The 54,857-nt window shown below is 68.1% G+C and carries 57 protein-coding genes (1 of these 57 running past the window's edge); 30 read left to right on the top strand and 27 right to left on the bottom strand.

Translation table 11 applies throughout. The annotated features are described in order from the left end of the window. On the bottom strand, positions 1-651 hold the beginning of the coding sequence (locus FHR19_RS00285; protein WP_184023168.1) for a CDC48 family AAA ATPase. Its footprint begins 1,644 nt before the window's first position; only the first 651 of its 2,295 coding nucleotides appear in the window; the start codon lies at positions 649-651; the stop codon falls past the left edge of the window. Positions 652-950: 299 nt separating this feature from the next. Here FHR19_RS00285 and FHR19_RS00280 point away from each other — a divergent pair, with 299 nt between their 5' ends. Beyond that, entirely contained in the window at positions 951-1,844 is an 894-nt protein-coding gene (locus FHR19_RS00280; RefSeq protein ID WP_184023166.1) for a LysR substrate-binding domain-containing protein, read from the top strand. A gap of 30 nt (positions 1,845-1,874) precedes the next feature. Here FHR19_RS00280 and FHR19_RS00275 read toward each other — a convergent pair whose 3' ends face one another. Beyond that, positions 1,875-2,330 carry a peptidylprolyl isomerase gene (locus tag FHR19_RS00275; protein ID WP_343053104.1) on the bottom strand — a complete coding sequence of 152 codons (456 nt, stop codon included), beginning with the start codon at positions 2,328-2,330 and terminating at the stop codon, positions 1,875-1,877. A gap of 133 nt (positions 2,331-2,463) precedes the next feature. Here FHR19_RS00275 and mgtE point away from each other — a divergent pair, with 133 nt between their 5' ends. Both mgtE and FHR19_RS00265 read left to right on the top strand, forming a co-directional pair. After that, complete coding sequence (mgtE, locus tag FHR19_RS00270; RefSeq protein ID WP_184023163.1) at positions 2,464-3,909, top strand: magnesium transporter; 1,446 nt, start codon at positions 2,464-2,466, stop codon at positions 3,907-3,909. Between the two features lie 34 nt (positions 3,910-3,943). Next, positions 3,944-4,339 carry a DUF1489 family protein gene (locus FHR19_RS00265; protein ID WP_184023161.1) on the top strand — a complete coding sequence of 132 codons (396 nt, stop codon included), beginning with the start codon at positions 3,944-3,946 and terminating at the stop codon, positions 4,337-4,339. Here FHR19_RS00265 and FHR19_RS00260 read toward each other — a convergent pair. From FHR19_RS00260 to ispG, 3 genes are read right to left on the bottom strand one after another with little or no spacing between them, the layout of a single operon-like run. Beyond that, positions 4,331-4,813, bottom strand: coding sequence for a GNAT family N-acetyltransferase (locus tag FHR19_RS00260; RefSeq protein ID WP_184023159.1), 483 nt, complete (start codon positions 4,811-4,813; stop codon positions 4,331-4,333). The genes FHR19_RS00265 and FHR19_RS00260 overlap by 9 nt on opposite strands. Beyond that, positions 4,810-5,700 (bottom strand): DMT family transporter, encoded by an 891-nt coding sequence (locus tag FHR19_RS00255; protein WP_184023158.1) that lies wholly within the window; start codon positions 5,698-5,700, stop codon positions 4,810-4,812. Before FHR19_RS00255 ends, FHR19_RS00260 begins: the two co-directional genes overlap by 4 nt. 36 nt (positions 5,701-5,736) lie before the next feature. Beyond that, the gene (gene ispG / locus FHR19_RS00250; protein ID WP_184023156.1) at positions 5,737-6,861 is read right to left on the bottom strand and encodes a flavodoxin-dependent (E)-4-hydroxy-3-methylbut-2-enyl-diphosphate synthase; all 1,125 of its coding nucleotides are present in this window, start codon (positions 6,859-6,861) and stop codon (positions 5,737-5,739) included. 98 nt (positions 6,862-6,959) lie between these two features. On the opposite strand from ispG, the gene FHR19_RS00245 reads away from it, so the two are divergent. Further along, the gene (locus FHR19_RS00245) at positions 6,960-8,162 is read left to right on the top strand and encodes an acyltransferase family protein (RefSeq protein ID WP_184023154.1); all 1,203 of its coding nucleotides are present in this window, start codon (positions 6,960-6,962) and stop codon (positions 8,160-8,162) included. Positions 8,163-8,211: 49 nt separating this feature from the next. Here the strand turns inward: FHR19_RS00245 and murA are convergent, their stop codons facing one another. Next, positions 8,212-9,492 (bottom strand): UDP-N-acetylglucosamine 1-carboxyvinyltransferase, encoded by a 1,281-nt coding sequence (gene murA, locus FHR19_RS00240; RefSeq protein ID WP_184023152.1) that lies wholly within the window; start codon positions 9,490-9,492, stop codon positions 8,212-8,214. Positions 9,493-9,623: 131 nt separating this feature from the next. On the opposite strand from murA, the gene FHR19_RS00235 reads away from it, so the two are divergent. Then, positions 9,624-10,358 (top strand): helix-turn-helix domain-containing protein, encoded by a 735-nt coding sequence (locus FHR19_RS00235; RefSeq protein WP_184023150.1) that lies wholly within the window; start codon positions 9,624-9,626, stop codon positions 10,356-10,358. A gap of 25 nt (positions 10,359-10,383) precedes the next feature. On the opposite strand, the gene FHR19_RS00230 is transcribed toward FHR19_RS00235, so the two are convergent. Further along, a complete protein-coding gene (locus FHR19_RS00230; RefSeq protein WP_184023148.1) occupies positions 10,384-11,046 on the bottom strand; it encodes an MBL fold metallo-hydrolase in 663 nt (220 codons plus the stop codon). Positions 11,047-11,122: 76 nt separating this feature from the next. Between FHR19_RS00230 and pabB the strand changes: the two genes are divergently transcribed. The 3 genes from pabB (at position 11,123) to FHR19_RS00215 (ending at position 14,499) form a co-directional block, all read left to right on the top strand. Then, positions 11,123-12,871, top strand: a complete 1,749-nt coding sequence (gene pabB / locus FHR19_RS00225; protein ID WP_184023146.1) for an aminodeoxychorismate synthase component I — start codon at positions 11,123-11,125, stop codon at positions 12,869-12,871. A 45-nt stretch (positions 12,872-12,916) separates the two neighbouring features. Beyond that, entirely contained in the window at positions 12,917-14,116 is a 1,200-nt protein-coding gene (locus tag FHR19_RS00220) for a pyridoxal phosphate-dependent aminotransferase (RefSeq protein ID WP_184023144.1), read from the top strand. A 224-nt stretch (positions 14,117-14,340) separates the two neighbouring features. Next, on the top strand, positions 14,341-14,499 hold the full coding sequence (locus FHR19_RS00215; RefSeq protein WP_184023142.1) for a hypothetical protein: 159 nt from the start codon (positions 14,341-14,343) through the stop codon (positions 14,497-14,499). Here FHR19_RS00215 and FHR19_RS00210 read toward each other — a convergent pair. Beyond that, positions 14,492-14,674 (bottom strand): hypothetical protein, encoded by a 183-nt coding sequence (locus FHR19_RS00210; protein ID WP_184023140.1) that lies wholly within the window; start codon positions 14,672-14,674, stop codon positions 14,492-14,494. The genes FHR19_RS00215 and FHR19_RS00210 overlap by 8 nt on opposite strands. A gap of 135 nt (positions 14,675-14,809) precedes the next feature. On the opposite strand from FHR19_RS00210, the gene msrA reads away from it, so the two are divergent. Beyond that, on the top strand, positions 14,810-15,478 hold the full coding sequence (gene msrA / locus FHR19_RS00205; RefSeq protein WP_184023138.1) for a peptide-methionine (S)-S-oxide reductase MsrA: 669 nt from the start codon (positions 14,810-14,812) through the stop codon (positions 15,476-15,478). A gap of 49 nt (positions 15,479-15,527) precedes the next feature. After that, complete coding sequence (locus tag FHR19_RS00200) at positions 15,528-15,806, top strand: CsbD family protein (RefSeq protein ID WP_184023136.1); 279 nt, start codon at positions 15,528-15,530, stop codon at positions 15,804-15,806. Positions 15,807-15,828: 22 nt separating this feature from the next. On the opposite strand, the gene FHR19_RS00195 is transcribed toward FHR19_RS00200, so the two are convergent. The 3 genes from FHR19_RS00195 to FHR19_RS00185 form a co-directional block, all read right to left on the bottom strand. Next, positions 15,829-16,467 (bottom strand): TIGR02466 family protein, encoded by a 639-nt coding sequence (locus FHR19_RS00195; protein ID WP_184023134.1) that lies wholly within the window; start codon positions 16,465-16,467, stop codon positions 15,829-15,831. A 5-nt stretch (positions 16,468-16,472) separates the two neighbouring features. Further along, complete coding sequence (ppa, locus tag FHR19_RS00190; protein WP_184023133.1) at positions 16,473-17,054, bottom strand: inorganic diphosphatase; 582 nt, start codon at positions 17,052-17,054, stop codon at positions 16,473-16,475. A 117-nt stretch (positions 17,055-17,171) separates the two neighbouring features. Further along, on the bottom strand, positions 17,172-19,082 hold the full coding sequence (locus FHR19_RS00185; RefSeq protein WP_184023131.1) for a M61 family metallopeptidase: 1,911 nt from the start codon (positions 19,080-19,082) through the stop codon (positions 17,172-17,174). Positions 19,083-19,227: 145 nt separating this feature from the next. Between FHR19_RS00185 and FHR19_RS00180 the strand changes: the two genes are divergently transcribed. Continuing rightward, positions 19,228-20,550, top strand: coding sequence for a methyltransferase family protein (locus tag FHR19_RS00180; protein WP_184023129.1), 1,323 nt, complete (start codon positions 19,228-19,230; stop codon positions 20,548-20,550). Here the strand turns inward: FHR19_RS00180 and FHR19_RS00175 are convergent. Continuing rightward, complete coding sequence (locus FHR19_RS00175; RefSeq protein ID WP_184023127.1) at positions 20,547-21,920, bottom strand: glutamate--cysteine ligase; 1,374 nt, start codon at positions 21,918-21,920, stop codon at positions 20,547-20,549. The two genes, FHR19_RS00180 and FHR19_RS00175, sit on opposite strands and share 4 nt — an antisense overlap. A 38-nt stretch (positions 21,921-21,958) precedes the next feature. Further along, positions 21,959-22,363 (bottom strand): EVE domain-containing protein, encoded by a 405-nt coding sequence (locus FHR19_RS00170; RefSeq protein ID WP_184023125.1) that lies wholly within the window; start codon positions 22,361-22,363, stop codon positions 21,959-21,961. A 161-nt stretch (positions 22,364-22,524) separates the two neighbouring features. Here FHR19_RS00170 and FHR19_RS00165 point away from each other — a divergent pair, with 161 nt between their 5' ends. Next, the gene (locus FHR19_RS00165) at positions 22,525-22,905 is read left to right on the top strand and encodes a hypothetical protein (protein WP_184023123.1); all 381 of its coding nucleotides are present in this window, start codon (positions 22,525-22,527) and stop codon (positions 22,903-22,905) included. Between the two features lie 69 nt (positions 22,906-22,974). Next, positions 22,975-23,283: a DUF3297 family protein gene (locus FHR19_RS00160; protein ID WP_184023121.1), complete on the top strand. Its 309-nt coding sequence runs from the start codon at positions 22,975-22,977 to the stop codon at positions 23,281-23,283. On the opposite strand, the gene aac(3) is transcribed toward FHR19_RS00160, so the two are convergent. The 11 genes from aac(3) to FHR19_RS00105 form a co-directional block, all read right to left on the bottom strand. Then, positions 23,265-24,080, bottom strand: coding sequence for an aminoglycoside 3-N-acetyltransferase (gene aac(3), locus FHR19_RS00155; RefSeq protein WP_184023120.1), 816 nt, complete (start codon positions 24,078-24,080; stop codon positions 23,265-23,267). The genes FHR19_RS00160 and aac(3) overlap by 19 nt on opposite strands. Beyond that, entirely contained in the window at positions 24,080-24,883 is an 804-nt protein-coding gene (locus tag FHR19_RS00150; protein WP_184023119.1) for a LytR/AlgR family response regulator transcription factor, read from the bottom strand. The genes aac(3) and FHR19_RS00150 overlap by 1 nt, the downstream gene beginning before the upstream one ends. Next, entirely contained in the window at positions 24,880-25,977 is a 1,098-nt protein-coding gene (locus FHR19_RS00145; protein ID WP_184023117.1) for a sensor histidine kinase, read from the bottom strand. The genes FHR19_RS00150 and FHR19_RS00145 overlap by 4 nt, the downstream gene beginning before the upstream one ends. A 112-nt stretch (positions 25,978-26,089) precedes the next feature. Beyond that, positions 26,090-29,392 carry a TonB-dependent receptor gene (locus FHR19_RS00140; RefSeq protein WP_184023116.1) on the bottom strand — a complete coding sequence of 1,101 codons (3,303 nt, stop codon included), beginning with the start codon at positions 29,390-29,392 and terminating at the stop codon, positions 26,090-26,092. Positions 29,393-29,559: 167 nt separating this feature from the next. Beyond that, positions 29,560-31,701 carry an NAD-dependent DNA ligase LigA gene (gene ligA, locus FHR19_RS00135; RefSeq protein ID WP_184023115.1) on the bottom strand — a complete coding sequence of 714 codons (2,142 nt, stop codon included), beginning with the start codon at positions 31,699-31,701 and terminating at the stop codon, positions 29,560-29,562. 52 nt (positions 31,702-31,753) lie between these two features. Then, entirely contained in the window at positions 31,754-32,650 is an 897-nt protein-coding gene (gene yghU, locus FHR19_RS00130; protein ID WP_184023114.1) for a glutathione-dependent disulfide-bond oxidoreductase, read from the bottom strand. A gap of 51 nt (positions 32,651-32,701) precedes the next feature. Beyond that, positions 32,702-32,953, bottom strand: a complete 252-nt coding sequence (locus FHR19_RS00125; RefSeq protein ID WP_343053102.1) for a ribbon-helix-helix domain-containing protein — start codon at positions 32,951-32,953, stop codon at positions 32,702-32,704. Further along, positions 32,950-34,788 (bottom strand): cobaltochelatase subunit CobT, encoded by a 1,839-nt coding sequence (gene cobT / locus FHR19_RS00120; RefSeq protein ID WP_184023113.1) that lies wholly within the window; start codon positions 34,786-34,788, stop codon positions 32,950-32,952. The genes FHR19_RS00125 and cobT overlap by 4 nt, the downstream gene beginning before the upstream one ends. Positions 34,789-34,864: 76 nt before the next feature. Continuing rightward, positions 34,865-35,989: a 5-methyltetrahydropteroyltriglutamate--homocysteine S-methyltransferase gene (locus tag FHR19_RS00115; RefSeq protein ID WP_184023112.1), complete on the bottom strand. Its 1,125-nt coding sequence runs from the start codon at positions 35,987-35,989 to the stop codon at positions 34,865-34,867. A gap of 69 nt (positions 35,990-36,058) precedes the next feature. After that, complete coding sequence (gene cobS / locus FHR19_RS00110) at positions 36,059-37,063, bottom strand: cobaltochelatase subunit CobS (RefSeq protein ID WP_184023111.1); 1,005 nt, start codon at positions 37,061-37,063, stop codon at positions 36,059-36,061. Between the two features lie 79 nt (positions 37,064-37,142). Further along, positions 37,143-37,826, bottom strand: coding sequence for a winged helix-turn-helix transcriptional regulator (locus FHR19_RS00105; RefSeq protein ID WP_184023110.1), 684 nt, complete (start codon positions 37,824-37,826; stop codon positions 37,143-37,145). Between the two features lie 72 nt (positions 37,827-37,898). Here FHR19_RS00105 and FHR19_RS00100 point away from each other — a divergent pair, with 72 nt between their 5' ends. The 6 genes from FHR19_RS00100 to FHR19_RS00075 are packed head-to-tail and all read left to right on the top strand — an operon-like array spanning position 37,899 to position 41,469. Further along, entirely contained in the window at positions 37,899-38,327 is a 429-nt protein-coding gene (locus FHR19_RS00100; protein WP_184023109.1) for a VOC family protein, read from the top strand. After that, positions 38,324-38,803 (top strand): VOC family protein, encoded by a 480-nt coding sequence (locus tag FHR19_RS00095; protein ID WP_184023108.1) that lies wholly within the window; start codon positions 38,324-38,326, stop codon positions 38,801-38,803. The genes FHR19_RS00100 and FHR19_RS00095 overlap by 4 nt, the downstream gene beginning before the upstream one ends. Positions 38,804-38,806: 3 nt before the next feature. After that, a complete protein-coding gene (locus FHR19_RS00090; RefSeq protein ID WP_184023107.1) occupies positions 38,807-39,481 on the top strand; it encodes a glutathione S-transferase family protein in 675 nt (224 codons plus the stop codon). Positions 39,482-39,493: 12 nt separating this feature from the next. Further along, the gene (locus FHR19_RS00085) at positions 39,494-39,958 is read left to right on the top strand and encodes an SRPBCC family protein (protein ID WP_184023106.1); all 465 of its coding nucleotides are present in this window, start codon (positions 39,494-39,496) and stop codon (positions 39,956-39,958) included. Further along, positions 39,955-40,668: a DUF1428 domain-containing protein gene (locus FHR19_RS00080; RefSeq protein WP_184023104.1), complete on the top strand. Its 714-nt coding sequence runs from the start codon at positions 39,955-39,957 to the stop codon at positions 40,666-40,668. Before FHR19_RS00085 ends, FHR19_RS00080 begins: the two co-directional genes overlap by 4 nt. 15 nt (positions 40,669-40,683) lie before the next feature. Next, positions 40,684-41,469, top strand: coding sequence for a VOC family protein (locus FHR19_RS00075; protein ID WP_184023102.1), 786 nt, complete (start codon positions 40,684-40,686; stop codon positions 41,467-41,469). Here FHR19_RS00075 and FHR19_RS00070 read toward each other — a convergent pair. Then, complete coding sequence (locus FHR19_RS00070; RefSeq protein WP_221228333.1) at positions 41,466-42,077, bottom strand: J domain-containing protein; 612 nt, start codon at positions 42,075-42,077, stop codon at positions 41,466-41,468. The genes FHR19_RS00075 and FHR19_RS00070 overlap by 4 nt on opposite strands. Positions 42,078-42,121: 44 nt before the next feature. Between FHR19_RS00070 and FHR19_RS00065 the strand changes: the two genes are divergently transcribed. From FHR19_RS00065 to FHR19_RS00020, 10 genes are all read left to right on the top strand, one after another. Further along, a complete protein-coding gene (locus FHR19_RS00065) occupies positions 42,122-42,430 on the top strand; it encodes a BolA family protein (protein WP_184023100.1) in 309 nt (102 codons plus the stop codon). Beyond that, positions 42,430-43,137, top strand: coding sequence for a glutathione S-transferase (locus FHR19_RS00060; RefSeq protein ID WP_184023098.1), 708 nt, complete (start codon positions 42,430-42,432; stop codon positions 43,135-43,137). Before FHR19_RS00065 ends, FHR19_RS00060 begins: the two co-directional genes overlap by 1 nt. Continuing rightward, entirely contained in the window at positions 43,134-44,036 is a 903-nt protein-coding gene (locus tag FHR19_RS00055) for a pirin family protein (RefSeq protein ID WP_184023097.1), read from the top strand. Before FHR19_RS00060 ends, FHR19_RS00055 begins: the two co-directional genes overlap by 4 nt. After that, complete coding sequence (locus FHR19_RS00050) at positions 43,991-44,917, top strand: alpha/beta fold hydrolase (protein ID WP_184023096.1); 927 nt, start codon at positions 43,991-43,993, stop codon at positions 44,915-44,917. Before FHR19_RS00055 ends, FHR19_RS00050 begins: the two co-directional genes overlap by 46 nt. Positions 44,918-44,965: 48 nt before the next feature. Further along, positions 44,966-46,234, top strand: coding sequence for a histidine--tRNA ligase (gene hisS / locus FHR19_RS00045; protein ID WP_184023094.1), 1,269 nt, complete (start codon positions 44,966-44,968; stop codon positions 46,232-46,234). Further along, positions 46,231-47,304, top strand: coding sequence for a peptide chain release factor 1 (gene prfA / locus FHR19_RS00040; protein ID WP_184023092.1), 1,074 nt, complete (start codon positions 46,231-46,233; stop codon positions 47,302-47,304). The genes hisS and prfA overlap by 4 nt, the downstream gene beginning before the upstream one ends. Continuing rightward, positions 47,297-48,115, top strand: a complete 819-nt coding sequence (gene prmC, locus FHR19_RS00035; protein WP_184023090.1) for a peptide chain release factor N(5)-glutamine methyltransferase — start codon at positions 47,297-47,299, stop codon at positions 48,113-48,115. The genes prfA and prmC overlap by 8 nt, the downstream gene beginning before the upstream one ends. A 257-nt stretch (positions 48,116-48,372) precedes the next feature. Continuing rightward, positions 48,373-49,215, top strand: coding sequence for a DUF4167 domain-containing protein (locus tag FHR19_RS00030; protein WP_343053098.1), 843 nt, complete (start codon positions 48,373-48,375; stop codon positions 49,213-49,215). A gap of 223 nt (positions 49,216-49,438) precedes the next feature. Beyond that, on the top strand, positions 49,439-50,914 hold the full coding sequence (locus FHR19_RS00025) for a DUF4139 domain-containing protein (RefSeq protein ID WP_425505914.1): 1,476 nt from the start codon (positions 49,439-49,441) through the stop codon (positions 50,912-50,914). 11 nt (positions 50,915-50,925) lie between these two features. After that, positions 50,926-52,449 carry a DUF4139 domain-containing protein gene (locus FHR19_RS00020; RefSeq protein WP_184023086.1) on the top strand — a complete coding sequence of 508 codons (1,524 nt, stop codon included), beginning with the start codon at positions 50,926-50,928 and terminating at the stop codon, positions 52,447-52,449. Here the strand turns inward: FHR19_RS00020 and FHR19_RS00015 are convergent. After that, entirely contained in the window at positions 52,403-52,744 is a 342-nt protein-coding gene (locus FHR19_RS00015; protein ID WP_246359236.1) for a hypothetical protein, read from the bottom strand. The two genes, FHR19_RS00020 and FHR19_RS00015, sit on opposite strands and share 47 nt — an antisense overlap. A gap of 29 nt (positions 52,745-52,773) precedes the next feature. Between FHR19_RS00015 and FHR19_RS00010 the strand changes: the two genes are divergently transcribed. Beyond that, on the top strand, positions 52,774-53,202 hold the full coding sequence (locus tag FHR19_RS00010; protein ID WP_184023084.1) for a CBS domain-containing protein: 429 nt from the start codon (positions 52,774-52,776) through the stop codon (positions 53,200-53,202). Here FHR19_RS00010 and FHR19_RS00005 read toward each other — a convergent pair. Then, positions 53,199-54,674 carry a lipopolysaccharide biosynthesis protein gene (locus FHR19_RS00005; protein ID WP_184023082.1) on the bottom strand — a complete coding sequence of 492 codons (1,476 nt, stop codon included), beginning with the start codon at positions 54,672-54,674 and terminating at the stop codon, positions 53,199-53,201. The genes FHR19_RS00010 and FHR19_RS00005 overlap by 4 nt on opposite strands. Between the last annotated feature and the right edge of the window lie 183 nt (positions 54,675-54,857).

The raw sequence follows: 54,857 nt of genomic DNA, 5'->3' as shown, positions 1-54,857 counted from the left end.
CTCGCGAAGCTGGTCGATCGTCTGATGCATGCCGCCGATATCGTCGTACGTGACGTCGGCGCGGCGCGCGTCCTTCGGCTCCTCGTAATCGGGGCGAAGCTCGATCTCGGTGTTCTCGTCGATATGGACGATGCCGCGCGGGGTCGTGGAAATGACCGCGAGGCGGATTTCCTGGAGCGCGTAGGCGGGCGCGCGCAGGTGCTGCGCGACACTCGCCGGGATGTTGGCGACCCGCTGCTGCCCCACGGTCGAGACGATATCGCCCTGCGTCAGCGGTCGGCCGAGGAAGGTGCGCTTGAGCGCGAGCGCCGAGCCCTGAAGCCGCAGATTCTGAGCGGCGGGGGCCAGCACGACGCGAGTCGCGGGCTTCGACTCGGCGGCACGGATCTCGACGAAATCGCCCGAGCCGGCGCCCGCGTTGGCGCGCTGGAGCCCGTCGACGCGGATGATCTCCAGCCCCTCGTCCTCGGGATAGGGCAGCACCGCGCGCGCGGGGGTCGATCGCTTGCCGACGATCTCGATCACGTCGCCTTCGGTAATGCCGAGTGCAGCGAGCATCGCCCGCGGCACATGCGCGACGCCGCGGCCGCTGTCCTCGGGCCGCGCATTGGCGACTTGCAGCCTGCGCGTTCGGGGTTCGTCGTCGGCCATGCACACCTCGCTTCGTTCGTCCGAAGGGACGGAAGCGCGCGAGATAGGATCGGGGTCCCGAAAGCGCCAAGGGGGCGGGCGCGGACCATAAAAAAAGGCCGACCCCGAGGGGCCGGCCATGAAAGTTTTAGGAGAGGATGCCTGAAAGGCCCGCCATAAATGTGTCGCGGCGAACTATTGTGCAAGTGCGAAAGGACCGATTGCGATTGCATTTTGCGCAATTTGGCGCCGGGGTGGTGCCAGCGTGTGACGGAAACGGTTTCCAAGCGCGATGATGCGGTGCAATATGCAATTCGCACATGCGCCGCCTGCCGCCCCTTTCGGCCATCGAGGCCTTTGTCCAGGTCGCCCGCCTCGGCTCGATCAAGGCCGCGTCGGAGGAACTGGCGCTGTCCTCGCCCGCGCTCAGCCGCCGCGTACAGGCGCTCGAACGGTTCATGGGCAAGCCGCTGTTCGACCGGCGGCATCAGGCGATCGTCCTCAATGCCGATGGCGAGCGGCTGTTGACGCAGATCGCTCCCGCGCTCGACGCGATGAGTGACGCGGTGGATGCGATGACCAGCGGCGGTGAACTGCTCCGCCTCCGCCTCGGCCTGTTGCCGCTCTATGCCTCGCAGCGGCTGATGCCGCGGCTGGGCGAACTCAAGGCGGCGCATCCCGAACTGCATCTCGACGTCGATACCCAGCCGAACCGGCAGGCGCGGCTCGGCGATTCGCTCGACGCGGCGATCGTGCTGGCGCGGGAGGTCGATCCGGCGCTCTACGCCCGGCGGCTCGATCGCAACCGGGTGTTCGTGATCGGCTCGCACGAACTGCTCGAGGGTGACACGCCGATCCTCAACCCCAAGCAGATGCGCGGCCTCACCGCGCTCGTCCATCGCGACATGCCCGAGACGTTCATCGAATGGCGCCGCGCGGTGGGGATGCCCGAACTCGAGCCGCGAACGACCGACTTCTTCGATTCGGGACCGCTCATGCTGGAGGCGGCGGCTCAGGGCCTTGGCGTCGCCTTCATGCTGGAAATGCATTTCGAGGGCGCGCGCGACGACCGGCTGGTGCGGCTCTTCGAACCCGTCGACAGCGATTACAGCTATTGGTTCGTGTGCCGCCCGCGCGCGCTGCAGACGCGGGCGGTCAAGATCTTCCACGACTGGGTGCTCGGCGTGCTCGATCCCGAACCGGCGGGAAATTGAGGGCGGCGACCGAAGCCGCCGCCCCTCGCATCAGGCCACCCGCGCCTTGACGATCTTGCCCGGATTGCGCGGCGGCTCGCCCTTGGGCAGCGCGTCGACATGCTCCATGCCCTCGGTCACCTGGCCCCAGACGGTGTACTGGCCGTCGAGGAAGGTCGCGTCGTCGAAGCAGATGAAGAACTGGCTGTTCGCCGAATTGGGATCCATCGTCCGCGCCATCGAGCAGACGCCGCGGACATGCGGCTCGCGGCTGAACTCGGCGGGCAGGTTGGGCAGCTTCGAGCCCGAGGTGCCGGTGCCGGTCGGATCGCCGCCCTGCGCCATGAAGCCGTCGATGACGCGGTGGAAGACAACGCCGTCGTAGAAGCCGTCGTTCGCAAGCGTCGTGATCCGCTCGACATGCTTGGGCGCCAGGTCGGGGCGCAGGCGGATCGTCACGTCGCCGCTGTCGAGCGTCAGCGTCAGGGTCTGGGGGGCATCGGCCACTGGGAAGTCTCCTTGGTTGCTGCCCCGCGCCCTAGCGGGACGGGCCGGCACTGGCAACGAACCGGCGCCATTGCGGTTCTGTGCGGTGCGGCATAAGCCCGCGCTTCGATCCTCGAATGGCCGGGAGGCGTGCATGACCAGCGAAACCGAGCTGCGCGACCCCGAACTGGCCCGGCCCGAAACCGAACGGGAGACCGAAACCGATTTCGACGAGGACGACCGGCTGCGTCCCGATTTCGTCCGCGCGGTGCTCGACGCGGTCGAGGCCGGTGACTTCGAGGAAGCGCGCGCGCGCGTTGAGTCGCTGCACCCGGCCGACATCGCCGACCTGATCGAGCTGACCCCGGCGGAGGATCGCGCCGCGCTCGCCAGCGCGATCGCCGACCGGATCGACGGCGACGTGCTGGCGGAGATGAACGACTGGGTGCGCGACGCGCTGGTCGACGCGCTCGAACCGCGCCAGATCGCCGATATCGCCGCCGAACTCGACACCGACGATGCGGTCGCGATCATCGAGGACCTCGACGCCGACGACCAGCGCGAGGTGCTGCGCGCGCTCGACCCCGACGACCGTGCCGCGATCGAGGAGGCGCTGTCCTATCCCGAGGAGTCCGCCGGCCGCCTGATGCAGCGCGAGCTGATCGCGGTGCCCGAGCATTGGACCGTGGGCGATGTGCTCGACTATCTGCGCGCCGACGACCAGCTGACCACCGATTTCTGGGAAGTGTTCGTCGTCGATCCCTCGCACCGTCCGGTCGGTACGTGCGAGCTGTCCTGGATTCTCCGCACCCCCCGCGTCGTCTCCGTCACCGACGTGATGAAGCGCGAACAGACGCTGATCCCCGTCGACATGGATCAGGAGGAAGTGGCGCTCCGCTTCCAGAAATATGCGCTCATCTCCGCGGCAGTGGTCGATGGCGGCGGGCGGCTGGTCGGCATGATCACCGTCGACGACATCGTCCACATCATCAGCCAGGAAGCGGGCGAGGACGCGCTGCTCCTGTCCGGCGCCGGCGACGGCGACATCAACGAACCGATCCGCGACAGCTACAAGGCGCGGGTACGCTGGCTGATCGCCAACCTCGTCACCGCATCGATCCCGGCGACGATCGTCTATCTATTCGAGGGGACGATCGCGCAGATGGCCGTCCTCGCCGCGCTGATGCCGATCGTCGCAGGGGTGGGCGGCAATGCGGGCACGCAGACGCTGGCGGTGACGGTCCGCGCGCTCGCCACCAATCAGCTGACCCAGTCGAACACGATCCGCGCGATCCGGCGCGAGATCGCGATCGCTTTGCTCAACGGCCTCAGCGTCGCCGCCGCGGTGGGCATCGCGATCGCCGCGGCGGGTAGTGCGCTGCCCGATCTAGGCGGCGGTACGCTGCCGCTGGTGATCGCGGCGGCGATGCTGACCAACATCCTGATCGCGGGGCTCGCCGGCGTGCTGGTGCCGGTGACGCTGGAGCGGTTCGGGCAGGACCCGGCGGTGGCCTCTTCGGTGTTCGTGACGATGGTCACCGATTCGATGGGCTTCCTCGCTTTCCTCGGCCTCGCGACGGTCAGCGGGCTGGTGGGTTGATCGTCGCATCCCGGCGGACCACATCGCCGGTGCAATGCCGCTTCACATCACCAAGGTCGCGTACGGCGCCGACAGCCTCGACGACATCCGCCAGTGGTTCGCGGGCCGCACCGCGCCAATGGTCACGACGCGCTACATGCCCAAGCGTCACGAGGAGATCGCCGGGCAGGGATCGCTGTTCTGGATCCACAAGCATGCGCTGGTCGCCCGCTCGCCGATCCTCGGCTTTGGCGAGGCGGATGGCGGCCGCATCGCGATCCACATCGACCCCAAGCTGATCCTCGTCCAGGCGCGCCCGCGCCGCGCGCATCAGGGCTGGCGTTATCTGGAGGCCGCCGACGCGCCGCTCGACCTCGGCGAGGCGGGGGAGGCGATCGCGTCGATGCCGCCGAAGATGATCGGCGAGTTGAGCGCGCTGGCGTTACTCTAGCGCGGCAAGTTTCGCGAGCGCCTGTCCCTCAACCCGCTGGATCGTCCATTCGTCCATGCCGACCGCGCCCATCGAGCGGTAGAAGTCGATCGCCGGCTGGTTCCAGTCGAGCACCGACCATTCGAACCGCGCGCACCCGCGCTCGATGGCGATGCCGGCCAGGTGGATCAGCAGCGCGCGCCCGACGCCTTTGCCGCGCGCGGCGGGGGTGACATAAAGATCCTCGAGATAGAGGCCGCGCCGGCCCTTCCACGTCGAGAAATTGTGGAACCAGAGCGCGAAGCCTACCGCCTCGCCGTCTAGCTCGGCGATCACCGCCTCGGCGGCGGGCGGAACGCCGAACAGCGCCTCGGCGAAGCTGCCGGGGGTCGCCTCGACCGCATCGGGCTCGCGCTCGAACGCGGCGAGTTCGCTGACGAAGCGGTGGATGAGCGCGGCGTCGTGGGGTTCGGCGGGGCGGATGGTCGGGGTCATGGCAGCGCCGCCTCTGCCACCGGCGTCGCGGTCTTGCCAGTGATCGCCCACAGGCAGCCGCCGATGATGAGCACCGCCCCCGCGATCGTCCACGCCGACAGCGTCTCGCCGAACACCAGAAAGCCGAAGATCGAGGCCCATACGAAAGCGGTGTATTCGCTCGGCGCCAGCGTGCTGGCCGGCGCATGGGCATAGGCCCAGCCGAGGAAGCCGAGCGACACCACCGCCAGCACCGCCGCGCCGGCGATCTCGATCCAGTGCCCCTCGGGCCAGTCGGCCAGCCACGGCGCGCCGATCGCGTAGACGCCGGCGACGATCAGCGACTGGAAGAAGGCGATCTCGCCCGGTCCAGCCACCTGAGACTGGCGGCGCATCAGGATGATGTTGAACGCATAGCAGACCGCCGAGGCGAGCACCGCGATCGCGCCGCGAAACGCACCCGGCCCCATGTCGGCATTGGCCTGTCCCCCAAGGATGACGAGCACCCCCGCGAACGCGACGAGCGAGGCGAGCACGGTCCGCCGCCCAACCGTTTCGCCCAGCAGCCACGCGGCAAGGAACAGCGACAGGAGCGGCGCGATGTGGCTCAAGGCGATCGCCTGCGCCATCGGCACGCGGGCCAGGCCCCAGAAGAACAGCCACGACATGACCGCGGTGATGACCGCGCGCGATGCGTGGAGCTTCATCGCCGCGCGCGTCAGCGGCGGGCGCGGGCGTGCGAAGTAAGGCACGCCGCTGACCGCGATGCCGATAAGGTTGCGCCAGAACAGCGCCGAATAGGCACCGATGCCGAGCACCAGCCCCTTCATGATCGCGTCCATGCCCGAAAACACCGCGATCCCGGCGACCGCAGCGGCAAAGGCGAGGGCGGGAGAGGGCGCGCGCATCGCCAGCGCCTTAGGGCCGGCGCGTGCGCCCGTCACCTATTCCGCAGCCACGGCCTTGGCTGCATCGGTCGCCTCGATCTCCGCGGCCTTGGCTTCGACCAGCTTGACGATGTGCTCGATCATGTCGGCATCCTCGACCGTGTGGTCGGTCACGCCCGACAGATAGACCATGTGCTTGCCCGCGCCGCCGCCGGTCAGGCCGATATCGGTCTCGCGCGCTTCGCCGGGGCCGTTGACGACGCAGCCTAGCACTGACAGGCTCATCGGCGTGCGGATGTGCTGAAGCCGTTCCTCCAGCGTCTGAACGGTGCGGATCACGTCGAAGCCCTGGCGCGCGCAGGACGGGCAGGAGACAACGCGCACGCCGCGATTGCGGATGCCGAGTGCCTTCAGGATCTCGAACCCGACACGCACTTCCTCTTCGGGCTCGGCCGAAAGCGACACGCGGATCGTGTCGCCGATGCCGAACCACAGGAGGCTGCCGATGCCGATCGAGGATTTGACGGTGCCGCCGATCAGCCCGCCCGCCTCGGTGATGCCGAGGTGCAGCGGGCAGTCGGTCGCCTCGGCCAGACCCTGATAGGCGGCGACGGCGAGGAACACGTCCGACGCCTTCACTGCGACCTTGTACTCGTGAAAATCATGGTCCTGCAGCAGCTTGATATGGTCGAGCGCGCTTTCGACCAGCGCCTCCGGACAGGGCTCGCCATATTTTTCGAGCAGGTCGCGCTCGAGGCTGCCGGCATTGACGCCGATGCGGATCGCGCAGCCATTGACCTTGGCGGCGCGGACGACCTCCGCCACGCGCTCCGACGAACCGATGTTGCCGGGATTGATGCGCAGGCACGCGGCGCCGGCATCGGCGGCTTCCAGCGCGCGTTTGTAGTGGAAGTGGATATCGGCGACGATCGGCACGCGCGAGGCGCGCACGATCTTGCCCAGCGCCGCGGTCGATTCGACGTCGGGGCAGGAGACGCGGATGATGTCGACACCTGCGTCCTCGCAACGGCGGATCTGCGAGATCGTCGCGCCCGGATCGCTGGTCGGCGTGTTGGTCATCGTCTGCACCGTCACCGGCGCGTCGCCGCCGACGGGGACGGAGCCCACCATGATCTGGCGGCTCTGGCGGCGCTGGATATCGCGCCACGGTCGGATCGACATTGGAATTTCCCGCAAGGTTTCGGTTACGCGAACGCGATATAGCTGTCCCGAACGAAAGGCGAAAGGCGATCCGCCCCAGCCACAAGAAGGGTCGCCGCTTGCATTCGCCCGTCGCCGCATCGCCCGAGGTCCGCACCGCGCGGCATTACGGCCTCGACTGGCTGCGCATCGCCGCGTTCGGCCTGCTCATCCTCTATCATATCGGCATGGTGTTCGCGCCGTGGCACTGGGTGATCGACACCGATCGCAGCTATCCCGAACTGATCCCGCCGATGGCGCTCTTGACCCCGTGGCGCTTGTCGCTGCTCTTCGCGGTGTCGGGCTATGCCAGCCGGATGCTGTTCACGCGCTCGGGCGGGGAGGGGCCGTTCGTGCGCTCGCGCAACCTGCGCCTGCTCGTCCCGCTCGCCTTCGGCATGGTCGTGCTGGTGCCGATCGAAATGTATATCCAGGTCGCGACGCGCGGCTATCCGCACGGCTACTGGACGTTCTGGACGCGCGATTACTGGCGCATCGGCCAATATTATGGCCGCGAGTTCCCGAGCTGGGAGCACCTCTGGTTCGTTGTCTATCTCTGGGCCTACACGATGGTGACGATGGGACTGTCGCGGCTGCACCGACTGCCCGGCGCGTCCCCCGCCGTATGGATCGCCAAGGGGCTGCGTATTCTTTGGGCGCCGCTGTTGTTGATGGGGTTCCTGCGCCTCGCGATGCTGTTCGTGATCCCCGAGAAACAGGGCCTTTTCACCGACTGGCCGGGTCATGTGATCTACTATCCGATGTTCCTCTTCGGCTTCACGCTCGCCGCACAGCCGCGGCTGTGGAGCGCGATCGAGCGGACGTGGAAGCTTGCCGCACTCGCGGCGGCGGTGAGCGGCGCGATGATCGTCTTTGCCGAAATGACATGGAAGGGTGACGCCATCCCGCCGCATTGGGCAATGGCGGCGGAGCGCGGCGCCGATGTCGTCATGGGCTGGACGATGACGCTCGTCCTGTTCCGCCTGGCCGAGCGATTCTGGAACCGCGACCATCGCTGGCGAAAGACGCTGGGGGAGGCGGTTTTCCCCTTCTACCTCGTCCACCACGCAGCAATCGTGTTCTTCGCTTGGGAGACGCTGCCCCTGCATCTCGGTCCGTGGACGGAGTTCGCGATCCTGCTCGGCGCGACCGCGGCGACGTGCGCGATCTTCTATCTCGTCGGATCGCGCATCCCCTGGGCGCGCCCGTTGATCGGGCTGCGCGCTCTGGAGAAGGGCGGCACCGGCCTGCTCCCCCCCACGGCCTCCCACAGCGTATCCTGATTGGGTGGCCGGGTGGGGGAGCGGGCCGGTGCCGCCAACAAAATATGCCTCAGCCGCCGACGCGCTCGATATCCGCGCCCACCGCCTGAAGCTTTTCCTCCAGCCGCTCGTAACCGCGGTCGAGGTGATAGATGCGGCTCACCTCGGTTTCGCCATCGGCGACGAGGCCGGCGATGATGAGGCTCATCGAGGCGCGAAGGTCGGTCGCCATCACTTGCGCGCCGACCAGCTTGGTGACGCCGCGCACCACCGCCGAGCGGCCCGTGACCTGAATGTCCGCGCCCATCCGCGCCAGTTCGGGCACGTGCATGTAGCGGTTCTCGAAGATCGTCTCGGTCAGCAGGCTGGCACCGTCGGCCCGGGTCAGCATCGACATGAACTGCGCCTGCATGTCGGTCGCGAAGCCCGGATAGGGGGCGGTCGACAGCGTCAGGGGACGCATGCCGCCGGGCGCGGCGATGCGCACCGAATCACGCTTCTCCTCGACCGTCACGCCCGCCTCGGCCAGCGCCGCCAGCGTCGCACGCATGTCGCCGGCCGCTGCGCCGACGAGTTCGAGGTCGCCGCCGGTGATCGCCGCGGCACAGGCATAGCTGCCCGCCTCGATCCGGTCGGGCATGACGCGATAGGTCGCACCGTGCAGCCGGTCGACGCCCTCGATCGTCAGCGTCTCGCCGCCGACGCCGGTGATCCGCGCGCCCATCGCGAGCAGGCAATTGCACAGGTCGACGATTTCCGGCTCGCGTGCGGCATTGTCGAGGATCGAGGTGCCCTTGCCCAGCACCGCGGCCATGATCGCATTCTCTGTCGCGCCCACCGACACGATCGGGAAGGTATAGCGACCGCCCGCGAGGCGCCCGCCCGGCGCGGTCGCCTTCACATAGCCGGCCGCCAGTTCGATCTCGGCACCCAGCGCCTCCAGCGCCTTCAGATGCAGGTCGATCGGGCGGTTGCCGATCGCGCAGCCGCCGGGCAGCGACACCGTCGCCTCGCCCGCGCGGGCGAGCAGCGGGCCGAGGACGAGGATCGACGCACGCATCTTGCGCACGATGTCATAGGGCGCGATCGTGCTGGTCAGCCGCTGCGCACGCATCGTCATCACCCGGCCGAAATCGCTGGGATGCGCGCCCTCGACCATCGTCGATACGCCGAGCTGGTTGAGCAAATGCCCGAACCCGTCGACATCAGCCAGCCGCGGCAGGTTGCGCAGCGTCAGCGGCTCGTCGGTGAGCAGCGCGCATGGCATCAGCGTCAGCGCGGCGTTCTTGGCACCTGAAACGGGAATGCGGCCGGCCAGGCGATTGCCGCCGCGAATGATGATGCGATCCATCCCCGCGCTTTAAGGGCGCGCCGCCCCGCTAGCAACGGGTCGCGACCGCGCCGCCGAGCCACTTGATCGACTTTAATGCACGCTTTCGAACCCCCTGCTTTTCCTGCGGAACAAAAGGGGAGAACCGAAGCGTGCCGGCCCATTGTTTCGCCGACGTCCTTAGCGAGCATATCGACCTGACGCCGGCGGAGCGCGATACGCTCGGACGGCTGGAGGAGCGAAGCCGCACGATCAAGCGCGGCGGCATCCTTCGCCGCAGCAACGACCGGTCGGGCGAGCTGTTCATCCTGCGCAGCGGACTGATGATGACCTATGTGCTGCTGGGCGACGGCAGCCGCCAGATCCTGCGCTTTCATTTTCCCGGCGAAATGCTGGGGCTGTCGGGCATCGTCTATGCCCAGGCGCCCGAATCGATCTGTGCGGTCGCCGAGAGCGTGGTCTGCCCGTTCGAGCGCAGCGCACTGGCAGAGGTGATCGAGGCGCATCCGCGGCTGGCGTCGATGATTCTCGCCTATGCACAGGTCGAGCGCGTGTCGCTGACCGACCGGCTGGCCGCGCTCGGCCGCACCTCGGCCAAGGCGCGGGTGGGGGCGCTGCTGCTCGACTGGCGCAGCCGGCTGCGCGCGGGCGACGGGTCGATCGGCGAGAGCTTTTCGCTCGCGCTGACGCAGGAGGAAGTGGGCGACGCGACCGGCCTGACCGCGGTCCACGTCAACCGGATGCTGCGGCAGCTGGAGGAAGAGGGGCTGATCGCGCGTGAGGGACAGCGCGTGACGATCCGCGACGAACGCGCGCTGGCGGCGGCGACCCATTATGTCGACCGCTATCGCAATCTCGACCTCGGCTGGCTGCCCGCGGGGCGTTAGGCTCCGCCTCGAACAAGGCTCGGCGTCAGGCCCCGGCGAGCACCCTGTCAGCGACGAACGGATTGCTGCGGCGCTCGTCGCCGAAGCGGCCAGGTTCGCCGTGGCCGGGCAGGAACAGCGTGTCATCGCCCATCGGCCACAGCTTGGTCACGATCGCCTCGATCAGCGCGTCGTGATCGCCGAGCGGGAAGTCGGTGCGGCCGATCGATCCCTTGAAAAGCACGTCGCCGACGATCGCCAGCTTCGAGGGCGCATGGTGGAAGACGACATGGCCGGGCGTATGGCCGGGGCAGTGCCAGACCGACAACGTCAGGTCGCCGACGGCCACAGTCTCACCCTCGGTCAGCCAGCGATCGGGTTCGAACACGACGCCGCGGATGCCGTAGTTGCGCCCGTCCTCGTCCAGCCGTGCAATCCAGAAGCGATCGGCCTCGTGCGGCCCCTCGATCGGCACGCCGAGCTTGTCGGCCAGCGGCTTGGCCTCGCCGCAATGGTCGATATGGCCGTGGGTGACGAGGATCTTTTCGACCGTCACGCCGGCCTGTTGAATCGCGCTCTCGATCCGTGCGAGGTCGCCGCCGGGATCGACCACCGCCGCCTTCATCGTCGCGGTGCACCAGAACAGCGTGCAATTCTGCTGGAGCGGGGTGACGGGAATGATCGTGGCGCGGAGGGGAGGCTGGGTCATGCCTCCCGCATAGGCCGAGGGGGCGCGTCCGACAACGAGGCTTGCCGCGCAGCGATGCGCGCGGCAGGTGAGGGAAATGGGGGCGGACGGACCATATGTGCTGCTGGACGACGCGCGGCCCGGCGGCACCGCGCGGCTGTACCGCGATCCCGCCCGCGTACTCGTCGCGCGCGAGCCGGGCGAGGTCGCGGGCGTTCTCGAGGCGATCCGCGCGGGGCTGAAGAGTGGGCTGCACGCCGTGGGGTTCCTTGCCTATGGCGCGGGTGCGGCGTTCGAGGATCGCGCGCCCGCCTCGCCCGGCGATCCGCTGGCGTGGTTCGGCCTGTTCGAGCGGGTGGAGCCGTTCGACCCGGCGGCGCTGCCCGATCCGCGCGGTGCGTGGGTGGGGCCGGCCGAGCCGGGCATCGACTTCGCCACCTATGCGGCGCGGCTGGACGAAGTGCTGGCGCTTATCTGCGCGGGCGACATCTATCAGGCGAACCTGACCTTTCCGGCAAATACGCGCGTCATCGGCGATCCGCTCGCCGCCTATGCGCGGCTGCGCGCGGCGTCGGGGGCGGGATGGGGCGCGGTCGTCTCGACCGGCGACGCGGTCCATCTGTCGCTGTCGCCGGAGCTTTTCTTTATGGCGGAGGGCCGCCGCCTGACCGCGCGGCCGATGAAGGGGACCGCCCAGCGCGATCCCGATCCCGCCGCCGACCGCGCCGCGGCCGAGGCGCTGGCCGCCGATCCAAAGCAGCGCGCCGAAAACCTGATGATCGTCGACCTGATGCGCAACGACCTGTCGCGCGTCGCCGTCCCCGGCAGCGTGAAGGTGCCGCACCTGTTCGAAGTCGAGCGTTATCCGACCGTCCACCAGATGACCTCGACCGTCGAGGCGACGCTCGCCCCCGGGCGCGACGCGGTGGACGTGATGGCGGCGCTGTTTCCCTGCGGTTCGATTACTGGCGCGCCCAAGCTTCGCGCGATGCAGGCGATCGACGCGATCGAGCGGGGCCCGCGCGGCCTCTATACCGGCGCGATCGGGCATTTCGCGCCGAACGGCGACGCGGCGTTCAACGTCGCGATCCGCACGCTGACGCTGGCAAAGGGTAGCGATCGCGCGACGCTCGGCCTCGGCTCGGGCATCGTCGCCGATTCGCGCGCGCGCGACGAATGGGACGAGTGCCTTGCCAAGGGGGCGTTCCTGACGCGGCGCGCACGCGCGTTCGACCTTATCGAGACGATGCGCTTCGACCCGCGCGAGGGCGTGCTGTTGCTCGAACGGCATCTGGCGCGGATGCGGGAGAGTGCGGTGACGTTCGGCTTTCCGTTCGACCGACACGCCGTCCGCAACGAGCTTCAGGCCGCGACTTTTCGCCTGCGTGAGGGTGCGCGGGTGCGGCTGATGCTGAGCCCGAGCGGCGCGGTGGCGATCGAGACGAGCCCGCTGCCGCCCGCGCGGACCGAGCCGTGGCGGGTAGCCGTGGTGCCGCTGCCGGTGGATCCGGCCGACTTTCGCTTGCGCCACAAGACCAGTGACCGGCGCTTTTATGACGATGCGCGGGGGACCGCCGACGAAGTGGTATTCGTCGATCCAGAGGGCTTCCTCACCGAGGGGAGCTTCACCAGCGTCTTCATCGAGCGCAACGGGGTGCTGCTGACGCCGCCCGCGAGGCGCGGATTGCTGCCCGGCATCCTGCGCGCCGAGTTGATCGAGAGCGGGCGAGCGGTCGAACGCGACCTGACCCCCGCCGACGTTGCGGGCGGTTTCCTGCTCGGCAATGCGCTGCGTGGGCTGGTTTCGGCGGTTACGGTTGCGGCGTCACAAACGACAAGCGTATAGGCGCGCCGGCGCAACTTCGTGCGCCGCCAACCGAAAGCCCGATCCATGACGCCCTCGACCGCGCTCGGCCGCATCCAGCCCTCCGCCACGCTCGCGATGACCTCGCGCGTGCTCGAGCTGAAGGCCAAGGGCGTCGACGTGATCGGCCTGGGCGCGGGTGAGCCCGATTTCGACACGCCCGATTTCGTGAAAGAGGCCGCGATCCGGGCCATTCGCGACGGCCAGACCAAATATACCAATGTTGACGGCACCGCCGCGCTCAAGAAGGCGATCGTCGACAAGTTCGCGCGCGACAACGACCTCACCTACACCCCCGATCAGGTGAGCGTGAACGTCGGCGGCAAGCACACGCTGTTCAACGCCCTCGTCGCGACGATCGACCCCGGCGACGAGGTGATCGTGCCCGCCCCCTATTGGGTGAGCTATCCCGACATCGTCCAGTTCGCGGGCGGCACGCCGGTGTTCGTGGCGGCCGGCTCCGACCAGAACTACAAGGTGACGCCGGATCAGATCGAGGCGGCGATCACGCAGAAGACCAAGTGGCTGATCCTCAACTCGCCCTCCAACCCCACGGGTGCGGCGTACACCGCCGACGAACTGCGCGCGATCGGCCGCATGCTCGAGCGGCATCCGCATGTCTGGGTGATGGCCGACGACATGTACGAGCACATCACCTATGACGGGTTCGAGTTCGCGACGATCGCGCAGGTGTGCCCGACGCTCTACGACCGCACGCTGACGGTGAACGGCTGTTCCAAGGCCTATTCGATGACCGGCTGGCGCATCGGTTTCGCCGCGGGCGCGCCCTGGCTTATTAAAGCGATGGCCAAGCTCCAGTCGCAGTCGACCTCGAACCCCTGTTCGATCGCGCAGGCGGCGGCGGTGGCGGCGCTCAGCGGGCCGCAGGACTTTCTCGGCGAGCGGGCAAAGGCGTTCCAGAAGCGCCGCGATCTGGTGGTTGGGATGCTCAACGCCATTCCGGGCGTGACCTGTCCGACGCCGGAGGGTGCCTTCTACGTCTATCCCGACCTGTCGGGCGTGATCGGCAGGACGACGCCGAAGGGCGAGCTGCTCGACACCGACGAGAAGATCGTCGGCTATCTCCTCGACGAGGGGCGCGTCGCGGCGGTGCATGGCGGCGCGTTCGGCCTCTCGCCGGCGCTCCGCATCAGCTATGCGACCAGCGACGACCTGCTCCGCACCGCGTGCGAACGGATCGGCGAGGCGATTTTCGCACTTCGTTGACGCGCTCCCGCGCGTGAGCGGCGCCGGCCCGCTCCCCTACCCGGCCACCCACAGCATACTTGTTGGGCGGCCGGGTAGGGGAGCGGACCGGTGCCGCACCCAAACCCAACTGAAAGATGAACGCGCGGTCCACCGTCCGTTCAACCCGAATCGCTATAACGGCCGGCGAGCATTGAGGCTCGAAGGGATCAACGGGCATTCGCCCCCGGCCAAAGGGACTGACGATGACGAACAAGACGCGCGCCGGCTTTCTCCGGCATTTCCTCTCGGGCTTCGCGCTAGGCGCGGTGGCGCTGGTCGGGCTTCAGATCGCGCAACCCGAGGACCAGCCGCTCTACCCGCCGGTGAGCGCCGACGCGTCGGTCACGCCCGCGGTCAGCTGACGCGCGAGCCCTCGACCGCGCGCTTCGCCCATTGGAACAGCGGCGGCTCTGCGGGGGCGTGGCGCACCGGGCGCACCTGTTCGCGGATCGACTCGGCGAACAGTTTGAGTTCGTTCTCGTCGAGCGGGCGCGCATCGCGCACCGCCTCCACCAGCAGTGGATGAAAGATCGTCACGGTCACATCCCCGAACGCGATTACAGGCCCCGCTCCTAAACGTGTCGTGCGTCACTGGCGTTGCATCCTTGGTCGCCATTGGACGCTTTTCCTTTGCCGTCCGGCGCACCATCTTGGGGCTGAACGAAGGAGGCCATGATGAAGCCGTTCTGGATCGCCGGCCTGGCCGGTGCCGCTGCCGTCGGACTCGCCCTCACCGCCGCGCCGGGCCATGCCGAGCGCGCGGTGCCGATCCCCGCGCCCGCCGCCGACGTGCCCGCGGGCAAGGGGCGCGCCGTGGCCGTGCTGGCGGGCGGCTGCTTCTGGGGCATGGAAGCAGTGTTCGAGCAGGTGAAGGGCGTGACCGACGTCACCAGCGGCTATGCCGGCGGGGACAAGGCGACCGCCAATTATGGCGCGGTGTCGACCGAGCGGACGGGCCATGCCGAAGCGGTGCGGATCACCTACGACCCGAGCGTCGTCAGCTATGGCCGGCTGCTCCAGCTCTATTTCTCGGTCGCGCACGACCCGACGCAGCTCAACCGCCAGGGCCCGGACAGCGGCCCCAGCTATCGCTCCGCCATCTTCCCGCAATCGCGCGAACAGGCGGCGGTGGCGGCCCGCTATATCGCGCAATTGAAGAAAGCGAACCCTTACGGCGGCAAGCCGATCGTCACGCGCATCGAGCAGGGCGGCTTCTTCCCGGCGGAGGCCGAGCATCAGGACTTCGCCCGCCGCAACCCGCGCCATCCCTACATCCTGCGCTGGGACGTGGCCAAGGTCGCGGCGCTCAAGGCTGCCTATCCCAAGCTGGTACGCGGCTGAAACTTTCGCCGCTGCGGTGCGTCATGCTCCTCGATAACGGAGGACTGACATGAACGAGAATATCGTCGAAGGGACCATCCGAGAATTGGGTGGCAAGGCCAAGCAGACGCTGGGTTCGGCCGTGGACGACAAGAGCCTCGAGGCCGAGGGCGCAGCCGATTCGGCCGAGGGTCGCGGCCAGAAGTCGCTCGGCCATTTCCAGGCCGCGATCGAGGATACGCTGGAGCCCGCGCTCGAGTTCGCGCGTCGCCAGCCGCTTGCCGCGATCGGCATCGCTGCCGCTGCGGGCGCCGCGCTGTTCGCCGCGTTCGGCCGCAAGCCCGAATGATTAACCGCTGAACCTCGGCGCGTCAGGTCGCGTCGAGGTTCATCGCAATCGAAATCCGCTCACTTGTGCCGCCATGTGGGCGGACGCCATGGCGTAGCCAGGCGGGAAAGACGACGAGGTCGCCCGCTTTGGTCGGAATACGCCGATCGGGCGATTGCGGCTGTCCGTCGCCGCCGATCATGCGAAACCCCGCCATCCGCGCCTGTGGCAGCGGAAAGCGCGGGTCCTCGAGATAGAGTTCGCCGCCACTGTCGCCGGCATCGCCCATGTCGACGTAGAAGACCGCGGCCCAGAGCACGCCCGGATGCGCATGGCTCATGTTGAGCGCGCCGGGGGGCGACACGTTCGCCCACATGCGGACGCTCCATTCGACCGATGCCGCATCGCTACCGTCGAAATGCGACAGCCGCTTCGCCAGCCGGATCGCGAGATCGGCCACATGGCGCGCGGCGGGGCCACCCCAGTCGAGCATATCGGTCGCCGAATGCCAGCCGCCGACATTGGAACGGTCGACGCCCGCATGGCTGACCCGCCGCGCGCGCACCGCCTCGGCAAGCGCCGCACAGGTCGCCGACGGGTCGGTGACCTGTGCGTGCAGCACCGGTGTCTCGAACAGGCCGAGCAGCGCCGCACGTGCCTTGAGCTCGCCGGCGCCGCTCATCGCTTTCAGTCCTCGCGACCGGGGACGTCGTGGTTCATCGGCTCTTGGCCCTTGGCCTTTTCGGCGTTGTAGCGCTCGATCGCTTCCATCGTCACGCGGCGCGCCTCGTCGCGGTCGCCCCAGGTGCCGATGCGGACCCACTTCTTCTTTTCGAGATCCTTGTAGTGGGTGAAGAAGTGCTCGATCTGCTCGAACACGATCTCGGGCAGGTCCTCCTTGCCGTCGACCTTGGTGTAATAGGGGAAGGTCGAGTCGACCGGCACGCAGACCAGCTTCTCGTCGCCGCCGGCCTCGTCCTCGAGGTTCAGCACCGCGATCGGGCGCGCGCGGACGACGCAGCCGGGAATGAACGGGCTGCGCGCGACGACCAGCGCGTCGAGCGGATCGCCGTCGGGGCTCAGCGTATGCGGCACGAAGCCGTAATTGGCCGGGTAACGCATCGGCGTGTGCAGGATGCGATCGACGAACAGCGCGCCCGACGCCTTGTCGAACTCGTACTTCACCGGCTCGCCGCCGGTCGGCACTTCGATGATGACGTTGAGATCGTCGGGCGGCGACTTGCCGACGGGCACCTTGTCGATGCGCATGGTCCAAACTCCCTGATAAGACTTGGGCGATGCGCATAGGCTTTCGGTGCGGCGCGTCAATGCTGCGCCGCACCGATTGTTGCTCGTCTTGCGCCGGTCAGTGCCGGAGCCGCGTCGTCACTTGGCCGATAGCAGCCGGTCGAGGCCGCTTTCGCCCGTCCCGATCTTCTGCGCGCGCGGATAGCGAAGGCCGCCGCGGTAATCGATCACCGCCTCGCGATAGCGATCGTCGTGCTTGAGCAAGAGCTTGATCGGCGCCTGCCCGCCCTTGTTGGCGGTGATCGCCGCCTTGAGCACGTCGGGCGTGTAAGCCGCGCCGTTCACCGACACGACCTGTGTCGCGACGTCGATCCGCTGCTCGAACGCCGGGCCGTCCCAGCGAACGGCGGTAACCGCGCCTTCCTTGCCGATCGTCAGGCCGAGCGAATAGAAGAAGTCGGCGGTCCCCTCGCGCTCGGCGCTCTTCAGATACGGCGACTGATCCTCGGTGTAGACGATGCGGTAGCCGTTCTTCTCGAACCCGGCGAGCGGCGCGCGCTTGTTCACCTGATAGACGCGCTCGTCGAGGAAGGTGCGCCAGTCATAGGGCTGGATGCCCTCCAGCGTCTTGACCACGTCGTCGAGATTGTAGGTCAGCACGCCCCAGTCGCCGTCGCGCATCCCGAAAAAGGCGCGCGCGAAATCGTCCATCGACTTCTTGCCGCCCGACAGCTCGCGCAGCTTGGCATCGGCGTCGAGCCAGATCAGCAGCCCTTCGTTGTAGTAATCCTCGCTGCGCTGATAGCTGACCCAGCCCTTGGGCCGGCGGGCGGAGATGATCGGGTCGTTGGTGGTATCGATCATCGGGCGCCAGTCGCGGCCGGGCCGATTGTCGAGGCTGGCCCAGATCGACGCCATCATGTCGAGCGTATCCTGCTTCGACACGAGGCCCGAGCGCGCCTGGAGGACATAGCCCCAGAACTGCGTCTGCCCCTCATACACCCACAGCATCGAGTTGCGCATCGGCGTCTTGAAGTCGGGGGTCCACAGGTCCGCACCGCGGCGGAACTTGCCGTCCCAGCTATGCGTGAACTCGTGCGGCAACAGGTTGCGGCGGCCCGGCCCGTCGTTCCACTTGGTGAAATAGCCCGAGGGGACGCCGTTTTCCGAGCTGCGATGATGTTCGAGGCCGATGCCGCCCATCTGGTCGGTGATCGCGAACAGGAACTCGTAATGGTCGTAATGCTGCGCGCCGAACAGCTTGACCGCCTGTTCGGCGAGACGCTGGTGCGCGGCGATCTGCTCGGGCGTCGCGGCCAGCTCTTCGGGCTTGTCGGCGAAGACGTTGAGGTCGACCCGGTCGCTCAGCTTGAACTCGCGGTAATAGCGGCCGGCGAAGACCGGCGAGTCCTGCAGCGTCTCGTAGCTCGTCTGCTGATAGGCATAGGTCTGGCCTTTCCGGGTCGACGGAAGCCCCGACGCCGCGGTCCAGCCGGCGGGATATTTCACGTTCGCCTGGATGGGGATGCGGCGGGTGTAGTAGCCCGCGGGATAGAGGCTGACCGCCTCCCACTGGACGTTCAGCATGTTGGGGGCGACCATGATCCGGCCCTGATCCGCCTTGGTCGCGGACAGGAACTCGAAGCTCGCCTCGACGCTCTTCACCCCCGCCGGCACGTCAAAGTGGAAGGCATAGACGTCGGCCGGATCGCGCTTCCAGGGCAGCACCTTGCCATTGGCGCGGATGACGAGGCCGGCGAGCTTCTCGATCTGCCCGCGCGGCGCGTGGTTGCCGGGTAGCCATTCGGGCATGAGGAGCGTCATGCGGCCCGCCTGCGCCACCGGCACCGTTTCCTTCACGCGAAAGATCGCGCGGTCGATGTCGGTCGCGTCGACGTCGAGGCGGATGACGCCCGGATAGTCGACGTCGCGCGGCGCGGGGATCGTGTCCTCGAACGGCAGCGGCTGGGGCATCGAATTGCCCTGCTGCGCAAGCGCCGCGGCGGACGAGGCAAGCAGGATGGCGGCGAACGCGAGACGACGGCGCATAGGGGCCTTTCGGATGGGGGAGGGGATTTGGCCGCAGTAAAGACCCGTCCGGCCGCGGCATCAAGACGGTTTCGCGTGATATTGTCACAGCCTCAACCGAACGCTCTTCACGCGGCGCTTACCATTGCTGCGCTAGGGCAGGGCCATGTACCACTATACGCGCCTTGCCGCCCGCGCGGCCGACCCGCGCCCGAAATCGGCGGTGTCGACGGGCTGCGGCCTTGCCGGGCTGGCGGGGCTGCTGACCTGGACCGGCATCGCCAAGTTCTATGGCATGGACGGGCCGTTCTCGGCGCTCACCAACCTCGCCGCCTGCGGGTTACCGATGGTCCTGTGGGCAGTGCTGGTCGACAAGGTCCACCGTCACGCCTCCACCGGCCTCGACTGGGCGAACCCCAAGCCGTGGCGCGAGACGTTCGAGATTAGCCTGACGCGGTTGGCCGGCCTGTGGGTGACGTGGGCCGCGATCGGCCTCATCTATTTCAGCGTCCGCGTCTATCATGACGGCATGTTCGGCTTCGCGATGGCGTGCTTTCAGGCGGTCGCGCCGTGGCTGTTCGCGCTGTCGATCCCCTACATCTTCCTGATCGACCGGGTAACGGTCGAGCCGCGCGACGGCACCTGGCATTTCGGCGCGTGGGTGATGGGGCTCGATGAGGAGATCGACCGAACCGCGATCGCGCACCATGCGCGCGCCTGGGCGGTCAAGGGTTTCTTCATGGCGTTCATGCTGGCGATCGTGCCCGGCGGGTTCGGCGCGTTCATCCGCGGCGACATGAGCGAGGTGCTGTCGAGCCCCACGGCGCTTGCCATGTGGCTCATCACCTTCATGTTCATGATCGACGTGGCGTTCGCGACGGTGGGCTATGTCCTGACGATCAAACCGCTCGACGCGCATATCCGCACCGCCAATCCGTTCGCGGCGGCATGGATGGCTGCGCTGATCTGCTACCCGCCCTTCATCCTGATGGGCGACGGCGGGCCGCTCGATTATCATCAGGGGACCAACGGACCCGATGGCTGGGCGGTGTGGTTCGCGGGGCATCCCGTCCTGCTCTCGATCTGGGGCGCGGCGCTGGTCGGGCTAACGGGCATCTATGCCTGGGCGACGATGGCGTTCGGCTTTCGCTTCTCGAACCTCACGCATCGCGGCATCCTGACGCACGGGCCCTATGCCTTTTCCCGGCATCCGGCGTACCTGTCGAAGAACCTGTTCTGGTGGCTGGCAGTGCTGCCGATACTGCCCGCGAACGGCGACTGGCAGGACGGCGTGCGCAACACGCTTCTGATGGCGGTGGTGAGCGGCGTCTATTACTGGCGCGCGAAGACCGAGGAGCGGCACCTCGGCCTCGATCCGGCGTACCGCGAGTATAGCGAATGGATGGCGCGCAATGCCGCAATCCCGCGCTTCTTCGCTTGGCTGGGCGGGTCGCGGCGGCCGGCAACTGCACCGGGCGAGGTCGCCTAGAAACGGTTCTCGCGATAGATGCCGGTCGCGTCGCCGTCCCAAGCCGCGTGATAGCGCTCCAGCAGGCGCTCGGCGGGCACCTTGCCCGAGCGGACGATCTCGTTCAGCGGCTCGAGGAAGCCGGTCTCGTCGTCGCCCGAGGCGTTGCGGCGGCCGCGCGCGGCGAGCCCCCGATGCGCGATGCCGAGCACGTCCTTCGCAATGTCGCGCAGCTTGCCGCCACCGGGGAGCGGGGCGTCGAGCGCGAGGCGGGGAACGTCGCTGCGAAGCGCCTCCCGCTCTTCCATTGACCATCCCTTGACCAGGTCCCATGCGGCGTCGAGCGCGCCCTGATCGTAGAGCAGCCCGACCCAGAAGGCGGGCAGCGCACAGATACGCCCCCACGGTCCGCCATCGGCGCCGCGCATCTCGAGGAAGGTCTTGAGCCGCACTTCGGGGAACGCCGTCGACAGGTGGTCGGCCCAGTCGTCGATCGTCGGCTTCTCACCCGGCAGGACCGACAGCTCGCCCTTCAGGAAGTCGCGGAAGCTGAGCCCCGCGGCGTCGATATAGCGGCCGTCGCGATAGACGAAGTACATCGGCACATCGAGCGCATAGTCGGCGTACCGCTCGTAGCCGAAGCCGTCCTCGAACACGAAGGGCAGCATCCCCGTGCGGTGCGGGTCGGTGTCGGACCAGATATGGCTGCGGTACGAGAGCATCCCGTTCGGATGCCCCTCGGTCAGCGGCGAATTGGCGAACAGCGCGGTCGCCAGTGGCTGGAGCGCGAGGCCGACGCGGAACTTCTTCGCCATGTCGGCTTCGCTCGAATAGTCGAGATTGACCTGGATCGTGCAGGTCCGAAGCATCATGTCGAGACCCATCGACCCCACTCGCGGCATGTGCCGCAGCATGATCGCATAGCGCCCCTTGGGCATGATCGGCAGCTCGGCGCGCGCCTTGTCGGGCCACATGCCGAGGCCGAGGAAGCCGAGGCCGAGTTTCTCGCCGACCGCCTTCACCTGTTCGAGGTGCCGGCCGGTCTCGGCACAGGTCTGGTGCAGGTTCTCAAGCGGGGCGCCCGACAGCTCGAGCTGGCCCGCGGGCTCCAGGCTGACGGTGCCGTCGGGGCCGGCAAGGGCGATGACGTGGCCGTTCTCCTCCACCGGGGTCCAGCCATAGGGGGTGAGCGCCATCAGCAGGTCGCGGATGCCGCCGGGCTCGTCATAGGACGGCGCGCGGAAATCGTCGGTGCGATAGACGAACTTCTCGTGCTCGGTGCCGATGCGCCAGCGGTCGGCCGGCTTCTCGCCGCGCGCGAAATAGTCGAGGAGCTGCGCCCGATCCTCGATCACCGGGGATTTATTGACCGATACCGTTTTGGTGCTCATCTCGCGCCTCTACGCCCGGGCGCGGGACCGCGCCAGCGTCATTTCGCGCCCGCCATTTCGAGGACGACGGCCCATTCCTCCGGGCTCACGCGGCCGACCGACAGCCGCGAATATTTGACGAGCTCCATCTCGGCGAGGCGCGGCTCGGCCTTCACCATTTTCAGCGTCACGGGATGCGGCAGCGGTTCGACCGGGCGGCACTCGACCGACACCCAGTTGCCCTCCTCGCCGTCCTTCTTCGCCTCGCGCGCGATCTCCATGATCCCGACGATCTGGAGGCCGATATTGCTGTGATAGAAAAAGGCGCGGTCGCCGACCCTCATTTCGCGCAGGTTGCGCGCGGCGGTGTGATTGCGCACGCCGTCCCATTCGGTCTTTCCGTCGCGGACCAGGTCGTCCCAGCCGAACACGTCGGGCTCCGATTTCATCAGCCAAAGGGCCAAGGGCGTTCGTCCTTTCCGTTCATCTACTTAAACTCACGGTGAACACCCGGTTCGCGGGGCGTTCAGCGCGACTCGATTATGCCACGCGCTATCGTCGCGGCGATACGTGCGTTCAACCCCGACCACAGCGTTTCGCGACCATGTTTGAGGAGGCTAGACCCATGTCCATCATGAAGAAGGCGACGCTCGGACTCGTCGCGGGCGCGACCATGCTGACCGCCGCCGCCCCGGCCGAGGCGCAGTGGCGCCGCTATCACCGCGACCGCGGCGGCGATGCCGCGGCGGCAGCGATCATCGGCGGAGTCGCCGGGCTGGCGATCGGCAGCGCGATCGCCAACGATCGCTATCGGGACCGTGGCTACTACGATCGCGGCTATTACGGGCCGCGCGGCTATTATGACGGCGGCTACTACGGCCCGCGCTATCGCGGCGGCTGGAACGGTTATTACGCGCCGCCGCGCCGCTTCTATCGCCAGCGCTGTTTCACCCGTTGGCAGTTCGACCCTTATATCGGACGCGACGTTCGCGTCCGCTATTGCTGATCGCGAAGGGGCGGCGGAGCGATCCGCCGCCCCTTTCGATTCGGGACGGGGCGCGCTAAGGGCGCGGGCATGTCCGATACGCCCCCCGATCGCCTGTCGATCCAGCCCAAGAGCCCCCATTTCGACCAGAGCGCGCTGGAGCGCGGCGTCGGCATCCGCTTCAAGGGTGCCGAGCGGACCGACGTCGAGGAATATTCGATCTCCGAAGGCTGGATCCGCGTGCAGGTCGGCCGCAAGACCGACCGCTTCGGCAATCCGCTAACGATCAAGCTTTCGGGCGAGGTCGAGGCGTGGTTCCAGGACGGCGACAAGGCCGAAGACGGGGCCGCCGATGCCGAAGACGCAACCGATGATGGAGCTCAGCCCGCCGAGGATTGAGCCGTGACCGCGCGCTCCAGCCAGTCCACGGCGAAGTGCGTGATGTCGGCGGCGTCGAACAATTCGGCTGGGGCGTCGCCGACCGGCCCGCGGATGCCGCCGCCCGCCGCGCGGTAATCGGCGGCGATATCGTCGAAATATTCATCGTCGAAGCCGGGCACGACCGCTTCGCTCGATTCATATTCCTCGCACCAGCGCCACTCGACGCTACCGTCGGCGCGGCGGAGCGGGATTTCCTGCCGCAGCACACGTTTACCCAGAATGGCGGCAAGATGTTCGGCATGGTGGAGCAGCGTGATACTGTGCGCGGGCGCGCCGACCAGCAGCACCTTGCCCCCCGCCTCGATCAGCTTCGCCAGCGGCGAGCCCTCGCCATAGCCATAGTCGAGCGCCTGGTTCTTGGTCAGCCAGTCGGCGCGCGCGCCGATCGCGGCGACCGAGCAATTGGGATTGGCGCTGCGCCGCGCACCCGGCGTCGTCCGCATGAACTCGGCGAACACGCCGTTCTCGCGCATCGCCCGCGACCGGGCGGGGTCGTAGGGCGGGATATGCTCGCGCCATTCGTCGGGCACCCGCCCGTCCTCGCCGATCAGGTGCTGGAGATAGGGCGCTTCCCAATCGGTCGCGACGACCAGCGTGCCGGCGGTGCCGATGACGAGCCGGATCGCTTCAATCAGCGTGTCCGGCCCGCCCACGAGCGGCCCGATGCTTCGCATCCCCGCATGCGCCATCACCGTCTCGCCGCCGCCCAGCCCCAGGGCATGGAGATCGGCGGCGAGATCGGTGGCGGTCCGCATCAGTGGACGAAGCGCGCCACCACGTCGCGATAGCTGCGGCTCACCTTCACCTGCGCGCCCGAATCGAGGACGAGAAAGCACTCGCCGTTGGTGTGCGGCTTCACCTGTCGGACGAGATCGAGGTTGACGATCGTCGAGCGATGGACGCGCTGGAACCGGCGCGGGTCGAGCCGCTTCTCGAGGTCCTTCATCGTCTCGCGCAGGATGAGCGTGTTGTCGCCGGTGTAGATGCACATGTAATCGCCCGCGGCGTCGATCCGCTCTATCGAATCGACGTCGACGCGGAAGATCTGGCCGCGATCCTTGATGTTGATGAGCTTCTCGAACCGGTTCGAGGCAAGCTCGCCGCCGGCGCCGTCGCCGATGTCCTGCACCGCGTCGGGGGCGACCTCGGCCAGCACTTCCTTCAGCTTCTCGACCTCGGCCTGGCCGCGCTTTTCGTTGAGGCGCTGGCGCACGCGGTCGAGCGTGTCGCCGAGCCGCGCTTCCTCGACCGGCTTCATCAGGTAATCTACCGCCTGCGCCTCGAACGCGCGGATCGCATGGTCGGAATAGGCGGTGACGAAGACGAACAGCGGCGGCTCGACCTCCATCAGCCCCTGGACGACCGAGAAGCCGTCGAAGCCGGGCATCTGCACGTCGAGGAAGACGAGGTCGGGTTTGTGGGTCTTGATCGAACGGATCGCCTCGCGGCCGTTCATGCACTTGTCGATGATCTCGACGTCCTCATGCGCCTGGAGCCGCAGTTCTAGGCCCTGGATGGCCAGCGACTCGTCGTCGACAAGGATGGTACGGATGGTCATGCTGCCTCGCGCTTGGGTTCCTCGACCTGGAACGGAATCTCGATCTCAACGCGGAAGCCGCCGCCGGGGTTCGCCCCCGTGTCGAAACGGTGCTCCGCACCATAAGCCTGGGCCAGACGGTCGCGGATATTGGCCAGGCCCACGCCGGTAGAAAGGCTTGGCCGAGATTTGCCCTGCATCAACCCCGGACCGCTGTCGGTCACGGCGATCTGCACCCGATCCCCGGCGAGCCGTGCGGAAACCGCGATCTCCGCCCCCTCCTCGAGTGGGGTGACGGCGTATTTGATCGCGTTTTCGACCAGCGGTTGCAGGAGGAGCGAGGGCAGCCGCGCCCGCTCGACGCGGGCATCGACATCGAAGACGGGGCGCAGCCGCGCCTCGAATCGCATCTTCTCGATCTCCAGATAGAGCTTCAGCGTCTCGATCTCCTGCGCCAGCGTCACGTGCGCGGTCGGCTCGTTCGCCAGCGTGTAGCGCAGGAACGAGGAGAGGCGGGAGAGCATCACGTTTGCACGCTCGGTCTGCTTCAGGAGCACCAGCGTCGAGATCGAATTGAGCGTGTTGAACAGGAAATGCGGATTGAGCTGATAGCGCAGCATGGCGAGCTGCGCCGAAGACGCCTGAAGCTCCAGCGCCTGCATGCGGTCGATCTGGTCCTCGACAATGAGGTACCAGTTGATGCCGAAATAGAGCGCGGTCCAGCCGGCCAGCACGGTGAAGTTGAGGAAGACCGTCGCCAGCACGAGGTTGACGGTGATCCCGGGGCTGGCCGAGCGGATGAACGAGAAGGTGAAGGCGTCGAGCACGGCATAGATCACCGTCGCTGCCGCCAGCGTCACCACGACGGCAAGGATGCCCGTAATCCGCGGCAGCCGCCGGTAATAGCCGTAGAGCGTCGAGAGCAGCAGCGTCAGGCAGTATCCGACGATCGATTCGATGATGATCGGGATGACATTGTCGAGGCTGGGGTTGTTCGAGACGCCCGACACCATGCGCAGGATCAGATAGCCCGACCAGCCCGCCGCCTGGAGCATCCAGAAGGCGCGGCTTTTCTGTTCGAAGAACGGGCGGGAGAGGATCGCGGTGCTCGCCATGTGCGGCCTCATGTAGCGGCACGGCCCGCGAAGGGCAAAAGCCGGAAACGAAAGGGGCCGCCGTCCCCTTGGAACGGCGGCCCCGATCAGGGTCGATCCTGTTAGGCGCGGATCAGAAGGTGAAGCGCGCACCAACGCGGATCAGGTAGAGCGACTGGTTGAACTGCACCGCGCTCTCGTTCGGCTCGCGATAGGTCGAATAACGGTACTGGTTGCACGCCTGGGTCGAGGCGGTGTTCACGACGCCCGCACCCGGCGTGACGCCGGTCGCGACCGGCGTGGTCAGGCACTGCACGCGCACCACGTCGGCGGTGTACGGGAAGCCGAACTGGCGCAGGCCGCCCCAATCCTTGTTGAGCAGGTTGGGCAGGTTCTCGATGTCCGCGAACAGCGAGATGCGCGACTTGCCCACGAACGTCGGAATTTCCTGCTCGAGATGGAGGTCGATCCGCGTGAAGGCGCGGTTGCGGGCGATGTTCTTCGCCGCGATCGTCCCGCGATAGTTCTTGAGCGCGCTGTTGTTGATGAGCGTATCAAGCTTATCGCGCGTGTCGGTGTTGTCGTAGCTCACGCGGGCATCGTCGAGGCCGGTGGGGACGTAGAGCAGGTGGGCGTTGTTGTTGCCGATCGTGCCGAAAACGGGCGAGCGGTTGTTGTTGTTGTCCTGCATCGTGAAGCTGTAGCGGCGTCCCGCGCGGGTTTCGCCGAACAGCTGGATAACGGTGCGATAGTCGCCGAAGAAGGCGCGATCGAACCCGACGCTATAGGTGTAGCGCCACGTCGTCTCGTCGTTCGCGCGGCCATAGGCCGGGAAGTTCGGATCGCCCTTCGCCGCGTTGGCATAGAGCGAGCCGGGGGTCGACGAGGTCGCCGGGCTCACGTCCTTGACGTTCTGCCACGCATAGCTGCCGCCAAGCGTCAGGCCGAAGTCGAACGTCTTGTTGATGCGCGCGACGGCGATGTGGCTGCGACCGCGACCATCATTGTAGATCTGATAGTCGGCATTGTTGTCGGCGGTGACCGTCGTGCCCGGCGTGGTGACGAAGGTGTAGCGCGGGCGACCGTCGGGCAGCGTGCCGATCTGGCGCGAACGCAGGTCGGTGAAGCTCACGCCCTCATTGGTCATGGTGTAGAGATAGTCGGCGCCGAAGGTGAAGCCCGACCAGTCATATTCGGCGGTCAGGTTGAACTTCGTGACCGACGGCGGGCGGAAGTCCTGCGCCAGCGACGAGGTGGGCGCCAGCGCCTGGCCCGCGGTGTTGGTCGCGATGTAGTTGTCAACCACCGCCGGGATCGTCGCACCGTTCACGCCGTTGAGCGCCGCCTGGCAAACGCCCGCATTCGCGCCGTTGAAGGGCGAGGCGCAGGTCGCGGTCGTGCCGTTCGCCGCCACGGTGGCGCGCGTCAGGTTGGTGATCGCGCTGGTGACGACGCCGGTGTTCGAGAAGCTGTTCGACAGATAGATGTCGGGCGAACCGCCGCCGAAGACCGACACGCCGCCGCGCACGCGCAGGCTGTCGACCGGGCGCCAGTTGAAGCTGAAGCGCGGCTGGAAGTTGCCAAGACCCTTGTAGGTCTGGGTATTGGTGAAGCCGTAGCGACCCAGGAACGCGTTGTTGATCGGCACCTGCGAGCGCATGCCGTACAGGTCGTAGCGCGCGCCGATCGTCACGTCGAAGTTGCTGGCGATGTCCCACGTATCCTGAAGACCGAACGTCCACTGGTCATAGACGAAATCGGCCGCCGAATCGCGGACGTTGAGCGACCGCGCGTTCTGGTACGAGAATTGCGACGCGTTGCGGTTCTGGAAGTCGGCGATCGAGTCGAAATAATAGGCGCCAGCCGCGTTCGCGAGGAACAGGTTGGTCGTGCGACGACGGTTATATTCGGCGAGCAGGCTGAACTGATGCGCGCCGGCGTTGTAGCGGGTCAGGATCGAGCCGCCCCAGGTATCGAAGAACAGCTCGTTGGCATGCCGGTTCACATCGGGGCCAAAGGTGATGATCGGAACGCCCGTGCCGCAGGTGTTAACCGTGTTGGTGCCCGACACGATGCTGGTGGGGTCGGTGCAGACGCGCAGCTGCGCGTAGGGCTGCTCGCCGAGCGACTTCTGCGTCACTTCGTTCGACTGATAGAGGAAGCGCGCTTCGGTCGAGAGCTTGTCGGTCCAGTCCGAGTTCAGCTGGACGATGCCTGCGCGCACCAGAACCGAGCGCTGATAGGCGTTAGACGACAGGCCGAGGCCCGGCGTCGTCAGGCTGGTCGAGGTGTTCTGGGGGACAGTCGCCGATTCATAGGCGTTGAGGTAGGTGAGCGACAGGCGCTGGCCGTCGACGATGTTCCAGTCGATGCGGCCGACGATCTTCTCGTCCTTGCTCTGGTTGATCGTGACGATGTCGCCTGCATCGTAGTTGTAGACGCTCTGGGCGGTGTTCTTGACGGTGTCGATCTGTGTCTGGGTCAGGCCGGGGATCTGCGAGATCTGCGACACTGCGGCGGGACGCGGGTCGGTGTTGCGCTCGCCCGACACCATGAAGAACAGCTTGTCGCGGATCAGCGGCCCGCCGATCGTCGCGCCATAGGTCTCCGACTTGTACTTCGGCAGCACCTGGCGGTTCGAGCCGATGCGGTCGCCCTGAAGCCCGTCGGTCGACTGCGAATAGAAGCCGGTGCCCGTGAACTCGTTGGTGCCCGACTTGACGACGGTGTCGATGGCGCCGCCCTGGAAATTGCCCTGGCGGATGTCCGACGGCGCGATCGAGACCGAGAACTGGCTGATCGCGTCGAACGGCACCGGGCCACGCGCGGTGGGATTGGCGTCGGCATTGAGGCCGAAATTGTCGCCGATCTGCACGCCGTTGATCGTGAAGCGGTTGAAGCGCGGGTTGACGCCCGCGAAGCTGACCGCGCGGCTGTTGCCGAGGTCGAGCTGGGCCAGCGGATCGCGGCGGGCGAGGTCGCGGACGTCGCGGTTGACCGATGCGACCTTGCCGATGTCGGCCTGGGTCAGGACGGTGCGCGGGCCCGAGGCGATCGTGCCGGCACCGGCAACGCGCGAGGCGGTCACGACGATGTCGTCACCGCCAGCGGCGGCGAGCTCGACCGGCACGGTATAGGGCTGGCCGACGACGGTGAAGATGTCGGTGACGGTGGCGTTGCCGTTCGGGCTCGTCACCTCGACCGTGTAGGGGCCGCCGGGCAGCAGGCCCGAGGCGGTGAAGCTGCCCGTGTCGTTGGTGTTCGCGGTGGTCGCGGCGCCGTTCGACGTGTTGACGATGCGCACGACCGCGCCGGCGACGGGGGCGCCGTCCTGCGTCACGGTGCCGCGGATGCTCGAGGTCGTCTCCTGCGCCATCGCAGCGGCCGGAATCATGAGCGCGACGACGGCCGCACCCAGCATAAGGTGATTTCGCATGATGTACCCCTAAAGGAACGGCCGCAGCGACCGGAACATTCGACGCAATTCGTCGTTAGTCGCGCCCCTGCGCGCGCAATGTGTCGGTTCTGTTACACACCGCGCCCACGGCTCACTTCGCCGCGCGGCGTGGCAAAATGGCTACAGTAACGATCGTTACCGAAGGCTCAGCCAGCCGCCGCGACGATCGCCTGCCAGCCGGCCTCGTCGACCACTTTGATACCGAGTTCGGCGGCCTTCTTCGCCTTCGACCCTGCACCGGGGCCAGCGACGAGCAGGTCGGTCTTCGTCGACACCGAACCCGATACGCGCGCGCCGAGCGATTCGGCCTGCGCCTTGGCCTCGTCGCGCGACATGGTCTCGAGGCTGCCGGTGAAGACGACGGTCTTGCCCGACACTTCGGACGCGCGGGCGGCAACGACATAATCAGGGGGCGTCACCTGACCCATCAGGTCGTCCCACGCCTCGACATTGTGCGGTTCGTGGAAGAAGTCGGCGAGCGCGTGGCCGACCGCGGCGCCGACCTGTGCCACGCCGATGCGCTCGGCGATCGCCTTGTCGAGGCGATTGCGGTGCTTGCCTGCATCCTCGCCGAGCGCGGGCGTGGTGGCGTCGCGCAGCGCGATCAGCGCCTCACCCAATTCGCGGATCGCGGCAAGCGTGGTGTAGTGCTTGAGGAGGTCGCGCGCCGTCACCGCGCCGACATGGCGGATGCCGAGGCCGAACAGCAGCCGCGCGGCATCGGGTTCGCGCCGCGCCTCGATCGCATCGATCAGGTTGTCGACCGACTTCGCCTTCCACCCTTCGAGCGCCAGCATCGCCTCGCGGTGATCCTTGAGGCGGAAGATATCGGCGGGTTCCTTGAGCCAGCCGAGCGCCACGAACTGCTCGATCGTCTTTTCGCCCAGCCCGTCGATATCGAGCGCCGCGCGGCTGACGAAATGCTTCAGCCGCTCGATGCGCTGGGCGGGACAGATCAGGCCGCCGGTGCAGCGGATATCGACCTCGCCCTCCTCGCGCACCGCTTCCGACCCGCATTCGGGACAGTGGTCGGGGAAGACGAAGGGCGCGCGATGCTCGGCGGCGGTCAGGTTCTCGACGATCTGCGGGATCACGTCGCCCGCGCGTTGCAGGACGATGCGGTCGCCGGGGCGGACACCCAGCCGCGCGATCTCGTCGGCGTTGTGCAGCGTCGCGTTGGTGACGACGACCCCGCCCACGGTGACGGGCTCGAGCCGGGCGACGGGCGTGAGCTTGCCCGTGCGGCCGACCTGAATGTCGATCGCCTGGAGCGTGGTCTGTGCGCGCTCGGCGGGGAATTTGTGCGCAAGGCCCCAGCGCGGCGCGCGGCCGACGGTCCCGAGTCGCCCCTGCCAGTCGAGGCGATCGACCTTGTAGACGACGCCGTCGATGTCGAAGGGGAGGTCGGCGCGCTTCGCCTCGATCGCGCGATAGACGGCGAGCGCGTCGTCGGTGGTGTCGCACCGGGCGAAATCGTCGGCGATCGGAAAGCCCCAATCGCGAAGCACGGCGACGACGCCAGCCTGCGTGTCGGCGGGCAGATCGCTTGCCTCCCCCCAGCCATGGCCAAGGAAGCGCAAGGGGCGGGCGGCGGTGACGGCGGCGTCCTTCTGACGCAGCGAGCCGGCGGCGGCGTTGCGAGGGTTGGCGAACTGGCGCGCGGGCCTGCTCGTCGCCTCTGCCTCGGCCAGCAGGCGGGCGTTGAGCGCGGCAAAGGCTGCCTTTTCCATATAGACCTCGCCGCGCACCTCGAACAGGTCGGGGGCGCCGGCGGGCAACTCGCGGGGAATGTCGGCGATCGTCAGGACATTGGCGGTCACGTCCTCCCCCACCGCGCCGTCGCCGCGGGTCAGCGCACGGACGAGGCGGCGGTTCTCGTACCGCAACGAACAGGAAAGGCCGTCGATCTTCGGCTCCGCGGTGAGCGCGACGGGCTCGTCGGCGCGCAGTGACAGGAAGCGGCGGACGCGGCCGACGAATTCGGCCACATCCTCGTCGGCGAACGCGTTGTCGAGGCTGAGCATCGGCCGCGCATGCGCGACCTTGGCGAGGTGCGCGGCGGGCGCGGCGCCGACCCGGACCGAAGGCGAGTCGGGCCGGACCAGCGCCGGGAACGCCGCCTCGATCGCGGTGTTGCGACGGACCAGCGCGTCGTAGTCGCCGTCGCTGATCTCGGGCGCATCGTCGGTGTGGTAGCGCGCGTTGTGATACGCGATCTCGGCCGCCAGCGCCTTGAGCTCGGCGGCGGCTTCCTCGTCGGTCCGGGGGAGGGCGGGGGTGTCGGCCATGGCCATCCCATGCCGGAAGCGCGGCGGGCCTGACAACCCGCCGCCGCGCCGGTCAGCCCCCGATCTTGTCCTGTGTCTTCGTGTCGAAGTCGCTGGCGTCGTGGCGTTCGTGGAGCTGGTTTTCGGGCGCGCCCATCGTCACGTTGACGATCCGGCCGCGCTTCACGCCCGGGCGCTCGGCGAGTTGGCGGGTCCAGCGCTGGAGGTTGGCGTATTCGCCCGTGTTCAGGAACTCGGCGGCGGTGCCGTAGATCTTGCCGGCGGCAAACGCGCCGTACCACGGCCAGATCGCGAAGTCGGCGATGGTGATCGCGTCGCCCGCGACGAACTCGTGCCGGCCGAGCTGGGTGTCGAGGACGTGGAGCTGGCGCTTCACCTCCATCGCATAGCGGTCGATCGCGTATTCAATCTTGATCGGCGCATAGGCATAGAAATGCCCGAACCCGCCGCCCACGAATGGCCCGGACCCCATCTGCCACATCAGCCAGCTGAGCGCCGCGGCGCGCGCGGCCGGATCGGTGGGCAGGAACGCGCCGAACTTCTCGGCGAGGTAGATGAGGATCGCGCCGCTCTCGAACACCGGGATCGCCGGATCGACGGAGCGGTCGACGAGCGCGGGGATCTTCGAATTGGGATTGATGCCGACGAAGCCGCTGCCGAACTGGTCACCCTGATTGATGCGGATCAGCCAGGCGTCGTATTCTGCATCCGAATGACCCGCGGCGAGCAGTTCCTCGAGCAGGATCGTCACCTTCTGCCCGTTCGGCGTCCCCTGCGAATAGAGTTGCAGCGGGTGCTCGCCGACGGGCAGCTCCTTGTCGTGCGTCGAGCCGGAGACGGGGCGGTTGATGCTGGCGAACTGCCCACCATTGCCCGGCTGCCATTCCCAGACGCGCGGGGGGACGTAGCCGGCGGGCAGGTTGTTCGCGGGATCGGGGGCGTCGGCCATCTTGAGGGCTCCTGATGTGAGGCCCGTCAGATAGGGGTTGGCCGCGCCTGCTCAACCACCTCGCGCGGCGAACAGCCAAGTGCGGATCGCGCTGGCTAGGTTCGGTGGATCGTCCGCTGCGATCCGCTGCGCGTCGATCGCGGCGACGAGTGCCGAAAGCGGGAGCGCGCGTGCCGCCGCCTCGGCCTCCAGCGCGATCCAGAATTGGGGTTCGAGGCTGATCGAGGTGGCGTGGCCGGCGATGGTGATCGAGCGTTTGACCGGGCCGACGAACCCGCCGCCGGGCGGCTCGACCGAAATCACGGCTGGTCGAACAGCCCGGCGAGCTGCTCGATCATCGTGCCGGCAAGCTGGTCGACGTCCATGATCGTCACCGCGCGCTGATAATAGCGCGTTACGTCGTGGCCGATGCCGATCGCGACGAGCTCGACCGGGCTGCGCCCCTCGATCCAGCCGATCACCTGGCGAAGGTGGCGCTCCAGATAGCTGCCCGAGTTCACGCTCAGCGTCGAATCGTCGACCGGCGCGCCGTCGGAGATGACCATCAGGATCTTGCGCTCCTCTGGGCGCGCGATCAGGCGGGAATGGGCCCAGAGCAGCGCCTCGCCGTCGATATTCTCCTTGAGCAGCCCCTCGCGCATCATCAGGCCCAATGACTTGCGCGCGCGCCGCCAGGGTTCGTCGGCTTCCTTGTAGACGATGTGTCGGAGGTCATTGAGGCGGCCCGGCGCGGGCGGACGGCCCTGTGCCAGCCATGCGTCGCGGGCCTGACCGCCCTTCCACGCGCGGGTGGTGAAGCCCAGGATCTCGGCCTTCACGCCGCAGCGTTCGAGCGTGCGCGCGAGGATGTCGGCGCTGATCGCGGCGATGCCGATCGGCCGCCCGCGCATCGAGCCCGAATTGTCGATCAACAGCGTGACGACGGTGTCGCGGAAATCGGTGTCGCGCTCGATCTTGTAGGAGAGCGACTGCATCGGATTGACGACGACGCGGGCGAGGCGGGCGGCATCGAGCAGCCCCTCGTCCTGGTCGAAGTCCCACGACCGCGACTGCTGCGCCATCAACCGGCGCTGGAGCCGGTTGGCGAGCTTGGTGACGATGCCCTGCAGGTGGACGAGCTGCTGGTCGAGATAGGCGCGCAGCCGCCCCAGTTCCTCGTCGTCGCACAGGTCGGTGGCGGCCACCACCTCGTCGAACTGGGTCGTGAAAGGCTTGTATTCGAACGACGGGGCGAAGTCCGAAAAGGGCTTGTTGGGGCGCGTCGGCAGCATCCCGTCGCGGCCCTCATCGCCGTCCTGCCCGTCCATGTCGTCGAGCGGTTCGCCCTCCTGATCCTGTTCCTCGCCCTCGCCCTCGGCGTCCTCGCTCTCGCGCTGTTCGCCGCGCGCCTCGACCTCGGCGTCGCCTTGGCCCGACTGGTCGTCGTCGCCCTGTTCGTCCTGATCGTCCTCGCCGTCGCTCTCGCCGTCGTCGTCCTCGCCGCCGTCATCGGCGTCGTCGGGCTCCATCCGGCCTTCGGTGAGTTCGAGATCGGCGAGAAGGTCGGCGATCAGCCGCGCGAACTGCGCCTGGTCGTCGATCGACAGAGCGAGGGCATCGAGCTCCCGCCCCGCCTTTTCCTCGATCCAGTCGGAGACAAGGCTGAGGCCGCCCGCCGCGGTCTGCGGCGCCGGCTTGCCCGTCAGCCGTTCGCGCACCATCAGCTGGATCGCGGTCGACAGCGGCACTTCGTCGCGGGTGCGCGCGCGGGCGATCGGGTCGGAGCGCATCCGCATGGCGAGGCTGGCGTCGAGATTGTCGCCGATCCCCGTGAAGCCGCGCGCGCCCAGCGCCTCGATCCGCGCGGTCTCCACTGCGTCGTGCACCGCGCGCGCAACCGGCTCGACCGGCGCGCCGCGAGCGTGGAGCTTCGCGTCGTGGAGGCGCAGGCGAAGCGCAAAGCCGTCGGCGAATCCGCGCGCCTCCGCCACCTGATCGGCGGGGAGCGCGCGGCCGGGCATCGGCACCTTCAGCGCGCGGCCCGACTGTGCCGGTGCGTCGGCGCTGAACGCCAGCTCGACTTCCCCATCGTTCGCGATCGCGCGAGCGGTGCCGGCGAGCACGTCGCGGAAGCGGTCGATGGGGGTCGCTTGAGCCATGGGGTCGGGAAAGCCTCTGTCGGAACGTCGGCTTCAGATAGGGCCAATGGCCAGGGAAATCACCCCGGCCGTTCGGTCAAAGCTCGCCCCACATGTCCATCGCGATGGCGACGATCACCTCGAGCTTCGCGCGCTGCTGGTCCGGGGTGATGTCGTTGCCCTCCTTGGTCGAGGAGAAGCCGCACTGCGCGCTGAGGCAGAGCTGCTCCATCGGCGCGAACTTCGCCGCCGCCTCGATCCGGCGCTTGATCGTGTCGGGATCCTCAAGCTCGCCATGCTTGGTGGTGACGAGGCCGAGGACGACGCGCTTGTTTCCTTTGGGCAGGAGGCGCAGCGGCTCGAACCCGCCCGACCGCTCGTCGTCGAACTCGAGGAAATAGCCGTCGACGTCGAGCGTGTTGAACAGCGCGTCGGCGACATGGTCATAGCTGCCCGAGGCGACCCAGCTCGACCGGAAATTGCCGCGGCACAGATGGGTGGTGATTGTCATGCCCGCGGGGCGATCCTTCACCGCGTCGTTGATGATGCGGATGTACGTCTCGTGCTGGGTGTCGGCGTCCTCCCCCTGCGCGGCGATCATCGCGCGCTGGGCGGGATCGTTGAGATAGGCGAGGCTGGTGTCGTCGAGCTGGAGATAGGTGCAGCCCAATTCGCCCAGCCCCGCGATTTCGCGCGCATAGACCGCCGACAGGTCGGCGTAGAAGGCCGAGAGGTCGGGATAGACCTCCGCGCTCACCGCCTCGCGCCCGCCGCGATAATGGACCATCGAGGGGCTCGGGATGGTGAGCTTCGGCGTGCCGCGGCGGACATTCTCCTTGAGGAAGGTGAAAGCGTCGGCGAAGATCGTCGAGGGCAAGTTCAGCCGATCGACCACCGCCAGCTTGGCGGGGGTCCATTCGATGTCGCCGCCCTCGTTATGAAAGCGGACTTTCATGTCGCTGTCGCGCTTGGTGATGCCGCCGATCTGGTAGATGTAATCCATGTGCCAGGTGTCGCGACGCGCCTCGCCATCGGTGATGCCGAGCAGGCCCACGTCTTCTTGGAGCTGGATGATCTCCTTGACCGCGCGGTCGGCCACCGCATCGAACGCAGCGGCATCGATCGTACCGGCGGCAAGCTGCTCGCGCGCCTCGGTAAGGTAGGCGGGGCGCAGCAGGCTGCCGACATGATCGGCACGGAAGGGCGGGCGCGGGGCGGTCATCGGCGGTGCTCCTGAAGGACAGGCGCACCGCTTAGCCGGGGCAACGTCAAACTAAAAGCCGCGTTCGGATCAGCCCTTCTTCGCGATGCTCTCGGGCAGGTCCTTGCCGAAGACGCGCTGATAATATTCGGCGACCAATGCCCGCTCAGCCTCGTCGCACTTGTTGAGGAAGGAGAGGCGGAAGGCGAAGCCGACGTCGCCGAAGATCAGCGCATTCTGTGCCCAGGTGATCACCGTGCGCGGGCTCATCACGGTCGAGATGTCGCCGTTGATGAAGCCGCGGCGGGTCAGTTCGGCGACGCGGACCATGTTCTCGACCGCTTCCTTGCCGCCGGGCTTGTCATATTCGCCCGACTTGGCGAGCACGATCTGCGCCTCGGTCGCGGCGGGGAGATAGTTGAGCGTCACGACCACGTTCCAGCGGTCCATCTGCCCCTGATTGATCTGCTGCGTGCCGTGATAGAGGCCGCTGGTGTCGCCCAGGCCGACGGTGTTGGCGGTGGCGAACAGGCGGAACCACGGATTCGGGCGGATGACGCGGTTCTGGTCGAGCAGCGTCAGCTTGCCCTCGGTCTCCAGCACGCGCTGGATCACGAACATCACGTCGGGGCGGCCGGCGTCATATTCGTCGAAGACGAGCGCGGTCGGCGTCTGGAGCGCCCAGGGAAGCAGCCCCTCGCGAAACTCGGTTACCTGCTGCCCGTCCTTCAGCACGATCGCGTCGCGGCCAATGAGGTCGATGCGGCTGATATGCGCGTCGAGATTGATGCGGATGCACGGCCAGTTGAGGCGGGCGGCGACCTGTTCGATGTGGGACGACTTGCCGGTGCCGTGATAGCCCTGGATCATCACCCGGCGATTGTGCGCGAAGCCCGCCAGCACCGCGAGCGTGGTGTCGCCGTCGAAGACGTACGCCGGGTCGAGGTCGGGCACCCGCTCGTCCGCCTCGCTGAACGCCGGCACCTGCATGTCGACGTCGATGCCGAACAGCTCGCGCACGCTGACCGTCTTGTCGGGGGCATCGAGCAGCGTCGTCTGGCGGCTGTCGGGCTGGGTGTTGGCAAGATCGGTCATGAAGGAAGAACCTGTCGCAGCGGGGTTTGACGACCACATAAGCGCTCGGCGCGGCGACGCAAACGGGACTTAGGGTCCCTCACGTCACCTTTTCGGGCAGGCGGAACAGGTCGGTAAACGCGCGGGCCGCGTCGAGGTCCCCGGTGACCACCATCCCCTCGGCCGCGCCGAACGGGGCCTTGCCGTAGAAGCTGACGCGCAACTGCATCGTGTCGCCGGTAAAGGTGGCGGCGGGGTTTTCCGGCTCGCCGCGCACCACCTCGATCGCGCCGGCATAGGCGCGGGCGGTGAAGGCGTCGTTCGGAAAGCGAATGCCGACGGTGAGGTCGAGGGCGCGCGCCTTGTCCGGATCGACCAGCGTCTGGAGCGACATCATCGCCGAGGCGGGGGACATGAACGCGAACGGATCGTGCCGCGGCGAGCGCGCCGCCCAGCGGCCGAGATCGCGCATCATCGGCTGCGCCTCCAGCCCCCAGTCGGTCAGTGCATAGACCTGGACGTTGGCGGGCGAGGCGAGCGTGCGGCGCGTCAGCACCCCCGTCGCCTCCAGCCCCTGCAATCGCTGCGTCAGCACATTGGCGCTGATGCCCGGCAGGTTCGCGCGCAGTTCGGAGAAGCGGCGCGGGCCGAACACCAGCTCGCGCATGATGAGCAGCGCCCAGCGCTCGCCAATGATCTCCAGCGCCAGCGCGGTGCCGCAGGCGTCGTCGTACCAACGCTTCGTCGCAGCCGGATTCACATCGGTTACTTTTACTAACTTCATGGTTGCTTTTAATAACCACGGGGCGCACAGCTTTCAACCAGAACCCGAATCGGGACGAGGGGAGTGGTTGAAATGGCACGAATGATTTTCGTGAACCTGCCGGTCGAGGACGTGGCGCGGGCGACCGCCTTCTATCAGGCGATCGGTTTTACGAAGAACGAGCAGTTCTCGAACGAACGGGGTTCGGCGATGGACTGGTCCGACGACATCCATGTGATGCTGCTGTCGCGCGACTTCTTCTCGACCTTCACGACGAAGCGGATCGTCGATCCCCGGACCGAGACGGGCGCGCTTCACGCGCTGTCGCTGGACGATCGGGCCGAGGTCGACCGCTTCACCGAGGCGGCGCTGGAGGCGGGCGGGCGCGAGCTGCACGAGCCCGAGGACATGGGCTTCATGTATTCGCGCGGCTTCGAGGATCCGGACGGCAATGGCTGGGGCCCGTTCGCGATGGACGTGGCCGCGCACGCCGCGGCGACGGCCGAGGGCGCGGGTCAATGAGCAAGATCGTGCCGTGCATCTGGTATGACGGCGGGGCTGAAGAGGCGGCGAACTTCTACACCGCGCTGCTGCCGGACAGCCGCATCGTGCGCGTCGCGCGCACGCCGGTCGACACGCCGGGCAATCGGGCGGGCGACGTCATCACCGTCGAATGGGATCTGGCGGGACAGCGCTTCCTCGGCCTCAACGGCGGGCCGGTCTTTCCGCAGACCGAGGCGGTGAGCTTCCAGATCGCCACCGACGATCAGGCCGAGACCGACCGGCTCTGGGACGCGATCGTCGGCAATGGCGGGCGCGAGAGCGCGTGCGGTTGGTGCAAGGATCGCTGGGGCGTAAACTGGCAGATCACGCCGCGCCGCCTGACCGAGCTGATCGCGCACCCCGATCCCGCGGTGGCGGGCCGCGCGATGGAAGCGATGATGACAATGCGGAAGATCGATATCGCCGCGCTCGACCGCGCGGTCGGGGAGGGTTGAGGGATGACAAAGGTCGCAAGTGCGCCGCTGACGATCACGGCGTTCGAATGGGTGCCGCGCTTTGCCCGCGGGTTCGTCCGCGATCTTCGCCCCCGCTGGGCGTGCGAGGAGATTGGCATGGACTATGCCGTGCGGCTGGTCAGCGCGGTGGCGAAGCCCGACTGGTATTTCCTCGAGCAGCCCTGGGGGCAGGTGCCGGTGATCGAGGATGCGGGGCGGACGCTGTTCGAGAGCGGCGCGATCCTCCTCCATCTGGGGGAGAAGGACGAGCGGTTGCTGCCGCGCGATCCCGCCGCGCGCGACCGGGCGATCTCGTGGCTGTTCGCCGCCTATAACTCGATCGAGCCGTGGCGGTTCGAGCACGCCAACGTCACGATCTTTTCGGCGGGTGAGGAATGGGCGCGGCTGCGGCAGCCGAGCCTCGAGGCGCAGCTCGGCCAGCGGCTCGATCGGCTGGCGACGGCGATGGGTGAGCGCGAATGGCTGGCCGGGGCATTCAGCATCGCCGACATCGCGATGGTGACGGTGCTGCGCGAAATGGTGGATAGCGCGCTGCTCACCGACCGGCCCGTGCTCACCGACTATGTCGCGCGGGGCATGGCACGGCCGGCGTTCCAGGCGGCGCTCGCCTCGCAGCTTGCCGATTTCGACGAGACGAAGGCGCCCAAGGCGGCGTGAGGGAGAGCTGGAATGTCAGAACATGATCTGGTGATCGAACGGCGCATGGCGGTACCGCGCGCAGCGGTGTGGGAAGCGTGGACGCAGCATGGCCCCGAGTGGTTCTGCCCGCCGCCGTGGAAGGCGCCCGAAGTCGAATACGACCTGCGCCCCGGCGGGCGGAGCCATGTGCGGATGGTCGGGCCGGCGGGTGAGGATATGGTGCTGACCGGCGTGGTGCTGGAGGTCGTGGAGGGCGAGCGGATCGTCACCACCGACGCCTTTGGCCCCGGCTGGGTGCCGCAGACGCCGTTCATGATCGCCATCACCGAGTTCGCCGATGACGGCGACGGCACGCTCTATCGCGCGACCGCTCGCCACTGGACCGCGGAGGCGAAGGCGCAGCACGAGGCGATGGGCTTCCACGACGGCTGGGGCAAGGTCGCCGAGCAACTGGAGGCCGTGGCGAAGCAGCTGCATGAGGGAGGGGGCGCATGACCTATGTCGAGGGATTCCTGCTCGCGGTCCCGACCGCTCGCAAGGACGCGTATCGCGACCATGCTGCCGCCGCAGCACCGATGTTGAAGGAGTTCGGCGTCGTGCGGATGGTCGAGACCTGGGGCGACGACGTGCCCCGCGGCGAGCGCAACGATCTGTGGGGTGCGGTACAGGCGGGTGAAGAAGAAACGGTCGTCTTCAGCTGGTTCGAATATCCCGACCGCCGTGCCCGCGACGCGGCGGGCGAGCGGATGATGAACGACCCCCGGATGGAATCGATCATCGCCAATGCGCCGTTCGATGCGACGCGTATGGTCTGGGGCGGTTTCGAGAGCGTCAGCGATGTCGGGCGGCCGGGCGGTGCGGGCTATGTCGACGGCGTCGTCCTGCCGCTGCGTGCCGACGCGCGGGCGGCTTATGGCGTATTCTGCGAACGGGTTGGGCCGGTGTTCCTCGAACATGGCGCGGTGCGGGTGATGGATGCGGTCGCCAACGACGTGCAGGACGGCGCGGTCACCGACTTCAACCGCGCGGTGTTGCGCGAGGAGGGCGAGGTCGTCGCGTTCGGCTGGGTCGAATGGCCGGACAAGGCCGCGCGCGATGTCGGCTGGGAAAAGGTGATGGCCGACCCGCGCATGTCGGGCGAGGACGCGCCGTTCGACGGCAAGCGCATGATATTCGGCGGGTTCGTCCCGCTGATCGACACCTGAAGGGAGAGAGGGACGATGGCACGCAACCACCACGGCATTCCGGTCTGGTACGAGCTGATGACCGACGATCCCGATGCCGCGCAGACATTCTATGCCGAAGCGATCGGCTGGCACGCAGCCGATTCTGGCCAGCCGGGGATGGACTATCGCATTTTCGCGCAGCCGCACGGCAACGCGATAGCGGGGATGCTGAAGCGGCCCGAGGGGGCAGCGCCGGCGCGCTGGCTGATCTATTTCGGCGTCGACGACGTCGATGCCGCGGTGGCCGAGGTGCAGGCAGCGGGCGGCGACGTGTGGATGCCGGCGACGACGATGCCCGGCGTCGGCCGCCTCGCGATGGTCGGCGATCCCGAGCGCAATCCCTTCTACCTGATGCGCGGCGAGCCTGATGAGCCGAGCACCGCCTTCGTCGCCTATACCGGCGGCGACAAGCCGGCGGCGGGGTGCGGGGTCTGGAACGAGCTGACCACGCGCGATCAGGGCGCGGCGATGGGGTTCTACGGCCGCGTGCTGGGCCTGCGGCAGGAGGGCGGGATGCCGATGGGCGAGCTGGGCGAATATTCCTTTGTCCATGCCGGCCCCGACTGCATCGGCGCGACGATGACCGCGCAGCCCGACTGGCCGCTCGGGTGGCAGCCTTATTTCCTCGTCGAAGACATCGACGCGGCGGCGGCGCGGATCGCCAAGGCAGGGGGCAGTGTCGTGCAGGCGCCCGACCCGATCCCCGGCGGCGATTTTTCGATGGTCGCGGCGGATCCGGCGGGGGTGCGCTTCGGGCTGGTGGGCTCGCGCAGGGCTTAGGCGAACGCCGGCGCGCCGCGCAGGTGCTGGTACGCCTCCACCACCGCCTGCAGTCGCGTTTCGCTCGAGCGGTCGCCGCCATTGTGGTCGGGGTGGAGCTGGCGGACGAGCGCGGCGTAGCGTTGGCGCAGCGCGCGGCCGTCGGCGTCGGTCTTGAGACCCAGCGTGCGAAGCGCCTCCCGGTCCTTGCCCGACAGCGGCTTGCCGTCGGCGCGGGGCTGTTCCGCCGCCATCCGCTCGCGAAAGCGTGCGCCGATCGCGTCGAGCGGGTCGGCGAAGTCGCGCCACGGCGGCGGGCGGTCGGCGCCGTTCGCGGCGAAGGCGCGCGTCTCGCGCTCCCACCCGGCATAGGGGCGCTGTGCGTCGTTGATCTCGTCGACGCTCATCCCGGCGAAGAAATTATAGCCCGCGTTGAACGCGCGGACATGGTCGAGGCACATGAACCGGTAAGCGCCCGGCCCGTCGAAGCCGTGGCGCGCGCCCGGCGTCGCCGGCGCCCGAAACTCGCCCGGTTCGTCGCAGCCCGGCACCGCGCAGACGCGGCCCTCAGCCTCCACGCGGCCATGGAAACGGGTGTTGGGGCGATCCTTGCGTTCGGGCCGGGACAAGCGGGGGTTCCTGTTCGAGGACAAAGTCGCCAGATATAGGCGCGATGACCGAGCCTTCCACCGCTGCCCGCCCCCCCATCCCTCAAACCGTCGCCGACTTGATTGCCGAGCGACTGACCGCAGCCTTGTCGCCCACGCACCTTCGGGTCGTGAACGAAAGCCACCACCATGCCGGCCATATGGGCGACGACGGGACGGGCGAGAGCCACTTCGCCGTCGAGGTCGAGAGCGCGGCGTTCGCGGGCCTTAACCGCGTCGCGCGCCAGCGGCTGGTCAACGGCGCGCTCGCCGAATTGCTGGCGACGCGCATCCACGCGCTCACCATGCGCACCCGCGCGCCGGGCGAGGCGTGATGGCCTACAAGCTCTGGTACTGGCCCGGCATCCAGGGGCGCGGCGAGTTCGTGCGGCTGGCGCTGGAGGCCGGCGGGATCGAGTATCGCGACATGGCGCGCGAGCAGAGCGACGAGGCGCTGCTCGCCGACCTCAACGCCCGCGCGGGGCGCACGCCTTTCGCGCCGCCCTATCTCGACACCGGCGAGACGGTGATCGCGCAGGTCGCCAACATCCTCCTTTATCTCGGCGAGCGGCATCATCTAGCCCCCGGCGCGCTCGCCGACCGGCTGTGGCTCAATCAGTTGCAGCTCACGATCGCCGACCTCGTCGCAGAGGCGCATGACGTCCACCACCCCGTCGCGACCGGCGCCTATTATCACGAGCAGAAGGCCGAGGCGGCGTGCGCGGCAGAGGGGTTCCGCGCCGAGCGGATGCCCAAGTTTCTCGGCCATTTCGAGGATGCGGCGAACGCGAACGACGGCGACTGGGTGGCGGGGACGCGCTGGACCTATGCCGACACCAGCCTGTTCCAGGTGGTCGAGGGCCTCCGCTACGCGTTCCCGCGGCGGATGGCGGCGATCGAGGGCGACTATCCCGCCCTGATCGCGCTGCACGATCGCGTCGCACAATTGCCCGGCGTCGCCGCCTATCTTGCCAGCGACCGGCGCATCCCCTTCAACGAAGATGGCATCTTCCGCCATTATCCGGAGCTCGACGGCGAATGACCCGCGACGACCTGATCCTGCAGGAAATCCTGCCGACGACGCACGACCTTGGCGGGTTCAAGGTCTATCGGACCCTCCCGTCCAAGCCGCGAACGATGGTGGGGCCGTTCCTGTTCTTCGACCAGATGGGGCCGGCGGACCTTGGCGTCGGCAACGGCATCGACGTGCGGCCGCATCCGCATATCAACCTTGCGACCGTCACCTACCTGTTCCGCGGTGCGATCGGGCATCGCGATTCGATCGGCAGCGACCTCGTCATCGAACCCGGCGCGGTCAATCTGATGACCGCCGGCCACGGCATCGTCCATTCGGAGCGGTCGCCGGGGGAGGAGCGGGCGAAGGGGCCGGCGCTGTTCGGCATCCAGACCTGGCTGGCGCTCCCCGAAAAGGACGAGGAGATGGACCCCGCCTTCCAGCATGTCGCCAAGGGCGAACTGCCGGTGATCGAGGATGGCGGCGTCCGCGCGCGCGTCATCATGGGCGAGCTGTGGGGATCGAAGGCGCCGACCGACACCTATGCGCAGACCATCTATGCCGACATTCAGCTCGATGCGGGCGGCAGCGTGCCGATCGAGGCGGCGGCGGATGAGCGTGCGCTCTATGTCGCGGACGGCGATGCCAGCGTGGATGGCATGAGCCTCGACCCGCAGACGCTGTACGTGCTGCGCCCCGGCGCGCTCGCGACGCTCAGGTCCGAGCGCGGCGCTCGGGTGATGCTGTGCGGGGGCGAGGCGTTCACGAGTCCGCGTCACGTCTGGTGGAACTTCGTCTCCTCGCGCCGCGAGCGTATCAACGAGGCGAAGGAAGCATGGAAGGCGGGCCGCTTCCCCAAGGTGCCGGGCGACGACAAGGAATGGATCCCCATTCCAGAAGTCCCCAAGACGGTGAGCTACCCGTGATCCGCGTGCCGCTCTCGACCGGGGTCGAGCTGGACGTCGAGGTAGCGGGCGAGGCCGGCAATCCGGTGATGATCTGCCTCCACGGCTTTCCCGAATCGCACCGGACGTGGCGGCATCAGGTCGCCGAATTCGCGCGCGACCACCACGTCATCGCGCCCGACCAGCGCGGCTATGCCCGGTCGGACAAGCCCGCCGGAGTGGAGGCCTATACCGCCGACCGGATCGTCGCCGACCTGATGGCGCTGGCCGATCATTTCGGGGCGGAGAGGTTCACCTTGGTCGCGCACGACTGGGGTGGGGCGGTGGCGTGGCTGGCGGCGCTTCGCCATCCCGACCGGATCGCACGGCTCGTCATCTGCAACGCGCCGCATCCGCTGATCTTCCAGCGGAGCCTGTTCGACGATCCGCTGCAGCGCGCGGGCAGCCAGTATATCCGCTCGTTCCGCGATCCCGGGCTGGAGGCGCGGATCGAGGCGATGGGGCTCGATCGCTTCTTCGACGGCAGCTTCGCCCCGCATGTCGATACCGCGGCGGTCGCGGGCGAGCGCGAGGCGTATCTGGACGAATGGCGCCAGCCGGGCGCGCTGACGGGGATGCTCAACTGGTACCGGGCGAGCCAGATCGTCGTGCCGGCGATGGACGAGGAGCCCGAGCGCCCCGGCTGGATCGATGGACCGTTCCCGTCGATCAAGGTGCCGACGCTGGTCATATGGGGGATGCGCGACAAGGCGCTCCAGCCGGTGCAGCTCGAGGGCCTCGACGCGCTGATCGACGACGCGACGATCGTGCGGATCGAGGATGCCGGCCATTTCGTGCCGTGGGAGGCGCCCGAGGCGGTGAACACCGCGATGCGCGAATGGCTGGCAAAGTACCCCCTATGACCCACCGTCTGGCGCAAGGCCCCCGCATCCCCTAGATACCCGCCCCTTATGGCGCGGATCGAAACCCCCAAGCGCGTGCGCGGCACGCAGGACATCTTCGGCGACGAGCAGCGCCGCTTCGCCCGCGTCGTCGAGACGTTCGAGCGGGTGCGGCGGCTCTATTGCTTCGACCGGGTGGAAAGCCCGGTGTTCGAATCGACCGCGGTGTTCGCCCGCTCGCTGGGCGAGACGACCGACGTGGTGTCGAAGGAGATGTACACCTTCGACGACCGCGGCGGCGATTCGCTGACGCTGCGGCCCGAGTTTACTGCGGGCATCGCGCGCGCGTATCTGACCGAGGGGTGGCAGCAGTTCGCGCCGCTCAAGATCGCGACGCATGGGCCCGTATTCCGCTATGAGCGCCCGCAAAAGGGGCGGTACCGCCAGTTCCACCAGATCGATGCCGAGGTGCTGGGCGCGGCCGAGCCCGCCGCCGACGTGGAGCTGCTCGCCTTCGCCGACCAGCTGCTGCGCGAGCTCGGCATTTCGGAGGGCGTGACGCTCCAGCTCAACACGCTCGGCGATGCGGAGACGCGCGATGCGTGGCGCGCGGCACTGGTCGAGCATTTCGAGGGGAATCGTGGCGATCTGTCGGAGGACAGTCTCGTGCGCCTCGACAAGAATCCGCTGCGCATCCTCGATTCGAAGGACCCGAGGGATCGGCCGATCGCCGATGCCGCGCCGGAGATCGATGCGTATCTGACGCCGGCGGCGAGCGACTTTTTCGCCGCCGTGACTGACGGACTGGATGCCGCGGGCGTTCAGTGGACGCGGAACAGCCGGCTGGTGCGCGGGCTCGATTATTATCGCCACACCGCGTTCGAGTTCGTGACCGACCGGTTGGGTGCGCAGGGGACGGTGCTGGCGGGCGGACGCTATGACGGACTGGTCGAAAGCCTGGGAGGGCCGGCGACCGCGGGCGTGGGCTGGGCCGCGGGGATCGAGCGGCTGGCGATGCTGACCGAGCTGCCGCCGCGCGACAAGCCGATCGTCGCGATCGTCCCCGACAAGCCGAGCGAAGAGCGGCGCGCCGCCGCCCTGTCGCGCAAGCTGCGCGGGCTGGGGATCGAGGTGTTCACCGGGTACAAGGCGAACGCGAAGAAGCGGGCCGAGCAGGCGCGCAAGGCGGGCGTCGATGCCGTCATCTATCTGCGTGCGGCCGATGCCGCCGACGAGCGGATGAACGTCACCGTCTTCCCCGAATCGCCCGTCGATCGGTCGGAGATCGACCTTCTGATCCTGCAAGTGCGGGGTATCGCGGAACTGCCGGACGCATGACCCGCATCTCGGCCGAACGCATCGCCGCGATCGAGGCGCGGCGCGACGAGCTGCAGGCGATGATGGCGACCGGCGACCTGCCGTCCGACCGTTTTGTGGCGGTGTCGAAGGAATATGCCGAGCTCGAACCCGTCGCCGCGGCGGCGGGCGAGGTGCGGCGGCTGCGCGCCGAGGGCAAGTCGCTGGCGGCGATGACGCAGGACGGCGACGACGAGCTGCGCCAGATGGCGGCGGAGGAACTGCACGAGAACCGGGCGGCGCTGGAAGCGGCGGAGCGCGCGCTGGCGCTGTCGCTGCTGCCGCGCGATGCCGCCGACGTGCGGCCCGCGATGCTCGAAATCCGCGCCGGGACCGGCGGGGACGAGGCGGCGTTGTTCGCCGGTGATCTCCTTCGCATGTACCAGCGCTATGCCGACAAGCGCGGCTGGCGCGTCGAGCTCATGTCGGCGAGCGCGAGCGAGGCGGGGGGCTTCAAGGAAGTGATCGCCAGCGTCGTCGGCACCGGCGTGTTCGCGCGGCTGAAGTTCGAAAGCGGCGTCCACCGCGTCCAGCGCGTCCCCGTGACCGAAAGCGGCGGGCGCATCCACACGTCCGCCGCGACCGTGGCGGTGCTGCCCGAGGCGGAAGAGGTGGACATCGACATCGCCGAGGGCGACCTGCGCATCGATGTGTTCCGTGCCTCGGGCGCGGGCGGCCAGCACGTCAACACCACCGATTCGGCGGTGCGCATCACCCATGTCCCCACCGGCATCGTCGTCAGCCAGCAGGACGAGAAATCGCAGCACAAGAACAAGGCCAAGGCGATGAAGGTGCTGCGTGCCCGCCTGTTCGAGGCCGAGCGCGATCGTGCGGCGAACGAACGCGCCGATGCGCGCAAGTCGATGGTCGGGTCGGGCGACCGGTCGGAGCGCATCCGCACCTACAATTTCCCGCAGGGGCGGGTGACCGATCACCGCATCAACCTGACGCTCCACCGCCTGCCCGAGATTCTCGAGGGTGAGATGGACGAGCTGGTCGGCGCGCTGATCGCCGAGGACGAGGCCGCCCGGCTCGCGATGGTCGATGGGTGAGGTTCGCGCTGCGCTGCTGGAAGCGGCGCGGGATTTGACGGGAGTTTCGGATACCGCGCGGCTCGATGCCGAATTGTTGATGGCGCACGCGCTGGGGGCGACGCGAGACGCGGTGCTGCTCAAGCATCTGGGCGATCCGGTGCCGGCCGATTACGCGGCGCTGGTCGGGCGGCGGCGGGCGGGCGAGCCGCTCGCCTACATCACCGGCACGCGCGATTTCTGGACGATTACGCTGAAGGTCGGGCCGGGCGTGCTGATCCCGCGCGCGGACAGCGAGACGCTGATCGAGGCGGCGGTGCGACATTTCGCCGGCACGGCGGGGCCGCGTCGGGTGCTGGACCTCGGCACCGGGCCGGGGACGCTGCTGCTGGCGGCGCTGGCGGAATGGCCGGAGGCGACCGGGCTGGGGGTCGACACGTCCGCTACCGCGCTCGGCTACGCGCGAACGAATGCGGCGGCGCTCGATCTGCCGGCGACCTTCATCGAGGGCGACTGGGCCGCGGATATCGACGAGCGTTTCGACCTGATCCTCACCAACCCGCCCTATATCGCCGACAACGATCCCGACGTCGCCCCCGGCGTGCGCGCGTTCGAGCCGGGAGAGGCGCTGTTCGCCGCCGACAACGGCCTGGCGGCGTATCGGGCGATCGTCCCGGACCTGCCGCGGCTGCTTGGTGATGGCGGCGTCGCGGTGCTGGAGATCGGCTGGCGACAGGGGGAGGCGGTGGCGGCGCTGGTGCGGGCGGCGGGGCTGTCGGCGCGGGTCGTCCGCGACCTCGGCGACCGGCCGCGCGCCGTCGTCGTGACTTGAACGGCGCGGTCCTGACCCAATATTGTGCTTGGAGATCGGCCGGCCAGTCGCTATTGAGGCGACATAGGGGCAGGCATTTTTCAACCAGGTCGTTGAAAACGGGGCATTGGCCCGATCCAGTCAGACGCGCCATCATGTCGGATGGCTCTTTGGCAGACACGTCATGTCCGGCTCGTCCCCGGCCAGGCGCGCGGAGTAGACACGCATCCGGTGAGTATACTGGCCGGAGAGGGTAAGGACAGGACACACATACCTTGATGAACAATCGTCAGGCCGGCCGCCGTCGCGGTCGTGGCGGGCAGCGCTCGCAGGGTGGCAGCCCGAACAACCGCAACGACAACGGCAATCGCATCGACAACCGCGCCCGCGGCAACGCGGCGCAGCTGCTCGAGAAATACAAGAATCTCGCGCGCGACGCACAGATGTCGGGCGACCGCGTCAACACCGAATACTACCTCCAGTTCGCCGACCATTATTTCCGCGTGCTGAGCGAGACCCGCTCGCGCTTCGAGGAGAATAACGCGCGCCGCCAGCAGGACGACGAGGACGACGACGAGTTCGAGATGGAGGGCGAGCCCGGTACGCCCGACCAGTTCGAGAGCCGCGGCGACAACGGACGGGGCGACAGCCGCAACGACCGTCAGGGCCGTGACGATCATCGCGGCGACCGGCAGGAGCGCGGCAATCGCGACCGTCAGGATCGCGGTGACCGCCAGGATCGTGGCGAGCGTGCCGACCGCGGCGACCGTCAGGATCGCCCCGATCGCGAAGCGCGCCGCGACCGCCCCGAGCGCGACGATCGCCGCCGCGAGCGTACGAACGCCCCTGCCCAGCGCGAACATGCCCTGCGTGAGGAAAGCGTCGAGGCGCAGGCCCCCGTCGCGACCGCCGAGGCGGGTGACGAGGCGCCCCGCCGCCGCGGTCGCCCGCGTCGCGAGCTGTCGATCGAACCGTCGGTCATCCCCGCCGCGATCGAGGCCGACCGCCTGCCCCCGTCGCTGGGGCTGGTGAGCGAGCCCGAGGGCGAGGACGAGGCGCCCAAGCCCCGCCGTCGCCGCAAGCGCGCCGAGGACGAGGAAGCGACGCCCTCGGCGGCGTGATCCTCGGGTCAGACTGGAAAGAGGGGCTGGTGAGCGATCGCCGGCCCCTTTTTGTTGGGCTGGCGGAAAAGGAAGAAGCGGGACCCCGGATCAAGTCCGGGGTGACGGCTGGTTTTGGGGCAACCTAACCCTTTACGTCATCCCGGGCTCGATCCGGGATCCCGCTTCCTTCTTCCCTTGCCCGCGCAAACCCTTAAGCTGCCGCGAAAAGCGGGAGGGGCATATGCGGTTCGCGTTGGGCATGGCACTGGTGCTGACGGGCGGGACTGCCGCCGCGCAGGAGGGCGTGCCCTCGAAAACCGCGCAGGGCGACGTCGCCGTCACCATCTACAACGACGATAACGCGCTCGTTCAGGACGTGCGTCGGCTGACGCTGCCCGCAGGCGTGACGCGGCAGGACTTTCCCGACGTGACGCAGCAGATCCGGCCCGAGACGGTGCGCCTGTCGGGCGACGGCATCGGCGTGGTCGAGCAAAATTTCGACTACGACCTCCTCTCGCCCAGTGCCCTGATGGAAAAGGCGGTGGGACAGACGATCACGCTCGTCCGCACCAACCCGGCGACCGGGGCGGAGACGCGCGAACAGGCGCGGGTGCTGGCAGCGAATGGCGGTGTGGTGCTCGACATCGGCGGGCGGATCGAGGTGCTGCGCGACGACGGGTTGCCGGTCCGCGTGATCTTCCCCGGCCTGCCGCCCAATCTGCGCGCGCGACCGACGCTCTCGGTGACGATCGAGAGCGCGAAGGCGGGCGCGCGGCCGGTGACGCTCGCCTATCTGACGCGCGGCCTCGCCTGGTCGGCCGATTACGTCGCGCTGTTCGATGAGACGGTGGGCAAGCTCGACCTGCAGGGGTGGATCACGCTCACCAACCGCAACGCGACCGCGCTGACCAATGCCGAGACCGTGCTGGTGGCCGGGGCAGTGGGCGGCGGACGCGGCAATTTCGCACCGCCGCCGCCCTTCGCGCCCGGCACCCGGCCGGGAACGCAGACCGCCAACCGCGCGCGGATCGGCGACTATTATCTTTATCCGCTGCCGCAGCGCACGACGATCGCGGCGAACCAGCAAAAGCAGGTGAGCTTCCTGTCATCGGCCGGCGTGCCGGCGGCGCGCACCTATCGCTTCGTCAATGGCTGGCTGGGCGCGAGCGACGAGCCGCAGGGGGTGGAGACGGCGCTCGCCTTTTCCTCCAGCCGCGACGGGGGCCTCGGCGACGCGCTGCCCGCGGGGACGGTGCGCGTCTATGTCCGCGACGCCAAGGGACAGCCGCAGTTCGTCGGCGAGAACCGGATCGGCCACACGCCGATGGGCAGCCAGCTGTCGATCCGCACCGGCGAGGCCTTCGACCTCAAGGTGCGGCCGGTGGTCGAGGGGCGCGAGCGGATCGACACCGAGGAATTCCGCCGCTCCGAACGCTTTCGCGTGAAGGTGGATGGCGAGCCGGCACGGACGGTCACGGTGGAGAATAGCGTGACCTATTGGCGCACGCGGATGCGCTACGAGCTCACCAATGCCGGCCCCGCGCCCGCGGTGGTGGAGGTGGTGCAGGCCGGGCTCGATCCCGGCTTCGGCGACACCCGCGTGCCGACCGAGAGCCAGCCGGGCGAACAGCGCAGCCGTGACCAGCGCGTGTGGCGGGTGACGGTGCCGGCGAACGGATCGGCGGACCTGACCGCGACCTTCGACACGCGATATTGAGCGCGGCGGCGATGCGCCGGCTCCTCCTTGCGCTCCTGCTCCTTGCTGCGCCCGCCGCGGCGCAGGAGGTCGTGACCTCGGCCGCGCCCGATGCGGCGTCGGTGACGATCTATCGCGATCCAGCCCGTGGCAACGGGGCGATCAACCGCGATCGGCCATCGGGCTTCGCGCTGGTAAGCGAGAAGCGGCGCGTGCGTCTGCCTGCCGGTCCCGCCGTGCTGCGGTTCGAGGGAGTGGCGGGCGGCATCCTGCCTGAAAGCGCGGTCGTCACCGGGCTGCCCGCGGGCGTGCGCGAGAAGAATCTCGACGCCGACCTCATCTCGCCGCGCGCGCTCTACGACCGGGCGACGGGGCGGCAGGTGCTGATCCGCCGCACCGATCGCGCGACCGGGCGGGTCACGAGCGAGCCGGCGATCATCCGCTCGGGCGGGGAGGGCGCCGCGGTGCTGGAGACGCGCGCGGGGATCGAGACGCTGCGCTGTACCGGGCTGAATGAGGCGGTCGTCTATCCCGGCGTGCCCGCCGGCCTGCCCGCCAGGCCGACGCTGTCGATCGCGACCGACGCGGCGGCGCCGGTGGAAGCGGAGGTGACGCTCACCTATCTCGCAGCCGGTTTTGACTGGCAGGCGAACCATGTGCTGACGCTGCGGGAGGACGGGCGGCTCGACTGGTCGGCGCGCGTGACGCTGGCGAGCGGCGATCCGACGAGTTTCCCGGACGCGGGCCTGCAACTGATCGCCGGCAAGGTCGAGCGCGAGGCGACCGAGCCGCTCTACGTCCCCGACGGCGAACTCGGCCTCGAATGTTGGTCCGAGCCCGAGTACGACGCCGAGGAAGCGTACGACGCCAGGGGGGGGCCGCCCCCACCACCGCCCCCGCCGCCGCCGCCCCCGCCACCCGCGCCGATGATGGCCGCCGCCGATATCGTCGTGACGGGGATGCGCGTGCAGCTGGAGCGATTGGGCGACCTCAAGCTCTATCGTGCGCCGCGGCCTGTCACCGTCGCCGCGCGCGGGCAGAAGCAGACCGGGCTGTTCGATCGGGACGCGGTGCCCGTCCGCCGTTTCTATCGCACCGACATTTCGGGCACGAGCGCGGACGACGCCCATTTCATCCTGTCGATGCAGAACCGGCGTGAGGCAGGGTTGGGCCTGCCGATCCCCTCGGGTGAGGTGACGGTGTTCGAGAACGGGGCCGCGCGGCCATTGCTGATCGGCGAGGCGCAACTGGCCGACAAGGCCGAGGGCGAGAAGGTTGAGATAGCGCTCGACGCCTCGCCCGATATCGACGTCGATCTGGATAGCGCCGACGGCAAGCGGGGCGAGCGGCGAGTGACTCTGACGCTGACGAACGCGACGCCGCGCGCGATCGAGCACGAGGCACGCGTTACGCTCGAGGATGGCGAGCGGCTCCGCGGCCGCGGCCTGGTCCGTGAGGACGGGCGCTGGCTCTGGCGGACGCGCGTGCCGGCGAACGGCAGCGCGACGCTCAGCTGGACGATTCGTCCTCGCGCCCCGGATCGTACGCCTGATTGATCCGGTCCACGGTCTCGTCATGACCGGTGCCCGACGACAGGAAGACGAGCCCCATCAGAGCACCGCCCATCAGCACCGTCCCGAACATGCCGAGGAACGTCGCGATCGCCATGTGGAGGTGGAGCGCCCCGAGCCATAGATAGAGGATGACGAGCGCGCCCACGCCGCACGCCACCCCCAGCAGCGCCATCCATCCGAGGATGCGGCGGAACCGGCGCCAGGCGAGGCGTGCGTAATCGGGATCGTCGAGGTCGGGCACGGCTTCCCCCATGCGCGCTTTCGTGGGAAAGTCCATTGCCTCGGATAACAAGCGGAGAGGAAGCGATGACGATCGCAGCGATCCTGGGGACCAAGGGCGGCGAGGTGGTGTCGGTACCGGTCAGCGCCAGCGCACAGGCGGCGATGGCGACGCTGGCGGAACGGCGCATCGGGGCGCTGCCGGTGATGGACGGCGATAGCGTCGCCGGCATCTTTTCGGAGCGCGACGTGCTCTATGCGATCGCACGCGACGGGGCGGCGGCGCTCGACCGGCCGGTGGCCGACCTCATGACCGCGCCGGCGATCAGCGTTTCGCCCGACCAGAGCATCATCGGGGCGCTAGCGCTGATGACGCAGCGGCGCATTCGGCACCTGCCGGTGGTGGCGGACGGGCGGCTGGTCGGCTTCGTCTCGATCGGCGACCTGGTGAAGCACCGCATCGAACGCATCGAGGCGGAGGCCGAGGCGATGCGGAGCTACATCCAGCAGGCCTAATCCCGCCGGCGGACGAAGGCGATCAGCTCGGCCAGCGTGTCGCGCGCGAACAGCGCCAGCCACCCGCCATAGGCGAGCGCGCCTGTGCCTATGAGGACCGCGAGCCGTGACACCGGCGTGACCGGCGGCAGGCCCGCATCGACCAGCGCGACGATCGCCGCCATCGCAAGCCCGGCCAGCACCGGCGGCGCGATCGCCCTTGCCAGCGCGGGGGCGGTCAGCCCGACCTCGCGCAGCGACCGGCGCGCGGTGATCGCCAGATAGAGCGGCCAGACGCTGACCCAGGCGATCGTGAGGCCGGTCACCCCGAACTGCACCCCGATCACGAAGGCGATCGGCAGCAGGATGCCGCCGACCGCGCCCAGCCGCGCGGCGATCCCGGGCAGCCCGCGAGCATTGGTGGCCGGCGCGAACAGCGTCTGGAGCGTCATGAACGGCATCGCGATCGCCAGCACGCGGACGAGCGGTGCGGCCTCAAGCCACTTTTCGCCGAGTACGACATGGACCAGCGGTTCTGCGGTGACGGCAAGCCCGGCATAGAAGGGCATGGCCGCGACCATAACGATCCGGCTCGACTTGGCGAAGGCGGCGCCCATCGCTGCGGCATCGTCCTGAATCCGCGCATAGGCGGAGAAGGCCACGTCGTTGAGCGTCGGCAGGAACTTGGCGACGAACACCTGGGTCAGGAACAGCGCGGTGGTGTAGAGGCCGAGCGTGTGCGGATCGAGGTGGCGGCCGGCAATGAACACGTCTGCCTGGCTCTGCAGGAACCAGAAGAGCTGGCTCGTCGCCATCAGGCCGCCGAAGCGCACGACATCGCCCGCGCCGCGAAAGTCGAAGCTCGGCCACATCAGCGAGCGCGCGAGCCACGTCATGATGATCGCCCGGCTCCAGAACAGCGCCATCGGCGCCGCAATCAGCGTCCACACCCCCCAGCCCGAGAACGCCCCGATCAGGCTGACGATCGCGCCTAGTGTGGCGGAGGCCAGATTGGCCTGTGCCTGTCCTTTGAAGTCCATGCTGCGCGCGAGCAGCGCATAGGGAAAGGCGATGAACGGCGTCGCCACGTAGAGGAGCGCCTGCACGCGCAGCAGGTCGGCGACGATCGGCTGGCGGAAATAGGCGGCGGCGAGCGGCGCCATCAGCACCTGTGCGAGGCCGAGCCCGAAATTGAGGAGCACGAGCAGGCCAAAGAGCTGGCGCTTCAGCCGCTTGTCCACATGAGGCCGCTGGATGACGGCGCTCGCGAGGCCATAGCCGTTGAGCATGTTGAGGAGCGCCAGCACGACCTGTGTCATCGCGAAGAGGCCATAATCCTGCGGCGACAGGATGCGGATGACGAGGAAGGTCGAGCCCCAGGTGACGAGCTGGCCGAGGAACTGGGTGCCCGAACGCCAGATCACGGCACTTCGGACCTGTTGCCGAAGCGTGTCGAAACGCTGATTCGAGGGAATGTCGGCTGATTCGGCCATATTCGGGGTATGCCAGCAGCGCCCTAACAGGCCGTAAAGCGCGGTTTTCCGCGGATTTGACGCGAAACCGTCACTTTTTTGAAAAATGTGTTTGACGGCCGGCGGTGTCGTCCGTAGAGGAGTTTTCACCGGCGGGGACGATCACTTGGTTGTCTGGCTGGTTAGCGAAAGCGAGGCGCACGG

Source organism: Sphingomonas yantingensis, from assembly GCF_014199325.1.
Taxonomy (GTDB): Bacteria; Pseudomonadota; Alphaproteobacteria; order Sphingomonadales; family Sphingomonadaceae; genus Sphingomonas; species Sphingomonas yantingensis.
This window is presented reverse-complemented; position numbering and strand designations above follow the sequence as displayed.

Excerpts from the sequence above, each read along its gene's own strand:
- cobT (WP_184023113.1), bottom strand. The coding sequence starts at position 34,788 with ATGGCTCAAGCGACCCCCATCGACCGCTTCCGCGACGTGCTCGCCGGC.
- FHR19_RS00005 (WP_184023082.1), bottom strand. The coding sequence starts at position 54,674 with ATGGCCGAATCAGCCGACATTCCCTCGAATCAGCGTTTCGACACGCTT.
- pabB (WP_184023146.1), top strand. The coding sequence starts at position 11,123 with ATGGGGGCGGACGGACCATATGTGCTGCTGGACGACGCGCGGCCCGGC.
- FHR19_RS00020 (WP_184023086.1), top strand. The coding sequence starts at position 50,926 with ATGCGCCGGCTCCTCCTTGCGCTCCTGCTCCTTGCTGCGCCCGCCGCG.
- FHR19_RS00010 (WP_184023084.1), top strand. The coding sequence starts at position 52,774 with ATGACGATCGCAGCGATCCTGGGGACCAAGGGCGGCGAGGTGGTGTCG.
- FHR19_RS00220 (WP_184023144.1), top strand. The coding sequence starts at position 12,917 with ATGACGCCCTCGACCGCGCTCGGCCGCATCCAGCCCTCCGCCACGCTC.
- FHR19_RS00150 (WP_184023119.1), bottom strand. The coding sequence starts at position 24,883 with ATGACCATCCGTACCATCCTTGTCGACGACGAGTCGCTGGCCATCCAG.
- mgtE (WP_184023163.1), top strand. The coding sequence starts at position 2,464 with ATGACCAGCGAAACCGAGCTGCGCGACCCCGAACTGGCCCGGCCCGAA.
- FHR19_RS00260 (WP_184023159.1), bottom strand. The coding sequence starts at position 4,813 with ATGACCCCGACCATCCGCCCCGCCGAACCCCACGACGCCGCGCTCATC.
- FHR19_RS00115 (WP_184023112.1), bottom strand. The coding sequence starts at position 35,989 with ATGACCGCCCCGCGCCCGCCCTTCCGTGCCGATCATGTCGGCAGCCTG.
- FHR19_RS00075 (WP_184023102.1), top strand. The coding sequence starts at position 40,684 with ATGGCACGCAACCACCACGGCATTCCGGTCTGGTACGAGCTGATGACC.
- ligA (WP_184023115.1), bottom strand. The coding sequence starts at position 31,701 with ATGGCCGACACCCCCGCCCTCCCCCGGACCGACGAGGAAGCCGCCGCC.
- prfA (WP_184023092.1), top strand. The coding sequence starts at position 46,231 with ATGACCCGCATCTCGGCCGAACGCATCGCCGCGATCGAGGCGCGGCGC.
- FHR19_RS00165 (WP_184023123.1), top strand. The coding sequence starts at position 22,525 with ATGTCCATCATGAAGAAGGCGACGCTCGGACTCGTCGCGGGCGCGACC.
- ispG (WP_184023156.1), bottom strand. The coding sequence starts at position 6,861 with ATGTCGATCCGACCGTGGCGCGATATCCAGCGCCGCCAGAGCCGCCAG.
- msrA (WP_184023138.1), top strand. The coding sequence starts at position 14,810 with ATGATGAAGCCGTTCTGGATCGCCGGCCTGGCCGGTGCCGCTGCCGTC.
- FHR19_RS00185 (WP_184023131.1), bottom strand. The coding sequence starts at position 19,082 with ATGCGCCGTCGTCTCGCGTTCGCCGCCATCCTGCTTGCCTCGTCCGCC.
- FHR19_RS00015 (WP_246359236.1), bottom strand. The coding sequence starts at position 52,744 with ATGGACTTTCCCACGAAAGCGCGCATGGGGGAAGCCGTGCCCGACCTC.
- prmC (WP_184023090.1), top strand. The coding sequence starts at position 47,297 with ATGGGTGAGGTTCGCGCTGCGCTGCTGGAAGCGGCGCGGGATTTGACG.
- FHR19_RS00215 (WP_184023142.1), top strand. The coding sequence starts at position 14,341 with ATGACGAACAAGACGCGCGCCGGCTTTCTCCGGCATTTCCTCTCGGGC.
- FHR19_RS00065 (WP_184023100.1), top strand. The coding sequence starts at position 42,122 with ATGACCGAGCCTTCCACCGCTGCCCGCCCCCCCATCCCTCAAACCGTC.
- FHR19_RS00085 (WP_184023106.1), top strand. The coding sequence starts at position 39,494 with ATGTCAGAACATGATCTGGTGATCGAACGGCGCATGGCGGTACCGCGC.
- murA (WP_184023152.1), bottom strand. The coding sequence starts at position 9,492 with ATGGATCGCATCATCATTCGCGGCGGCAATCGCCTGGCCGGCCGCATT.
- yghU (WP_184023114.1), bottom strand. The coding sequence starts at position 32,650 with ATGGCCGACGCCCCCGATCCCGCGAACAACCTGCCCGCCGGCTACGTC.
- FHR19_RS00100 (WP_184023109.1), top strand. The coding sequence starts at position 37,899 with ATGGCACGAATGATTTTCGTGAACCTGCCGGTCGAGGACGTGGCGCGG.
- FHR19_RS00090 (WP_184023107.1), top strand. The coding sequence starts at position 38,807 with ATGACAAAGGTCGCAAGTGCGCCGCTGACGATCACGGCGTTCGAATGG.
- FHR19_RS00180 (WP_184023129.1), top strand. The coding sequence starts at position 19,228 with ATGTACCACTATACGCGCCTTGCCGCCCGCGCGGCCGACCCGCGCCCG.
- cobS (WP_184023111.1), bottom strand. The coding sequence starts at position 37,063 with ATGACCGATCTTGCCAACACCCAGCCCGACAGCCGCCAGACGACGCTG.
- FHR19_RS00080 (WP_184023104.1), top strand. The coding sequence starts at position 39,955 with ATGACCTATGTCGAGGGATTCCTGCTCGCGGTCCCGACCGCTCGCAAG.
- FHR19_RS00060 (WP_184023098.1), top strand. The coding sequence starts at position 42,430 with ATGGCCTACAAGCTCTGGTACTGGCCCGGCATCCAGGGGCGCGGCGAG.
- FHR19_RS00230 (WP_184023148.1), bottom strand. The coding sequence starts at position 11,046 with ATGACCCAGCCTCCCCTCCGCGCCACGATCATTCCCGTCACCCCGCTC.
- FHR19_RS00195 (WP_184023134.1), bottom strand. The coding sequence starts at position 16,467 with ATGAGCGGCGCCGGCGAGCTCAAGGCACGTGCGGCGCTGCTCGGCCTG.
- FHR19_RS00175 (WP_184023127.1), bottom strand. The coding sequence starts at position 21,920 with ATGAGCACCAAAACGGTATCGGTCAATAAATCCCCGGTGATCGAGGAT.
- hisS (WP_184023094.1), top strand. The coding sequence starts at position 44,966 with ATGGCGCGGATCGAAACCCCCAAGCGCGTGCGCGGCACGCAGGACATC.
- FHR19_RS00280 (WP_184023166.1), top strand. The coding sequence starts at position 951 with ATGCGCCGCCTGCCGCCCCTTTCGGCCATCGAGGCCTTTGTCCAGGTC.
- FHR19_RS00145 (WP_184023117.1), bottom strand. The coding sequence starts at position 25,977 with ATGGCGAGCACCGCGATCCTCTCCCGCCCGTTCTTCGAACAGAAAAGC.
- FHR19_RS00265 (WP_184023161.1), top strand. The coding sequence starts at position 3,944 with ATGCCGCTTCACATCACCAAGGTCGCGTACGGCGCCGACAGCCTCGAC.
- FHR19_RS00095 (WP_184023108.1), top strand. The coding sequence starts at position 38,324 with ATGAGCAAGATCGTGCCGTGCATCTGGTATGACGGCGGGGCTGAAGAG.
- FHR19_RS00255 (WP_184023158.1), bottom strand. The coding sequence starts at position 5,700 with ATGCGCGCGCCCTCTCCCGCCCTCGCCTTTGCCGCTGCGGTCGCCGGG.
- FHR19_RS00055 (WP_184023097.1), top strand. The coding sequence starts at position 43,134 with ATGACCCGCGACGACCTGATCCTGCAGGAAATCCTGCCGACGACGCAC.
- FHR19_RS00030 (WP_343053098.1), top strand. The coding sequence starts at position 48,373 with ATGAACAATCGTCAGGCCGGCCGCCGTCGCGGTCGTGGCGGGCAGCGC.
- ppa (WP_184023133.1), bottom strand. The coding sequence starts at position 17,054 with ATGCGCATCGACAAGGTGCCCGTCGGCAAGTCGCCGCCCGACGATCTC.
- FHR19_RS00025 (WP_425505914.1), top strand. The coding sequence starts at position 49,439 with ATGCGGTTCGCGTTGGGCATGGCACTGGTGCTGACGGGCGGGACTGCC.
- FHR19_RS00105 (WP_184023110.1), bottom strand. The coding sequence starts at position 37,826 with ATGAAGTTAGTAAAAGTAACCGATGTGAATCCGGCTGCGACGAAGCGT.
- FHR19_RS00140 (WP_184023116.1), bottom strand. The coding sequence starts at position 29,392 with ATGCGAAATCACCTTATGCTGGGTGCGGCCGTCGTCGCGCTCATGATT.
- FHR19_RS00200 (WP_184023136.1), top strand. The coding sequence starts at position 15,528 with ATGAACGAGAATATCGTCGAAGGGACCATCCGAGAATTGGGTGGCAAG.
- FHR19_RS00160 (WP_184023121.1), top strand. The coding sequence starts at position 22,975 with ATGTCCGATACGCCCCCCGATCGCCTGTCGATCCAGCCCAAGAGCCCC.
- FHR19_RS00050 (WP_184023096.1), top strand. The coding sequence starts at position 43,991 with ATGGATCCCCATTCCAGAAGTCCCCAAGACGGTGAGCTACCCGTGATC.